The following is a 55750-nucleotide window of genomic DNA, read 5'->3' as shown; positions in this document are numbered from 1 at the left end:
CTCAGCTCGTTGTCGCCGGTCGCCCAGACGCCGCCTGATGCGTCGACCGCGACAGAGGAGAGCTGCTCCGTGCCGGTGCCGATGTGGGTGATGTTCCCGACCTGCACACCGGGCCCCGTGAGGGCCGCGACGACACTCGTGCGGTCGGTGGCGGTGCCGTCTCCGATGATGCCGGACGCGTTGTAGCCCCGACCCCACATGTTGCCGTTCTGATCGGCATACAGCATCGTGGCGTAGCTGGAGCCGACCGCGGCGGCACCCGTGATGCTGAGGTTGTCCCAGAGGGGAACGGCGCTGGTGCGCGCCGCCGTGAGGTTGTCCGAGCCGGTCTGCCCCTGCACGGAGTATCCCCATGCCACGAGCGGCACCGAGGTGACTGGCTGCCCGGAGAGGATCGTGAAGGCGCGAGGGGACTCGACCCGCACCGGCCCCTGCGCGGGTTCCGAGCGGTCGGCCACGACGCGGAAGTCGACGGTTCCGGTCGCGCTGGTGGTGAACGTGCCTTCGCCGAGGTCGGCGAACGTGCCCGATTCGAATGCGAGGCCGTCCGGGAGCACGATCGTGACCGGGGCGTTCGGGACGACCGCGTTGGTGGTGATATCGCGGACGGTGACCGTGTACACCGGCGTGCGTCGGCGGTCCTGCAATGCCGGCGGCAGCGACGACGTGGCCGAGGTGCCGACGGGGATGACACGGGAGATCGGCAGCGTCGCCGCGGTCAGCCCGGTCAGGGTGATCGTGTGGCCGAGGTCGCAGGTCGCCGAACCGAGTCCGCCGCTCAGCGTCCCTACCGAGACGGTCCGGGTCGCGACATCCGATCGCCATTCCGTCCCGGCACGCGTGGACACCGCCGCCCCCACGCTTGCGCCCGCGAGCGGCCCCAACGCGGCGTCGAGTTCCGACGCCGTCGCCGTGAAGGTGAACGTGTAGAGGCCGGCCGCAGGCCCGGTCATCGCGATGCGGTCCGTGGGCGCCTCGAAGACGACCCCCGCGGTCACCGAGAAGGCGAGCAGCATCCGTGCCGGGTCGTCGAGCACCGAGGTCCAGGTGAGCGTGACCCCGCTCATCGCGCCGTTCATCCCCTCGTTCTCCGTCGTGCAGGCGGTGATGACGGGAACGTCGAGGGTGCCGGCCTCGACGGGTCCGCGCGCGTACTGCGCGTCGACCCACGCCGCCTCCGTGATCCCGAGCAGCGCGTCACCACGCACCGCGGCCGGCGATGCGGTGAGGGTCATCGCGGCGAGGCAGGCGGCCGCGACCAGGACGAGGAACCTGCGGAGCGCCTTCATCCCCGCCCCCTCGGGCTCGGGCGCCGGCGGGCGAGCAGCGCGATGCCGATGCCGACCAGCACCGCCGCGGGCGCGGCGAGCAGCGCCACGCCGGAACCACCGGTCGGAGGCAGCTCCGATTCGCCGTCGATTCCCGTGTCGACGGTGTCGCCCGCCGCGGTGGCCCGCACCGTGACCGAGGCGCCCGCCGCGCCGGCCTCGGGAGACTGCGGCTGCGCCGTCAGAGCCACCTGTACGTACACGACGGCGGGTGTCGCCGTGGAGAGCAGGTCCTGCCAGACGCCGTCCGCCGGCAGCGGGCCCTCCGGACGCAGCAGCCGTTCACCCGAGGGGCAGGTGCCGTCGGCGAGCCACGGCTGCCCACAGGCGCGGACCTCGGCCCGCAGTCCGAACTCCGAGTCGCCCGCCGACGAGATGGCGATAGCCAGGTCGCCGGCGGCGGGTGCCCTAGACGCATCCACATCGAGGTGCCAGCGCAGCGGGACCAGCGGGTCGAGCGCCTGCACGCCGGCACCGGCGAGGTCGGAGCGCACGGTGAGGTAGTCCGACCCGGTGGCCGCGGATGCCGGCGCCGGAGCGAGACCCGCGCTCGACGCGCAGACCGCCAGCACGAAGAGCACCGCCGACACGCGCGCTCCCGTCGCCGCGCGACCCGCGCTCTCCCCGTCGCCGGTCGGGTCCACCGCGTCGGCAGGCTCCGGGGGCGGTTCTCCCGCCTCGTCAGTCCGCGGCCGCCTCGGCCAGAAGGCCCAGCCGACGAGGAACGCGGTGGCGAGGGTGAGCGATCCGAGCACCCAGGGGTTGCCGAACTGTGCGATCACCGGCGCGAGATACGGCACCGACCCGCGCACGATCCGTGCCTCGGTGAGCGTGTACGGCATCGGATCATCGACGACGTTGGCATCACCGCGCATCGTGATCACGCGTTCTGCGGCCACGCTCCCCTCGCCGACACTCGTGACCCGGTGCGTGATCGGCAGGGTCCCTGCCCGGTCGACGGTCACGACGTCGCCGACGACGATCTCGGACGCGGGGATCCGCTGGACCAGCGCGACCGAACCCGCAGGGATCGTGGGCGACATCGAGCCGGTCTTGAACATCATCAGCGAGTACCCGCCCGTGAAGGCGAGCAGGGCGAACACGAGGCAGGCCGCTCCGCCGACGGCCGCCGCGGCCAGCAGGATGTCCCGGACGAGGCGGACCGTCCTGGCAGCACCGCGCGCGAAGGCCGTCATCCCGTGCTCCCCGTGAGGACCCAGGTCGGTGTGAGCTGTGCGCCCTGGGCGGCCGCCGGCGCATCGGCCGGGAGCGTCAGGACGATGCAGTACGTCACGGTGGAGCCGCCGGCCGGTTCGACCTGCTGCGCGGGGAGCACGGGGACCTGGGTGAGTCCCGTCACCTCGACCCCCGGCGTGCTCGCGGTGCACTCGGGCGGAGCGGGGTCGGTCGACGAGGTCACCGATGCCCTGACCACGAGCGCATCCCGGAGCGCCTCCTCCGGACTGCCCGCGGCGGGCTCGGTCGCGAGCGACACCCCGCTGAGAAGCACCTCGCCGTCCACCGATCCGGTCGCCTGGACCTGCACCCATGCGGCCGCACTCTCCCCCGGGAAGAGCGGCGACAGCGTCCAGCTGAGCGCCGCGGCAGCATCCTCGGGGTGCGCGGCGAAGGCACCGGCATCCGTCCGCGATGCGAGGGCGAAACTGCCCGCCGTGAACGGCGAGCCCGCCAGCTCGCTGTCCGACCAGGAAGCGAGGCTCCCCGCTGCGCCCACGCCGAGCAGGAGCGCGCACGCGAGCAGCGCCTGAACACGCGTGAGCGTCTTCAGGCCGCGAACCCGCGCCTGTCGGACCACGATGGCTGTGCCGAGGTGACTACTGCGAGACGGCGTCCCACTGCCAGACCGCGGTGCCGGTGTCGCCCTGCGTGATCGTCGCACCGGCGGTGACCTGCAGGCACAGGTAGACGATGTCGCCCGGATCCATGGTGGCGGGCACGGCCGTCCCCCCGGCGAACGCGGTCTCATCGCATCCGAAGGTCGTCGTGGACACCGCGCCGAAGGTCAGCTGACCGGCGAGGTCACCCGTCACGACGGGCGCGACGGCGGTGAGTCCCGCGGGAGACGTGCTGGCCGCGGTCAGTTGCAGCGCGAAGGGCGCGTACACGACGTCGTCCGGCGCGAGGTTGTCGAAGCCGGTGCTGAAGGTCAGCACCGCCGCGTCGCCCTCCACGGCGTGGTCGGCCCAGGCCGCACCGTCGGTCGATCCCTGGAATTCGAAGGTTCCTGCGGCGAAGTCGCTCGTCGCGAACTCCGAGTCGTTCCACGCGGCAAGTGTCAGCGCGGATCCCACGCCGACGACGAGCCCACCGGCGAGGACGGCGTAGATCTTTCTCCGGGTCTGAGCAGCGCGCTCGGACCCCTCCAGAACAGTTCGTACCATGATTCCTCCTGGTCATCCTGCTCCCCCGCGTGCAGCATATACATAGGATTCATCCAGCAAAAGCCTATGTTCGACGGTGTCACCCGCCCGGGTGTGCACCTCCTCCGGGCTCCGCGGTACGGATGTCGGGAGAACGGACGGATGTCGGGAGACACGCCGCTCGTCGGGCCTGCACGCGTGCATCCGTCCGACCGGTGCTCCGCCCCCGCACTCGCGGCAGGCGCGTCTTCCCAGGCGACAGGGGTATGCTGGCCCGTTGGGTCGCTCGACCCGAACGAGTCCCGAAAGGCGGTGATGGCGATGTCCGGTGATAGTTACGACGCCGCCCTCGCTGCGTCGAGACTCCCTGCGTTCACGCGTTGACCCTCGGGTCCGCTCTCGCACGTCCTTCCCGCAGCCGTCGGCGGCGTCATCCGCCCCCTGACGAATCCGCGCACGGAGCTCTCTGCTGCCGTGCACCTGCGAGAACGGAGCCGCATCATGGCGCTCATCGACAACGGCGTGTACGTCCACGGACGTCGCGTGGAGACCCCGAAGAACCTGGACGAGACCTACCGGATGCTGGATGCCGCCGGCGGCATCGCCTGGATCGGCCTGTATCGACCCAGCCCGGAAGAGGTCGCGTCCGTCGCGCGGGAGTTCGACCTGCACCCCCTCGCGGTCGAGGATGCGCTCTCGGGGCACCAGCGCTCGAAGGTGGAGCGCTACGGCGACACCCTGTTCGCGGTGCTGCGGCCGGCGCGCTACCGCGACAAGGAGGAGTCGATCGAGTTCGGCGAGCTGCACCTGTTCGTCGGCCCCGACTTCGTGGTGACGATCCGCCATGCCGAGTCCCCGAACCTCGCCGCCGTGCGGATGCGCATGGAGGCCAACCCCGAGCTGCTCGCGATGGGCCCCGAGGCGGTGCTCTACGCGATCCTCGATGAGGTCGTCGACGGGTACGAGCCGATCGTGGCGGGCCTGCTGAACGACATCGACGAGATCGAGGACCAGCTCTTCGGCGACGGCGACGACGACAGCGCGCTCTCCCGCCGTATCTACGAGCTCTCCCGCGAGGTCATCAACTTCCAGCGCGCCGTGCACCCCCTGAGCGGGATGCTGGAGTGGCTGCGCCGCGGGTCGGAGAAGTACCGCATCGACGAAGAGTTGCAGCGGTCGCTGCGCGATGTGCTCGACCACACGATCCGTGTCAACGAGCGCGTCGACTCGTTCCGGGCGATCCTCGAGAACGCGCTGACCGTGCACTCCGCGCTCGTCGCCCGCCGTCAGACCGAGGCCGGGCTGGCGCAGAACGACGAGATCAAGAAGATCTCCTCGTGGGCGGCGATCATCTTCGCTCCGACGCTGGTCGGCACGGTCTACGGCATGAACTTCGACGTGATGCCCGAGCTGCACTGGGCCTTCGGGTATCCGATGGCGATCGGCGCGATGGCTGCGTTCGCCGTCGCGCTCTACGGGGTCTTCCGCTACAAGAAGTGGCTGTAGCGCCACCGCGACGGGCGGAGAAACTCGCCGTCGGGCGGAGGATCCAGGTGCATTCTTCCGCCCGACGCGGAGTTCTCCGCCCGACGATGTGTCTCACGAGGTCGCGTAACCTCGCAAGACGAGGCACAGGAGCAAAATGAACGACCAGCGCAGCGCGCAACCGCAGATCGGTGACAACCTGGCGTGGGGGAGTCTCTTCGTGGCGGTCGTGTCTGCGCTGGTCGTTCTGGCACGGACCCTCGAGATCGCGGGCTGCTCCGGTCACTGCGACTACCCGACACTCGAGACCGTAGCCCGCGGATTCTGGATGACCGACCTGATCGTCTTCATCGTCACCACAGGCGTGTACTTCTTCACGAGATCTCGACTCCGTTTGGCCTGGCTTCTCCCGGCAGCGGGCATCACGATCACACTGATCGCCCTCCTCATCACGAATCTCGTGATGAACGGCGCGCTGAACCTCGGATAGTCGCCCGCCGTCAAGAGGGGCGTATTGCGCGTCACAGAATATTGATATTCAATTCTCGGCGCACTGGTTCAATAGTTGACGTCGGGTTAGCTTCGTTGTGTGCCATGGATCTCTGGCACTCAACGATCGGAGCCCTATCATGCGCGTACGCGTGCGTAACATTGCCGCAGGAATCGTCGTCGGCGCGCTGCTGGCCGCAGGAGGAGCGTCGGCAGCCAGCGCCACAACGACATACCCTGAAGGCGGAACTCACAAATTCGGCGTTTACACCGGTAGCGCGGAAGAAACACACAATTACTCCAACTATTACCATCCGAAGAATTGGCACCGCTCGAGCGTGACGATTACCGGCAACCGCGACTACAAGTCGAGCGATCAACCCCGCGGCGTCTGGTCGAAGATCGACAAAGAGACAGGGTGGACGGGCAATAAGGCCTGGTACTACAGATACACGTACTAAAGCCGGTGAGGTTGGAAGTCGTGATGTCGTGCGTTGCCAGACTGAGCGCGGCCGCTGCGTGCGTCGCGCTCAGCCTGGCCTCATTGACCGCCTGCTCGCCTGGTGGGTCAACACCCGACGCCTCCATCGCCGAAGGGGACGTTCCGCGCTTCACGGGCACCTATGCGGACGAGTACCGAGAGACGTGGCTGAGTGCCGATATCGACTTTGTCCGCGATGTGATCCGCGATGAGGAGATCACCGAACAGGAGTGGGCGGAGGTGGTCAAGCGCTTCGACGATTGCCTCGATGAGCACGACATCGAACTCGTGGAGTACGAAGAGGACGGCGCCTACGGTGTCGAACGCGGCGCCGGTCTCTCGGACGAACGCGTGCAGGACGCGATGACGGAATGCGAAGGCGAATCCGGCGAGACGGTACTCGGCCGCCTGTGGCACAGCCAGCGGCAGAATCCGAGCAACCGCGACCCCAATGAACTCATCTACGACTGCCTCATCCGCTTAGGCGCGCTCGATCCGTCATACTCTCTGGAGAATTATCTTCGCGACAATCCAGAATTCGCATTCCCCTTCCTCACCGATGAAGGCCCCGACCTCTACGCCACGTGTTCGGCTGCGCCGCTGACCGCGACAGGTGACGAGTGAAGTGGCGGAACGTCGGTTTCGTGGCGGTCTGCGCGCTCTGTCTCTTGGCGCTCAGCTTCGGAGGCGGCTTGCTCGTCGTCTCATCGACGGTTCCCCCGTCCCTCGCCGGTCCTGCAGTGTCCGACCGCACCCCTGTATCCGAGCAGGACTTCGCAGACCCGCGCGCCGTTGATGTGGAAGTGACCGAGGTGCCACCCATGTCCTTGCCGACCAAAGTAGACGGAACCATCACAGCGGCTGCATGCAGGGCGGGTGGCGAACTCCTCTCCGGCGAATCGACGTTCGCCGTGCAGGGGACGGGACTCATCAACCTCGCAACCGATGAGCCACTGTGGCGGCCACTGCACGTGGGCGACCGCGGCGACGATGTCGCAGCGCTCCAGAAAGAGCTGGTGCGCCTGGGACAGGACATCCCCGTGGACGGGGTGTTCGGCACTCGCACGCTGAAGGCGGCAGCCGTCGTCATCCCGGCTGTGCGCCACGCAGACCACGTCGACCCCGCCCAGGTGCTCTGGTTGCCCGCCAGGGAGGCCGAGATCCTGAGTTGCCCGGTTCACCGCGGCGAAGACGTGATGGTGGGCGACCCCCTCGTCGAGATCGACGGCGGGGGAACAGGAATCATCGTGTCGAGGCTCTCGGAGGACGCCCTCCCGGGGCCGCGAGAACTGGTCGTCGATGATCTCATCATCCCGTTGTCCGGCGAAGGCGACATCGATAACGCCGGGCTGCGCGCAGATCTCCTCGCGACGGACGCCTATCGCGGCGCCAAAGGGGAGAGCGCGGTGACGAAGCTCCCCGGAACCGCGCGGCTCAGCGAAACGGTGAAGGTGTCTAGTGTTCCGCCGAGCGCAATCCTGCAGGGCGAGGGAGGCATGACGTGCGTGACCGATGGAGCAAAGACGATCCCCGTGCGGATAGTCGGGTCCGAACTCGGTCAGAGCTTCGTGTTGTTCGAGGGCAACACCGCGCCCGACGAGGTCGTGGTCGCCCCCGTTGCGGTCTCTGCCTCATGTCGATGACTTTGGACGGAGTGGGGCACCGTTTTGGCGACCGACCCTGGCTGTTCCGCAATCTCGATGTCACGCTGCATCACGGCCGGACCGTCGCGATCGTCGGTCCTTCCGGTTCGGGCAAGTCGACTCTCCTCGGCCTGCTGGCCGGATGGATTTCTCCGACGGAGGGCGAGATCTCGGGTCGAGCAGCCTCGGTCGCTTGGGTCTTTCAGAATCCGACGGGCGTCCCTGGGCGACGGGCAGTCGATCTGGTCGCGTACCCGTACCTCGCACGTGGACACACGATCGCAGAGTCGCAGCGGCGTGCACACGAGGGCATGGCGCGCCTCGGCCTGGAGACAGTGGCGGACCGACCATTCCGTTCGCTGTCCGGAGGAGAAGCACAGCGCCTCATGCTCGCGCGCGCGATTAGCATCCGTCCCGAACTGCTGCTGATCGACGAACCGACGGCACAGCTGGACCGGCAGACGGCGACGACCGTGAACGCCGCGATCGCCGAACTTGCCTCAGAAGGCATCGTCACGGTGATCGCGACACACGATGTCGACACGCAGATGGCCTGCACCGAGGTCATCGACCTCGGAGCGTTCACGGAACGGGGGCAGGATGCGCCTGCGCAGCATCCTGAGTGAGGCGCTCCGGAACATCACATCGGGCACGACGCGCGCAGGAACCTTCGCCCTGATCCTCCTGGTTCTCGGTGCCGGATTGGTCGCTGCAGACATCGCAGAGACCCGATCTCTGATCACAGAATCGGAGCACTATCAAGGCGTCGGGGCGTCCACCGTGACCCTCACGGCTCCCGATCGAGTCGACGGCCAACGCTGCGAAGCGCTTAACGACCTACCCGGAGTTCAGGGCGCCGGAGCGATGAAACCGTTGGCCTCACCCCTTTCCCTCGCAGCCTTGCCCGGGGCTCCGATGGCGCGATTCGACGTGACTCGATCATTCTCGGACGTACTGGCGATGGGCGCCGTATCCAACCGAGGCATCCTCATCTCTGAAGAGGTGTCGAGCACGTTGCAGCGATTCCGCGGAGACGCGCTGCCCCTCGATGGAGCGTCCGCCCGCATTCAAGGCGTCTTCGCCTACCCGACCGACGGACGTCGCCCCGGAATGGGATGGGCGGCACTCGTTCCGAGCACCGCGCGAGAGCGTTTCGATGAATGCTGGGTTCGTCAATGGCCTGAAGACCCGATGCTGAGGACGCATCTGCTGCAGGTCGTTATGCCGGGTACAGCATCCGATGGCGAAGAGCCCGTCGTCGCTCAGCTGAACACCACGTTGGGCACGCGGTTCACAGGAGCGGAGAGGTTCGAGCAACGCCTGCTTCGGCACGTTCCCGTCGCGTTGCTCTTGTCGGCGTTGCTCCTGGGCGCAGTGTCCGTGCGGCTGCGCCGCCTGGAACTCGCATCGAACCTTCATGCCGGTGCCCGTCGACGAGATGTCCAGGCGCAGATCATCTGGGAGACGGTGGCCTGGTCCGTGCCTGCCGCCACAGGTGCATTCGCCGCAGCGGTTCTCATGGCTGCTCCCGTCGGACAGGCGGATCAGTTCGCACTGATCGCTGAAGGTGGCAAAGGCGCGGTCGCCGTCCTCGCCGGCTGCATCGCAGGGGCATGGGCGATGGCGGCGGCGATCCGGCAGCACCATTTTTTCGTCTACTTCAAGGATCGAAGCTGACGGCCTGACCTCGCGCGTATCGTACGCACCACGGCCGGAAGCACGACCATCCCGAGCGCCCAGAACACCGCACCCCAGATCAGCGCGTCACCGATGAAGGGCAGCCACTCGTACGAAGTCGGATAGGGGATGCCGGTGCGACCGGTGAGCCGCAGGGCGACGTCGGCCGGATACGCGGTGAAGGGGTTCGACGAGTGGTCCTGCGTGATCCAGGTCAGCGGAAAGCCGAACGGCACGGATGAGAGGTCGGCATCGGATGCCACGGACACGCGTTGCGCGGTCGTGATCCACCAGGTCACCACGACGCCGACCGCCGCCGCGCCGATCGCGGACAGCAGGATGCTCCCGCGTCCCGGCCGGCGAGATGTAGGCGGTGAGGCCGAGCGAGAAGCGGCGATGTCTTCCACGCGACGAGATCAGTCGTCGGCGCGGCTGATGTGATCGAGGAGTTCGTCGAGGGTGTCGAAGTCGACGGTCTCGGTGCCGTCGAGCTCGCGCACCTCGACGCCCTCGACCTCGAGCTCCTCGTCGAGCTGCACGAGGATCCGCGAGTCCGGGAACTGCTTCGGCGCCAGGAACGCGAGCAGCACGGCATCGGCGAAGACGACGACCGATGTCGCCTCGAGGTCGTCGCGCAGGTCGATCTGCTCGATGACGGGCTCGTCATCGACGGCGTCATCGATGTCGGTGGCGACCTCGTCGACGATGGCCCGCCACCGGGACTCGCCGACCGAGAGGATGCGCGACACCGCCGCGATCAGCGCCTCGTGATCGACGTCCTCCGGGTGCTCGTCGAGTTCCGGGTCGACGTTCACGTTCACGACGGTGCCGGCCGCATCGATGCTCGCCCGTCCGTACACGAGGCCGTTCTCGGCGATCGGGTCTTCGAGCAGCCCGCTCTCGACGATGCGGGCGAGGAGCGAGTCGAGCACAGGCGAAGTCATGCCTCCAGTCTTTCGCATCCATCGCGTCATGGGGCGATCATCGTCGCAACAGCGGCGTGAGCACGACGCTGACGGCGGTGATCCCCGCCGCGACGAACAGCACGCCCGGAGTGCCGACACCGGAGTACCCGATCCCGGCGAGCACCGGACCACCGATCGCGCCGAGGTTCAACGCCGCCGTGGCATAGGCACCGCCGAGCACCGGTGCACCTTCGGCCTCACCGACGATGCGCCCGATAAGGGCGGAGCCGACCGCGAACGACAGCAGCCCGCCGATCAGCGCCCCGAGGAACACGGCCGACACCGACGAGACAGCGAGGCCGAAGACCATCCAGACGACGGTCGTGGCCGCGGCGCCGACCACGATCCATGTGCGCGCCCAGCGGGCACCCCATCGACCGGTGGCGGCCACCCCGAGGAAGGCGCCGATTCCGAACACGGCGAGGAGCAGCGGGATCCAGGCGGCATCGATCCCGGCATCCGCGCCGACGACGGCGAGGAACGTGAACACCCCGAAGGTCGCGGCGTTCACGAGCACGGCGAGCACCACGGCCACGAGAACCGGTCGCCGACGCAGCTCGGCGACCTCGGCGCGCACGTCGATCCGCGGCGAGCGCGGAACGGCGCCGAGCGTGCGGTCCAAGAGCAGCGCGACGACGGCCGGGAGGCAGAGCAGCACCACGGCCCAGAAGGTGGAACGCCATCCGAAGGCGTTCGCGAGCATCGCGCCGGCGGGGACGCCAACGATCGTCGCGAGCGTCGTGCCCGCGAGCAGGACGGCGACGGCCCTGGTCGTCTGCGCCGGCGCGACGATGCCGCGCACGGTGGCCAGCGCGATCGCCAGGAAGCCGGCGTTCGCCAGGGCGGCGAGCACCCGGGTGACGAGGAGCAGGGAGAACGACGGTGCGAGCGCACCGACCACGTGCGCGGCGATGAAGATCACGAGGAGCAGCACGAGGGTCTGCCGCGGACGCCAGCGGCTGGCGAACACCGCCATCAGCGGCGCGCCCACCACCATGCCCACCGCGAAGGCGGAGGTCAGCAGGGCGGCGGTCGGAGGGTCGACGTCGAGGTCGGCGGACAGCGGGAGCAGAAGACCGGCGAGCATGAACTCGCTGGTGCCCTGGGCGAAGATCGCCAGAGCGAGGACGGGGATGAGGAACGGCATGGAGCATCCAGACGCGCAGAGCCGCGGGCGCTGCGAAACGCGCCGAGCGGCGGGTGAGTGAGGTCGACGAGGATGCGGGGAGCGCACGACGTGCGCTCACACCCGCGATCTAGCGTCTATCCGACTCAGGGCTCACCCGCCCAGCGTATCCGACGAGGCTCAGCCTGTCGGCATCCGCCTCCGGCCGAACAGGGGCAGGTCGGCGATCACGATCACGAAGACCAGATAGGCGGCGCTGAACCCGACGATGCTCAGCACGGACCCACCCAGACGCAGGGCGACCTCGTAACCCTCAGCAGATCCCGCCGTCACCGCTGCCCGCGCGAAGACGCCGAGCCGCACCTGGTTCGTCACCAGGATCAGCACCGTGGAGAGGACCACCGACACGCACACCCGCACCCCGCTGACGCGGGTCGCCGCCAGGATCACACCCCCGAGCCCCCACAGCGGCGCGGCGAGGAAAGCCACCGGGGACTCGACCGCCGCGGTGAACGTGCCAGGGGTGATCGTGGGCAGCCAGAGGCGAGCGACCTCCGTTTCCAGAAAGACGACCTGCGGCACCAGGAAGACGAGCACGACAGCGGCGGCGATCAACCCCACTCCCACGAACAGCCGTACCTTCATCGCGAGTGAAGAGCGGCGAGGAGTCCTGACGCGAACGCGGGGAGGCAGCGAAGCGGTGCGTGACATCAGGCGTCCTTCGCGATCGGACCGGCCACATCGATCTCCGCGTTGCGGCGGGTCTTCGCCCACCCGTTCCGGCCCCGGACGATCCGATAGAGCGCGCGGGCACCCGTCAGATAGACGTAGTAGTCGTACACCCACATCCCGAATCCCCAGAGGACGCCCGTCCAGAATCCGGCATCGGGCTCGCTGTACCGACGGTAGAGCGGCCCCCAGATGAAGAAGGGGCCGATGCCGAAGAGGAGGAAGAGGATGGCGAGGACGGGCAGGAAGCCCCAGGGGAGGGCGAATGCCCCGGAGACCACTCCCACGATCGCCCCGACGACCAGGGTCACAGCGGCGAGGCTGGCCACCACCTGGAAGACCGGGAGAAGCAGGTAATAGCAGATCTCGAGAATGCCGGCGTTCGTGAGCATGGGAGATCGGACGATCTCGGGGATGTAGCGGATGCACTGCATGTTCCCCTGCGCCCAGCGCGTGCGTTGGACCGTGAACCGTCGGAAATCGTGCAGCGCCTCCTGGGCGACGTAGGTGTCGTGCAGGTGGCGGTTCTTATGCCCCGCCAGCAGCACGTGGATGCCCAGCTCGTAGTCCTCCAGAAGAGAGCCGTGCCACGGCCTGTCGGATCTCGCGGCGATGTCGTCCAGAACCGACAGGCGCGTGAACTGGCCGTTGCCGCCGAGGCCGACGGTCTCGGTCCAGCCGCGGAGGGATTGGATCGCGGCGATCGGCCCGCGGAACTCGAGGTCCTGCATCCGGATGAGGAATCGTCCGAACGTGTTGCGGGCCCACCCGGCGTCCGGGACCGGGCGCCGATCGTCGCGGTTCTTCATGTAGACGGTGACCTGCGCCGCCCCGACTTCGGGATCTCCGAACGCGTGGGGTGAGGCGGCCTTGCGGAGGATGTTCTCGGCCACCTCGCCATCGGCATCGACGACGCACACGACGACGCGCGAACGGTCGGTATCGGCGGGGAGGAACGCGTTCAGCGCGAAGTACGCGGCATTGAGCGCATCCCCTTTGCCGGTCCTCGCCTCGGGGCGCCGGCGCTGGACGAGGTGCACGAAGGCGTCCGCCTCGGCGGCCGACTGGACGATCGACGCGGTGCGGTCGTCGCTGTCGTCATCGATCACCCAGACGTGTGCCTCCGGCACCGTGGAGCGGAGCATCCGGATGGTTCGCGAGATGACGACCTCCTCATCCCGGCACGGCACGAAGATGTGCCATGCGAAGGCATCCACGCGACCATCGGGGTCCGGAGTGCGGCGGAGGAAGGGAACGATGATCATGAAGACGTAGACGAGGAACGTCAGCGTGACGATGAACGATATGGCGCTAGCGGCGACGAGCATCGCGACCTCGAACAGCGGCGGACATCCGACGACGCATCATGCACTCTCGTCACGGGCGGTCGAGACGGCGGATCGGATGTGCTCCGCGATGCGCTCCGTGGCATGGCCGTCGCCGAACGGCGACGGCAGGGCATCGAGGTCGGCGAGGGTGCGGGTCACCGTCGAGAGCAGGGCGGAGGTCTCTGTCGCGAGGGTCTGCGGGGTGACCAGACGGGTGAAGGAACCGAGCGCCTCGGGACGTTCGGTCGAGTCCCGGACCACGAGGACCGGGCGCCCGAGCACCGTCGCCTCCTCCTGGATGCCGCCGGAATCGGAGACCAGCACGGCGGCGTGCGAAGCGAGCGCGAGGAATCGCTCGTAGGTGTACGGCTCTTCGGCGATCAGCGCGTCGAGCAGGTGCTCCGCGTCGAGTGCCCTCAGCATCGCCCGGGTCCGCGGGTGCACGGGGAAGACGACCGGCCACCCCGATGCGGCGATGTCGTTGAGTGCGTGCAGCGTCGCGAAGAGGTTGTCCGCAGAATCGACGTTCTCCTGCCGGTGCAGGGTCGCGAGCACGTATTCCGCAGGCTCGACATCGATGCGCTCCAGCTCGTCGACGTCAGGGCCGGCGGCGGCGCGCTGCGTGCGGACGGCTTCGACCACGGGATTCCCGGTCACATGGATGCGCTCCTCGTCGATGCCCTCCGCGAGCAGGTTGGCGCGGTTCGCCTGGGTCGCCGCGAACAGGTCGTCGGCGATGTGGTCGACCATGATCCGGTTGTGCTCTTCGGGCATCCGGCGATCGTTGGCGCGCAGCCCCGCTTCGACGTGCCCGAGCCGCACACCCGAGGCGTTCGCGGCGAGCGCGGCCGCGATCGTGGCATTCGTGTCTCCCTGCACGACGACGTAGCTCGGCTCGACCTCGGCGATCGCCTGCGCGATCTGCTCGGCCCCGCGGCCGATCTGCGCGGCCCGCGGGAGCCCGCCCACACGAAGCTGGCGGTGCACCCGCGTGATTCCGCACGATTTCAGGAACACGGCCGACATGTCGCGGTCATAATGCTGACCGGTGTGGACGACGTAGGCGGCCTCGCCGAGGCTGCGGACCAGCGGGGCGAGCTTGACGATCTCGGGACGGGTTCCGAACACGATCATCACCGAGGACTTCGGCAGGTGGGCGGGCGCGGTCGGTGTCGAGCACTTGTTCATGGGTACCTCGATCGGCCCCCGGGAGGCTTCCCGTGGCCGACATGATGAGTGATTTCCGGTGGGTCCGCACCGACAGTACGTGTCGCCGCGTCCGCCCAGCGCGTGGATCCGGGCACGTATATCGACGTTCCGGCATTCGTCGACGGGAGCTGCTCCGCCGATAGGCTCGAGCCGTGTCGAACGCCGCATCCTCCGCCCCCGCATCCGCCGCCTCCGAGCTCGGTCGCCTCGCCGCCGCACTGGCCGATCCGGCTCCGCTGAACTGGATCATCACGGGCGACTCGATCACGCACGGCCTGGTGCACACCCAGGGCGGGCGCAGCTATCCGGAGCACCTGCACGAGCTGATCCGCGGCGAGCGGGAGCGCGTGCGCGACATCGTGCTGAACACGGCGATCAGCGGCAACCGCATCGTCGACCTGCTCGACGACTGGGACCGCCGCGTCGCGTCCTGGCGGCCGGATGTGGTCACCCTCATGATCGGCACCAACGACGCCTCGGACGGCGGCCCCCGCGAGGTGATCTCGGCGGCGGACTACGCCGCATCGCTGCGGGACTTCGTGGCGCGGGTGCGCGTGCTCGGGGCGATCCCCGTGCTGCAGACCCCGCCTGCGATCGACACCCGCAATGCCCCGGAGCGCGCGCGGATCGGCGAGTTCGCCCAGGCCGTGCGCGAGGTCGCCGCGAGCGAAGACGTGATCCTCGTCGACCAGTTCGCGCGCTTCGCCGAGCTCGGCGCCGGCGGAGTCCCCTGGGGACTCATGAACGACCCGTTCCACCCGAGCGCCACCGGCCACGCCGCCCTGGCCCTCGAGCTCGCGAACGTGCTCGGCCTGCGCCCCGACGGGCCTCGGGCGCGCACGCACGCCCTCCTCGAAGGCCTCGTCGCCACCGCGCGCGTCAACGGCTGAACAGCCCGGCCGACGGGTCGCCCTTCCGGGGTGAAAGCACTCTGGACGCTGGCCGCGGTGCGCCGCTAGGTTGAGCGCATTCGCAGTCGTCGAGAGGTGGGGGCATGTCTCACGTGGTGGCAACCGGGGCCGGCAAGGCCATGATGGAGCGTCGGAACGATCCGACGCACGACTACATCCTCGAGCTGACCGGCAAGGAGAGACCCCGGGTCCTCTTCGTCGGCACGGCGACCGGCGATGACGCCGCGTACATCCTGAGCTTCTATTCCACGTACGACTCGGACCGGTGCGCGCCGCACCATCTTCCGCTGTTCCATCGCGCGGTCGACGACCTCGCCGGCTTCGTGAAGGGCTTCGACGTGATCCACGTCGGCGGCGGCAACACCGCGAACATGCTCGACGTGTGGAAGCGGCAGGGCCTGGACGAGATCATGCGCGAGATGTGGGAGGACCCCGACTCGAACGTCGTGTTCACCGGAGGCAGCGCCGGCGGCATCTGCTGGTTCGAGGGCGGCACGACCGACAGCTACGGTCCGACCCTGCAGGTGCTGCCCGAGGGGCTCGGCTTCCTGCACGGCAGCTTCTGCCCGCACTACGACGCCGAGGATCAGCGGCGTCCGCTCTTCCACGCCTCGCTGTTGAGCGGAGAGCTCTCGACCGGATACGCGGTCGGCAACCTGCAGTCGCTGCACTTCGAGAACTCCGAGTTCGTCACCGCGATCAGCCCGGTCGAGGATGCTCTCGCGCTGCGGGTCGAGGCGATCGACGGGAAGATCGTCGAGACGCAGCTCGCGACGAAGGTGCTCACGGGGAACGCCCCGATCGTGAAGGGACCGTCGTCATGAACGACAACGTGTGGATCCTCATCGCGCAGCTGATCGTCGTCATCGGCGCGATCTACATGGGCACCCGCACGAGCGGGATCGGCCTCGGCGTCTGGGGCCTGGTCGGCGTGGCCGTGCTCATCTTCGTGTTCGGCGAAGCGCCGGGCAACGCCCCGGTCGACGCGGTCTTCATCGTCATCACGGTCATCACCGCGGCATCCACCATGCAAGCGGCCGGCGGCATCGACTGGATGGTGTCGGTCGCGGCGAAGGTGATCAGACGCAAGCCGAAATCGGTCGTGTTCCTCGCCCCGGCGATGTCGTTCCTCTTCACGGTCGGTGCGGGTACGGGGAACATCTTCTACCCGCTGCTGCCCGTGATCTATGACGTCTCGTACCAGCAGAAGATCCGCCCCGAGCGCGCCCTGTCGGTCTCGGCCGTCGCCTCGCAAGTCGGCATCCTGTGCTCTCCCGTCTCGGCAGCTACCGCCTCGATGGTCGTGCTGCTCGCGCCGCAGGGCGTCGACCTCGGCCAGCTGCTGCTCATCATGTGGCCGGCCTCCATCGCCGGGCTGTTCGTCGCCGCGCTCGTCATGATGCGCCACGGCAAAGACCTCGAGGACGACCCGGAGTTCCAGCGCCGTCTGAACGAGGGGCAGATCAAGCCGCCGCAGACCGACGCGCACGAGAACAAGCTTCCGAAGACCGCCGTGCTCTCGGCCACGCTCTTCCTCATCGGCGTCGGGGTGATCGTGTTCTTCGGCCTGTTCGAAGGGCTGCGTCCCGTGATCGGCACCGACGACGCCGGCGACCCGGTGCGTCTCAGCGTCACGGTCATCATCGAGGTCACGATGGGCATCATCGCCGCCCTGATCTTCGTGTTCTGCAAGGTCAAGGCCGCCGACGTCCCCAAGCAGCCCACGTTCCCCGCCGGCATCGTCGGGGCGATCGCCCTCTTCGGTATCGCGTGGCTCGCCAACACGTTCGTCGCGGCGAACCAGACGCTCATCGTCGACGGGCTCGGATCCGTCGTCTCCGGATCGTCGGCGTTCCTCGGGGCACTGCTGTTCGCGATGGCGCTGTTCGCGGTCGCGATGCTCACCACCAGCCAATCGAGTGCGACCAATGCGATCGTCCCGATCGGCATCACGATCGGGCTCCCGGCGCCGCTGCTGGTGGGACTGTGGCCCTCGACGATGGGCATCTACACCCTGCCCGCCAACGGCAGCCAGGTCGCCACCGTCGCCTTCGACCAGACCGGCACGACGAAGATGGGCAAGTACGTCTTCGACCACTCGTTCCAGCTGCCGAACCTCGTCTACGTGGGCGTCGCCATCGTCGTCGGGGTGGGCCTCTCGTTCCTCATCAGCTGACATGACCGACACCGTCGACCGTTCGGCGCTTCGCCAGTTCCTGCTCGGGCTGGCGCAGGGGATGAACGCGTCGGCGGAGTCCGTCGACCGCATCCGCGACACGCTCACCGCCGTCGCCCGGGCCTACGGTGGCGACGACACCGATTTCGTCGTGCTGCCGACGATCATCCTCGTCGAGACCGGGGAGTCGGATGAGTCCAGGGTCGCCATCCGCTCGGCGACCAACGCCTCGTTCCGGTTCGATCAGATCGCCGCACTGTACGACCTGATCGGCGAGGCACGGACCGGCGGCGTCCCACCGCTCGACGGCATCCGCCAGCTGAACGAGATCGGGGCGATGCGGCCTCGACTCGGCTGGTTCACGCGCACGCTCGGACACGGCGTGCTCACCGCGGGTCTCGCGCTGCTCCTGGCCCCGACCTGGCAGGGCGTGATCGTCGCGTTCATCCTCGGCTTCGGGATCGGACTGCTGAAGCTCGTCCGGTCCCCGACACTGCAGCTGATCCTGCCGATCGCGGCGGCGTTCGTGTGCGCGGGCGCGGTCTTCCTCCTCGCGGAGGTGATCGAGATCGGCGACCCCATCCGTCTGCTGATCGCGCCGCTGGTGACCTTCCTGCCCGGAGGCGTGCTCACCACGGCGACCGTCGAACTGGCCGCGGGGCAGATGATCTCGGGGGCCGCTCGTCTCGTCTACGGGTTCGTGCAGCTCGCTCTGTTGGCCTTCGGCATCCTCGCCGCCGGTGCGGTCGTCGGGGTGGAATCCCGGTCATACGAGCCGCTCCCCGCCTCCGCTTTCCTTCCGTGGTGGGTCGGCTTCCTCGGTGTCCTCGTGTTCGCGGTCGGCAACTACCTGCACTTCTCCGCGCCCGCCTCGACCTTCGGATGGGTGCTCCTCGCGCTGGTCGTCGCGTACGTCGGCCAGTGGGCCGGAACCGAATTCATCGACCCCACGATCGGGGGTTTCGTGGGAGCCGTCGCCGTCACACCCGTTGTCTTCTGGATCGCCGGGCTGCGCCACGGGGCTCCGTCGCAACTCACCTTCCTCCCCGCGTTCTGGCTGCTCGTGCCGGGGGCTGCCGGGCTCGTGGGCCTCACCGAGGCGTTCGCGACCGACAACGGGCTCGCCGACTTCACGGCGGCACTCACCTCGATCATGTCGATCGCCCTCGGCGTGCTGATCGGCACCGCGCTGTACCGGGTGGTGCATCACGGGGCCGAGGAGTTCGTGCAGTTCGCCGTGGCGCTGCCCGCCGCACCGGAAGCCGAACGGGAGCCGAGCTTCTGGTCGCGGATCGCTGCGCCGTGGCGGCGGCTGGGCCGGAACCGGGCGGATCGCCGGAGGTAGGCGACGCGGACACCTTTGCCGATTCAGTCCTGCTTCTTCTTTCGTGTTCTCTTCTGCAGTTCAGGAACAACCAGGGTAGGTACTGCGCGCATCATGAACTTGTCGAAGTCGGGCACGGTGAATGCGGCGTAGCCGTGCTCTGGCGTATAGAGGAGTCCCATGTCGATGAGCTCGGCCCGGGTGGGGCCGAGCTGGGTCGACTCTCGCCCCATGACCTTGGCGACGTCGGAAGCCTTCTGAGCCTCAGGCCCGAGCTCGGCCATGGCACGCATGTAGGCGGTTTGGAGCGGCGTTGCGCGGTCGAGTCTGACTCGGAAGAACGAGCTGTCGAGTTTTGCCTCGTAGCCCTCCCGAGCCGTTTCGACGTCGTCTCGAGTGATCGGAGAGCTTTCCGCAATCTCCCACACCTGGAACCCGAGTTCTTGAATGAAGTACGGATATCCCTGGGAGATCTCGAGCGCAAGAGTGATGGCGCCGCTCTCGAAAGTGACTCCCTCCGCTCGGGACGGTTCGATCAGTGCTTGACGTGCGTCAGGCTCGTTGAGGGAGTCGATCTTCGGAAACTGAAAGAGGCGTTCGGCGTAGGACTTGGCATCGCCGGCAAGCTCTGCGATCTGCGGCAGCCCTGCCCCCACGAAGGTGATCGGCAGTTTCCGTTGCACGGTCTTATGCACCGCCTGGATGAGGGCCTCGAGTTGCCGAGTGCTGAGGAATTGAACCTCGTCGATCAGGATGGCGATTCCTCGTTCACGCTCCTGAGCGATCTCGCTTTATTAGATATCAATAAAACGCTCTAAAGAGAGAAACAGAAGACCCAAACTCCCATCCTCGAGATTCCCGCTTACGTCGAAACCCCCGGCTCCTGACATCGGGAGCAGGGGGTCTCGACACGGCCCCGGGGCCTGGGTGCCCTACTGCCGCGACCCGATCTCGTCGATCGGGCGGGTGCGCATGGCTGCGGTGGTTCCCGCCCACAGCGCCACGAGCGCGAGGGCACCCATCGCACCGATGATGGTCAGAGACCCGAGCGCGGGCAGCGCGGGAATCGGCTGACCCGAGATGCCCATGCTCACCCCGATGAGCGGAGGGATCGCGACCACGACGCCGAACATCATGCCGATCGCGGCCACCAGCACGGCTTCGATCCGCATCATCGAACGCACCTGACCACGGGACGAGCCGATCAGCTGCATCAGGGCGAACTCCCGCGAGCGCTCTCCGGTCGCCATCACGAGCGTGTTCACTACGGCGATCGCGATGTAACCGAGGATCACCAGCAGCGCGATGAGGTTCACCCACCCCTGCTGCGACTGCGCACCCGCACCGGCTGCCTCCTGGCCCGACCCGTCGCGCACGCCGAAACCGCGCTCGGTCAGCGCCGCACGCACGTCATCGAGGGCACCCGGATCGACCGTCGCGAGCGCGAACGCATCCAGGCCGGCCGTGGTGTGCGCGCTGACCTCGTCGGCGGCCATGGTGAGGTCCCCGAATCCGAGACCGCGCTCGTACACCGCGACGACCGTGGCCTCCCACGGCGACCCGTCGCCGAGGTGCCCGGTGACCGTGCCCCCGATGTCGAGCCCGAGGCTCTGGGCGGCATCCGTGCTCACGGCCACCGTCGTGGCGCCGGCGAGGTCGGTGAGCGCCCCCTCACGCACGCGCAGGTCGAGGCTCTGCGCCGCTCGCTCCGGATCGATGCCCTGCAGCACGTGCTCGTCGCGCTCGAGCTTCCCCTCGAAATCGTAGGAATCGATCACTGCGGCGCTGAGCGCGACGCCCGAGGCCTCGGCCACACCCGGGGTCTCGCGGATCGCCTCGACCGCCTCCGGCGTGAGCCCGGTCGGCGCCGTCACCCGCAGGTCGGCGATGACTCCGGCGGTGGCCTGCGTCGCGGCCTCGGCGGCGATGATCGACGGGGCCCCGATCTGCACGAGTCCCAGCCCGATGCCGAGAGCGATCGGCAGGATGGCCGAGGCCAGACGCCGACTGTTCGCCGCGGCGTTCGCCGAAGCCAGGAAGCCCGCGGACGACAGCCGCCGCAGCACGCTGCCGATCAGGCGCATGCTCAGCGACACGAGCCACGGGCCGAGCATGGCGAGCGCGATGATGAGCAGCATCACCGCACCGGCCGCGGCGCCCGCCGCGACCTGTCCACGCACCACGAGCGGCACCGTCGACACCGAGATGCCGGCAGCGGCGAGCACGATCCCGATGATGATCCGCGTCAGACCGATCGCGGGAGCACCCGTCGCCGACTCGCGCAGCGCCTCGACCGGGTCGAGCTTCGCGACCCTCGAGGCCGCGATGCGCGCCGCGCCCCAGGCGGCGGCGAGCACGAGCAGCACCGCGCCGACCGCGGGAAGAGGGCTGAAGGCGAGGGCGAAGTCGCCGGGGATGACGCCTCCGGTCACGAAGGCCGACTGCAGCACGGTCGACAGCAGGTACCCGGGCGCGATGCCCAGCAGCGCGGCGACCGCCGACACCCACAGCACCTCGCGGGCCACGAGCGAATGCACCTGCGACGGACTCGCGCCCACCGCGCGCAGCAGCGCGTAGTCCCGTCGACGCGACTGCACCGACAGCGACAGCGTGCCCGCCACGATGAACATCGCCACGAGGATGCAGGTGCCCACGAAGGCGCTGCCGATGGCGACGAGCATCGAACGCGCCGCCCCCGAGTCGAGGAACTCCACATCGCCACGGGCGTCTCCCGTGCGGGCGACCAGGCCGGGGAAAGCCTCGCGGATCGCGGTGGCCGTCTGCTCGGGGTCGTTCCCGGCGACGAAGACACCCAGCGCCTGCGCGGCACCGCCATGCGGGTCGAGCTGGTCGATGCGGCGTTCCGTCAGGAACACGTGCGTGCTCCGCTCGGGTGCCGCAGGAGCTGCGACCTCCCCGACGACGCGGTACTCCGACGGGATGCCGCCGTGGGCCAGCGTGACCGTGTCGCCCACGGCCTGGCCGCTGCCCGAAGTGACGACGACCTCATCGGCCGCCGCGGGCTCCCGCCCCTCGCGCAGCTCGAAGCCGGTCAGCACCGTGGCCTCCCACGGGTGCGCCTCGACGACGGCGGCTGCGGCGGCACGGGCATCCGCATCCGTACCTGCGCCCTGCAGCACGAGCGGAACGGTCACGTCGGCCACGACGCGGTCGACCCCCGGCAGCGCGGCGATGTCACGCGCCGCGTCGGCGGGCAGCGACGCGCGCTCCCGCAACGGAACGGGGAGGTCCTCCGGCACGTCCACCTGCTGCGGCGCACCCACGACGACGTCGACGGCGGCATAGCGTTCGGGGGCGAGCCCGCCGCGCATGCCGGATTCGACGAGCACGCCGAGGCCCGTCACCAGAGCGCTCGCGACGAACACGGCGACCGCGACTCCGACGAAACTCCGACGGTGGTGGCGAAGATCCGCTCGGACGAGTCGACCCAAGCCCAGCGGCCCCGACATCACCACTCCCCCAATGCGCTCATGCGGTCGTTGATCTGCGCGGGGTCGGCGCCGTCGAGGTAGCCCGCGAAGGCGCCGTCGGCGAGGAAGATCACGCGATCGGCGTGCGATGCCACGACGGGGTCGTGCGTCACGACCACGACGGTCTGGTTCAGCTCCCGCGCCGTGTGCGCGAGCAGGTCGAGCACCTGCTTGCCCGAGCGCGAGTCGAGCGCGCCGGTCGGCTCGTCGCCGAACACCACGTGCGGTCGGGTGATGAGGGCGCGCGCGATCGCCACCCGCTGCTGCTGGCCACCGGAGAGTTCGGAGGGGCGGCGGTGACGGAACTCCGCGAGCCCCACCGCGTCGAGCAGGAAGTCGAGCCACCGCGCCTCGAGGCTCCGGCCGCCGAGCCGCAGCGGGAGGGTGATGTTGTCCTCGACGTTCAGGGCCGGCAGCAGGTTGTATGCCTGGAACACGAAGCCCACGTGGTCGCGCCGGAAGGCGGTGAGTTGACGTGCCTTCAGGCTCGAGATCTCGGTTCCGCCGAGGTGGACGGTGCCGCTGCTGGGCCGGTCGAGTCCCGCAGCACTGTGCAGCAACGTGCTCTTGCCCGAGCCGGAGGGGCCCATGATCGCGGTTAAGGTGCCCTTCGCGATGGCGAGGTTCACGCCGCGGAGGGCGGTGACGCGGCTGGCGCCTGCGCCGTAGGTCTTGACGACGGACTGCAGGCGCAGCGCTTCGGCGGGGCCCGCATCGACGGCGGGGGCGAGTGGTGTGGAGGTCATGATTCGACGCTAGGGACGGCCGATCCGGCATCCCATCCCGCCCGCTGCCGCATCGATGGTGGTGCTGGCTATACCGTGCTCGGCCGACCCCTCCGGCAGACTGTGAGAGTGAAGGACGGACGGATGCGACGCTGGCTGCGCGCCTGGGGATACCTGGCCGTCGAGGCCGGAGTCTCGATCGCGTCCGTGGTGTTCCTCAGCCTCGGGCTCGCCCTGCTCCCGCTCATGATCATCACCGGCGGCGTGCTGCTGATGCCCGAGGCGGTCCGCGGCCTGCACGGGTGGACGGATGTGAACCGCCGTCGCGTCGGCGCCTACCGAGGCGAGGAGCTGCCGCCGATCGGCCACGTGCTGCCGCCCGCATCGACCATCGACGACCGTCTGCGCTTCGCGTTCTCGCGCGCCACGGGTCGCGACCTCCTGTGGCTGGCGGTGCAGGGGATCCCCGTGCTGTTCCTCTCCATGCTGACGATCTCGCTCCCGGTAGCGGCGGTCAACTCGCTCGCCATCACCTACTACTGGCAGTTCGCGCCCGCCGACGACCCCGTCAGCTCCGTGTATCCGGTCACGTCGTGGGAGCTCGCGGCGACGATGCCGCTCGTCGCTCTGGCCTACGCACTCCTCGCGGTCTTCCTGATCCCGGCCGTCGCGCGGCTGGTCTCGTTCGTCTCCGCCCAGCTGCTCACGACTCCCGAGAAGTCGCGCCTCGCCGCCCGAGTCGACGCCCTCACGCTCAGCCGGGCCGCCGCCCTCGACGCGCACGCCGCCGAACTCCGCCGCATCGAGCGCGACCTGCACGACGGGGCCCAGAACCGCCTGGTGAACGTCGTCATGATGCTCGGGATCGCCGAGCGGGCGCAGGAGACCGGGGGCGACGTGCTCGAACCGCTGCGGCGAGCGCAGGATGCCGCGACCGATGCGCTCGCCGGACTCCGCCGCACCGTGCACGACATCTACCCGCCGATCCTCGACGAGCTCGGGCTGGAAGGCGCGCTGGCCTCGCTCGCCGGGCGCAGCGTCGTTCCCTGCACGATCGAGGCGGCCGATGTCGGACGTGTGCCGGCGGCGGTCGAGTCGGCCAGCTACTTCGTCGTGGCCGAGGCCCTCACCAACGTCAGCAAGTACAGCGCGGCGACGCGGGCGAGCGTCGAGGTCGCCCGCGAAGGTGAGGTGCTGCTCATCACGGTCGAGGACGACGGCGGGGGCGGAGCCGTGGAGCGTCCGGGCGGCGGTATCGCCGGCATCCGTCGTCGCATCGAAGCCTTCGAGGGCACGCTGGAGCTCACGAGCCCGGCCGGCGGGCCCACCATCCTGAGAGCGGAGCTGCCATGCGGATCGTGATCGCCGAGGACGACACCCTCCTTCGCGAGGGCCTGGCACTGCTGCTGCGCAGCGAGGGCTTCGACGTGGTGGCCGCCGTCGACAACGCCGAGGGGTTCCTGGAGCGACTCGACGAGGCGGATGCCGCGGTGGTCGACGTGCGGATGCCGCCGACCTTCACGAGCGAGGGGTTGAAGGCCGCCGCCGAGGCGCGCGCCCGCCGACCCGGCTTCCCCGTGCTGGTGCTGTCGGCCTATGTCGAGGACCGCTATGCCGGCGAACTCCTCGCAGCCGGCGCCGACGGTCTCGGCTACCTCTTGAAGGAGCGCGTGGGCAAGGTCGCCTCGTTCATCGACGCCCTCAACCGCGTGGCCGCCGGGGGCACGGTGATGGACCCCGAGGTCATCTCGCAGCTGATGAGCCGCCGTCGCGCCGACGATCCGGTGCAGACGCTCACCCCGCGCGAGCGCGAGGTGCTCGGGCTCATGGCCGAGGGGCTCGACAACGGCACCATCGCCGGGCGACTCTTCGTGACCGAGACCGCGGTGAGCAAACACATCGGCAACATCTTCGGCAAGCTCGGGCTCGCGTCCAGCGACAGCGGGCACCGGCGCGTGCTGGCCGTGCTCGCGTACCTCCGCACCTGACGGCATCCGCCCTGGCGCTCAGGCGCGCTTCGATGCCATGCTGACGAGGATGAAACGCTCCACCAAGATCACCACCGCCGTCGTCGTCGTGGCCGTCGCCGGGCTGTTCGCCGCCGCGGCCCCTGCCGTGGTCAGCGCCGCCCCCGCGGTGTTCGGCGTCGCCTCCTGGGCGTCGGAGCGCTTCGCCGCCGAACCATCGACGGCCCCGACGCCGGCGCCCGAGGATCCGGCCCAAGAGAGCCTCGTCTCCCTCGGCGACGGCATCAGCGTTCCCGCCGGCGGTCCCGGTGACTGCACCACCAATGCGTTCATCAACATCGGGAGCGACGACGGCGAAACGATGCATGCCAAGCTCCTGGGCGAACTCGTCGAGATGGGCGAGTCGGAGCTGGCGAGCGGACCCGTGACCCTCGATGCCGCTGGCGAGATCTTCTCCTACGAGGTGCAGGCCGGCGACAGCCTCATCGCGATCGGCGAGCGCTTCTGCGTCGACTACGTCACCGTCGGCAGCTTCAACCATGTGCGCGGCTTTGAGCCGATCGCACCCGGGGACGTCCTCTACCTGCGCCCGGATCCGACGCTTCCGTTCGTCGACATCTACTCGCCGTACAACGCCGCACCCGGGTCGTCGACCATCCCGTACTACGACGGTGTGGCGGCGTTCTCGACCGCCGTCGCCACCGCAGACCTGGGTGCCGCGCGGTTCCTGTGGCAGCGCCTGGAGAAGGACATGCCCCCGGAGACGGCGGCCGTGATCACGCAGGCGCTGAGCGACGATGATCTGTCGCTGCTCCGCCGCATGTTCCCGTAGCAGCAGGCTCTCTCCCCGCCGGTCCGCCGGCGGTCGTTCCCGCGCGCCCGGAAACCCCTCCCGAACCTCTCCGAAAAGTTCGGTATTCGGTGTTGCTAAGTACCGGTACTCAGTGTTACTTTGTACCGGTACCCAGCAACACTGAGTACCAACCGAAACGAAAGGAGGACCTGATGGGCAAGCAGATGACCGAGATGCTCAAGGGCACTCTGGAGGGCATCGTTCTGGCCCTCCTCGCCGAGCAGCCGGCGTACGGGTACGAGATCACCACACGCATCCGCGACCACGGATTCACCGACATCGCCGAGGGCACGATCTACGCACTCCTGGTGCGCATCGAGCAGAAGAACCTCGTCGACGTCGAGAAGGTCCCGAGCGAGAAGGGTCCGCCCCGCAAGGTGTACACCCTGAACGCACAGGGCCGGCAGGAGCTCGGGGAGTTCTGGACCACCTGGAGCTTCCTCAAGACGCACATCGAACAGCTGGAAAAGCGCAACACCGACAACAAGGAGAACTGACCATGGCCGCGAAGTGGATCGAAGCGATCACCGGATCCCTCGAAGAGAAGAAGCTCTACAAGCAGGCGCAGGCCCGCATCAACGCCCTCCCCGAGCCGTACCGCGAGGTCGCGAAGGCGCAGCAGCGCTACAACATGTACTACGGCGGCGTCACCGACGGCGACACCATCGTGAAGATGTTCCTCGACATCGCCGACCTGTGGGAGCGCGCCGCGCTCGACGGCACCCCGGTCAGCGCCATCGTCGGCGACGACCCGGTCGAGTTCGCCGAGAACTACGCCGCCGCGTACGGCGGACGCCAATGGATCGACAAGGAGCGCTCGCGCCTCATCAAGGCATTCGACGACGCGAAGAAGAAGGAGGAGGAGTCATGACGAATGCAGCCATCTCGGTGCGCGGCATCGAGAAGTCCTACAAAGATCTGCACGTGCTGCGCGGCGTCGACTTCGAGGTCGAGAAGGGCAGCATCTTCGCCCTCCTCGGCTCGAACGGCGCCGGCAAGACCACGGTGGTACGCATCCTCTCCACCCTGCTGAAGGCGGATGCCGGTACGGCGACCGTGCAGGGAGTGGATGTCGCCGCGAACCCCGTCGGCGTCCGCGAGGTGATCAGCCTCACCGGGCAGTTCGCCGCGGTCGACGAGATCCTCACCGGACGCGAGAACCTCGTGCTCGTCGCAAAGCTGCGGCACCTGCCCGACGCCGGGAACATCGCCGACGACCTGCTGGCGAAGTTCCGCCTGACGGATGCCGGAGCCCGCAAGGCCGGCACCTACTCCGGCGGCATGCGTCGCCGGCTCGACATCGCGATGAGCCTGGTCGGTCACCCCGAGGTCATCTACCTCGACGAGCCGACCACCGGCCTCGACCCCGAAGCCCGCATCGAGGTGTGGGACGTGGTCAAGGAACTCGCGAACACCGGCACCACGGTGCTGCTCACCACGCAGTACCTCGACGAGGCGGAGCAGCTGGCCGACCGCATCGCGATCCTGCACGAGGGCCGCATCATCGCCAACGACACGCTCGCCGGCCTCAAGCGCCTGCTGCCGGCCGCCAAGGTCGAGTACGTCGAGAAGCAGCCCACCCTCGAGGAGATCTTCCTCACCCTCATCGGCCCCCAGGCCCCCGGAAAGGAGAACGCAGCATGAGCACGCACTTCGCCGCCGATACGGCGACACTCACCGGCCGCTCCATGCGGCACATCTTCCGCAGCCCCGACACGATCATCACCACGGCGGTCACCCCGATCGCGCTGATGCTCCTGTTCGTGTACGTCTTCGGCGGAGCACTGCAGCAGAGCACCGGCGCCGAGAACTACGTGAACTACCTGCTCCCCGGCATCCTGCTGATCGCGGTCGCATCCGGCATCGCGTACACGGCGTTCCGACTGTTCAACGACCTGCAGAGCGGAATCTTCGAGCGGTTCCACTCCATGCCGATCGCCCGATCGAGCGTGCTGTGGGCCCACGTGCTGACGTCACTGACGGCGAACGCCATCACCCTGGCGATCATCTTCGGCGTCGGATTCCTGATGGGGTTCCGCACCGGGGCGAGCCCGCTCGCCTGGCTCGGAGTCATCGGCATCCTGATGCTGTTCACCCTGGCCCTCACGTGGCTCGCGATCATCGCGGGGCTCAGCGCGAAGACGATCGACGGGGCGACCGCGTTCTCGTACCCGCTGATCTTCCTGCCGTTCATCAGCTCGGCCTTCGTGCCGACCGAGACGATGCCGGGACCGGTGCAGTGGTTCGCCGAGAATCAGCCGGTCACCTCGATCGTCAACACCATCCAGGCGCTGTTCGCCGAACAGCCCGTCGGCGACGATATCTGGGTCGCCCTCGCCTGGTGCGTCGGCATCCTCGTGGTCGCCTACGTGTTCGCGATCATCGCCTACCGAAAGAAGGTCAGCTGATCTTCGCCCAGCGAGACGGGACGCTCCGACCGGGTCACTCGACCCGGCCGGGGCGTTTCGCCGCGCTCGGCGGCGGTTCGGCGTTGCGCGTCGCGCGTTGTGAAGGAGATCTCACGATCTGAAGGAGCTGTTTACGGAAAGGCTCCTTCGAAGCGCGAGATCTCCTTCGTGTCAGGCGGGCGCCGGGTACGCGGCAACGATGAGCACATAAGCGACGGTGATGGCCACGACGCTCAGACCGATTGCCACACCACCGATCACGTGCGGCGATCTCCTCTTGATGAGTGCGATGACGAGCAGGGCGAGGTGTGCGACGAGGATGACGATGAGCGCCACTCTCAGACCGTCGATCGCCAGGTTGGCGACATCGTCCCTGCAGGAAGATGCACACCCATCCATTCGCATCGCAGTGAGATAGACGAGAAGGATGCCACCGCAGGCAACTGTGATCTGAGCCAACGCCCAGAGCCCCGCGGCGACGTAACGTCGCCGCGGCATGCGCTGGATCGCCCCCCACTGGCTCGTCTCGGTCATGAGAAGTCAGTCATCATGTGTCGGACAAACGCTCGCGGTTCGGACATGTAGCCCTTATAGGAGCTATGGATCTGGTTGTCAATCGGCGCCCCGGCCTGGCAAGCCCAATCCTTGGCGCCGCGCTCGGCGGGAGTCGCTTGATCCGACCCACGTGTTCTGAAGGAGATCTCCTGTTCTGAAGGAGCCGTGTGCGGAAAGGTTCCTTCGAAGCGTGAGATCTCCTTCGCGTTGGGTGGGCGGGACGGATGCGGGACGGATGCTGCACGGATGCTGCACGAAGCAGGTAGGGGTGGCACCCGCTCACCGCAGCCCGAACGGGCCGAGCACCACGCGGCGGCGGCTCCGCACCCAGACCACACCATCGGCGCGCTTCTCGGCGTGTGTGGCGAAGCGGTAGCGGTACGAAACGGCCCGGACCCACCGCGGCCGCTCGCCGTCGAAGGGATCGACCCGGATCAGCGCGAGTGTCGGAGCATCCGCTTCGAGCAGTCGGACGAGGAACGCCGTGAACCAGTCGTCGAACGAGTGCCCGAGCGGCAGGAACCACATCAGCCAGTCGAGGCGCAGGTGATACGGCGCGAACTGCCGCGGCATCCGTCGCACGTCCCCGGGCTTGCCCCGGAACTCATACTCCCGCCACTCGACGCCCTCCTCATCGGCTGACCCCTCGACGACGATCTCGATGCGTTCCTTCGTGACCGTGCCGAAGGCGCCGTAGGCGTTGGCGAGCTGCCAGCGGTTGAAGCTCGCGTTCATGAGCTGCCGCCGCGCGAACAGGTTGCGCATCGCCGGCACGCTCACCACGACGTAGAGCAGCCCGACGGCCGAGGTGATGATCACCCAGAAGAGCGGGAGGCCGGAGAGGACCCACGGCGCGTCGGTCGGCGGCGCGACCTCGGCCGCCCCCACCCCCGGCAGCCCGATCGCCGAGACCGCGATGACCATCGTCGCCCAGTTCAGCCACGCGAAGTTCCCCGTGAGCACCAGCCAGGCCTGCGTCAGGATCACGATGGATGCCGCGACTGCGCCCACGATCTGCGGCACCGGGCCATCCACCCACAGCGACAGCAGCGGCGCGAACAGGAAGAACGGCACCACGAGCTGCGCGAAGTGGTTGCCCACCACCTCGCCGCGATGGAACCAGCGCGGCAGCAGATGCGCCTGCCGACTGAGCGGCCCCGGCATCGGCTGCGTCTCGTGGTGGTACATGAGGGCCGTCAGGTCGCGCCACTCGCGGCCGCCGCGGATCTTGATCATCCCGGCACCGAACTCCAGCCGGAAGACCAGCCACCAGAACAGCACGATCACGACCGTGGGCGGCGGCTGATCGTTCGAGCCGAGGAAAGCCGCGAGGAACCCGGCCTCCAGCAGCAGCATCTCCCAGCCGAACGAGTAGAAGGTCTGCCCGATGCTGACGATCGACATGTAGCCGAGCCACAGCGCAAGGAAGCACAGCATCGGCACCCACGGCGGCCCCCACTGCGGGATGCCGATGACGAGCGCCGCCGCGACCACGATCCCCACCACGCACAGCGCGACGAGCCGGCGATCGGAGTAGCGGATGCGCGAGAACAGGGTCGGATGCAGCATCCGCCGCCGCTCCGCCTTCTGGCCGACCCACTCGAGGAGGGCCGGCGCCGGGAGCAGACCGTGCTCACCGAGCAGCGGTCGGAACTGGTTCAGGCTCGACAGGAACGCGACGAGGTACAGCGCCGCGATGCCCCGCTGCAGCACCTCGCGCGCGAACCCGAAGTCGACCGCCGCGAACCCGTCCACGCCCACAGGCTACGCCGCCGGGACCCACGGGGAAGGGGGTTGCGCGCGGAACCCCGCACACAACGAAGGAGATCTCACCCGACGAAGGAGCCCCTGCGCGAACAGGGCCTTCGAAGGGTGAGATCTCCTTCGTATCGCGTGCCGACTCCGAGCGGATGCTGCGCCTCAGAGCCGGTGTGAGCTCGGGTCAGCTGGTGACGGTCCAGTCGAACTGGTCGCCGTACTCCTCGAGCCATGCGTCGACGGCATCCGCTTCCTTGCCCTCGCCGTACTCGTTGACCACGAGGTCTTCGAGTGCACCGTACTGCTCGTCGTCGAGCTTGATCTGCTCGATCAGCTCAGCGGCCTCGGGGAACTCCTCGGCGAAGCCCTTGGTGCCCAGGAAGTGCAGGCCCTCGGCCTTGCCCATGGCGCCCTTGGGGTCTTCGAGGTCCTTCACGGGGAAGGCGTCGTTGGCCCAGAACGGTCGCCACAGCGTGACGACGATGTCCTCCTGCTTGTCGGTCGCGGTCTTCAGCTCAGTGAGCATGGCCGCGGTCGACGAGGTGACGAGCTCGTACTCGCTGTCGAGTCCGTACTCGGGCATCATCTTCTGGGTCTGGGCGGTGAGGCCGGCACCCGGCTCGATCCCGTAGATCTTGCCGTCGAAGTCGGCCGCCTTGCCCTTGAGGTCCTCGATCGAGGTGAGCTCCGAGTACTCCGGGACCGCGAGGGTGAGCTTGGCGTTCTGGTAGTACTTGCCCAGGTCTTCGATGTCGTCGCCGTACTTCTCCATGTACTCGGCGTGCGTGAGCTCAGGCCAGGCCGACGGGTACATGTCGACGTCACCCTGCGCGAGACCGGTGTACAGCGGGCCCGCCTCGGTGAGCGTCTTCATCTCGACCGTGTAGCCGATCTTCTCGAGCTGGTCCTGCAGCAGGTACGCGGTGCTCAGGCCGTCGGTCCACGAGGGCAGGAAGCCCAGCGTGATCGTGCCCTTGTCGTCGGAGCTGCCGTCGCCGCCGCCCGTGCCGCCGGCGCCGTCGCTGCTGCAGCCCGCGAGGGTGAGCGCCGCTGCAGCGCCGAGGGCGGTGATCGCGAGGATCTTCTTCTTCATGTGATTTCTCTCTCTCAGTTCCGTATGGGTGTTGTTCCGTAGGGGTGAAAACTCAGTGCACGAGTGCCGGGTCGGCATCCTGCGCCGAGGGCGCCTCGGCTGCGGGGGTGGATGCTGCTCCACCACCGCCGCCGTGCGGCTTGCGGCGCCGCTCGATCATGCCGAGCAGCGACGAGCGGTTCTCGCCCGGGGCGCCCAGTGCGGCGGTGACCCGATCGAGGAAGACGGCGATCAGCACGACGCCGAGACCGGCCTCGACGCCCTTGGGGATGTTGATCGTCGAGATCGCCTCGACCACCATCTTCCCGAGGCCGTCGGCACCCGCCATTCCGGCGATGACCGCCATCGACAGGGCGAGCATGATGACCTGGTTGACGCCGGCCATGATGGTCGGCATCGCGAGCGGGAGCTGGATGCCACGCAGGATCTGCCCCGGCTTGGCGCCGAACGCGTGTCCGGCCTCGACGGTCTCCGAGTCGACGCCGCGGATGCCGAGCTCGGTCAGACGCACGCCCGGAGGCAGCGCGAAGATCACGGTGGCGACGAGTCCGGGGACCACGCCGATGCCGAAGAAGACGATCGCCGGGATCAGGTACACGAACGCCGGCATGGTCTGCATGAAGTCGAGCACCGGCTTCAGCACGGCCCGCACGGTCGCGTTGCGCGCCGACCAGATGCCGAGCGGCACCGCGATCAGCACGGCGATGATGGCGGCGACGAGCACGAGTGCGAGCGTCTGCATCGCGGGCACCCAGAGGTCCATCCCGACGATCAGCCCGAACGACACGATGGTTCCGATGGCGAGCTGCCACGAACGCACGATCCAGGCGATGAGCGCGGCGATCACGATGATGACCGCGAAACTCGGCGTGAGCAGGATGCTCGTGAGCCCCTCGACGAGGAAGCTCATCACGAACGAGATGACGTCGAGCAGACCGTCGAGGTTGTCCTTGATCCAGTCGACGCCGGATTCGATCCAGGTCCCTACGGGGATGCGGAAGCCGTCCATCAGCGCACCTCCTCCGTGGTCGGGGCATCGGCCGGGTCGGCGGTCCACCCGTCATCGAGCACCGCATCGATCTCGGCCTGCGGCATCGGCATCATCGGCAGGGTGATCTCCTCGGTCGCGCCGGGGCCGGGGCCCAGGGCGGCGAGCAGCGTCACACGCGGGATCACTCCGGCCAGACGCCCCTCGGCATCCGTCACGGCCAGCGGCAGCGGGGACTCGACGGCGGGCACGAACAGGTTCATCAGCACCTCGTCCTCGCGCACGCTCTGCGGCACGGGCTTGATGATGGAGTCGAGGGTGGTGGCGCCCTGGCGCACGAGCTTGACCGCGTCGCGGTCGGTCACGACACCCACGAGCTGCCGGTCACGGCCGACCACGTAGGTCGCCGACATGTACGCATCGCGCATCTGGCGGAGCGCGGTGCGCGGGCCGGCGGTGTGCGGCACGACGGGGCGCGGGCGCTCCATCACGTTCGCGGCGGTGAGCACACGGGCGCGGTCGACGTCCTGCACGAACTGCTCGACGTAGTCGTTGGCCGGGTCCATCAGGATGTCCTCGGGCGTGCCGATCTGCACGATGCGGCCGTCGCGCATCACGGCGATCCGATCACCGAGGAACATGGCCTCGTTGAGGTCGTGCGTGATGAACACGATCGTCTTCTGGAGCTTCTGCTGCAGTTCGAGCAGCTGCTCCTGCATCTCGCGGCGGATCAGCGGGTCGAGCGCGCTGAACGCCTCGTCCATGAGCAGGATGTCGCTGTCGGCGGCGAGCGCACGGGCGATGCCGACGCGCTGCTGCATTCCGCCGGAGAGCTCGGAGGGGAGCTTCTCGCCCTGACCTTCGAGGCCGACCAGCGAGAGGATCTCCTCCGCCTTGGCCAGGCGTTCGGCCTTCGGGGTGCCTTTGAGCTCGAGCGGGTAGGCGACGTTCGCGGCGACCGTGCGGTGCGGCAGCAGAGCGAAGTGCTGGAAGACCATCGAAATGCGGTCGCGACGGATCTCGCGGAGCCTCGAGGCGGGGATTCCGGTGATCGGGTCGCCGTTCACCGTGACGGTGCCCGACGTGACGTCATGCAGCCCGTTGAGCATGCGGATGATGGTGGACTTGCCCGATCCGGACAGGCCCATGATGACGAAGATCTCACCGCGGTTCACGGTGAAGCTGGCGTCGATGACCGCCGCGGTCCCCGCATCGGCGACGGCCGTGCGACTCTCTCCGGCCTTCAGACGGCGGACGGCGGTGCTCGGATTCTTACCGAAAACCTTGTACAGATTGCGCGCTTCGAGAGCGATTTCGGACACGTTTCCCCCGCGGCTCGCCTTCGGGTGGCTGAGCCTGCTTCGGTTACGCCCGGGTGAGGCTCTCGGGGCCGTTCGACATGATCGCTGTGGCGGCACAGACGGCGGATTTCGGATCCGCCGCGATAGAGCATCGACCGTACGCCCACGCCTCTTCGCAGCACAGCTCATCGAAAGAAGGACGTGACCGCGGACTGGTCTTCGGACCGTCAGGCCCGCATTCCAACGTAACGAAATGGCCGATCAGGGGCAAATCCTGGGTCGGCCGGCGGTGCGAATTTCGGCGGCTGACCGGGGGATTGCACGGGTGTTCAATATTCCGGTCCGAGACCGATTCGGGGTCAGGATCGGCGCTCTTCGGGGGTGCGGATGCTGCGCGTCACGGTGAACTTCGGGGTGCGCGACAGCTGTTCCGTGTGGCCGATCAGACGGGTGAGTTCGGCCCGGTAACCGAGCGAGGAGTTGTACACCGTGAAGAGTTCTCCGCCGGGTCGGAGCACACGCGCGGCGGCCTCGAACAGACGGGTCGCGGCGCCCGTGTGCACGCTCGTTCCGAGGTGGAAAGGCGGGTTCAGGAGCACGATGTCGACGCTCGCGTCCGCGATCTCCGAGGCCGCATCGTCGTGCATGACCGTGATGCGGTCGGCGACTCCGTTCGCGGCCGCTGCCGCGCGAGCCGAGGCCACTGCCGCGGCCGAACGATCGGTCGCGATGACCTGCGCCTCGGGGTGGGCGAGTGCATACGAGACAGCGAGCGCGCCGGTGCCGCAGCCGAGGTCGAGCACGCGGCTCGGGCGGTCGCTGTTCACAACTCCGGAAAAACCACCGTTCTCCGACCCGTTCGCGCCGTTTTCGACCCGAATCAGCCCGTTCTTGAGGAGTTGTGAACCGCCGAGGCCGAGCACCTCGAGCAACACCCGGGTGCCGATGTCGAGGCGGGCGCCGGCGAACGCCCCGCCGTGCGCGACCAGGGTCAGCCCGTCGTGCTGCGCGGTCACCGGAAACGGCGGATCGGCGGGCACCGGACGCGGGGCGGAGGCCACGATCAGGCGGGACTTCCGCTCGGCGCGCTGGGGCTGCACGTGCGCGAAGCTACGCCCGAGCACCTCGTTCTGCGCGAGCGTCATGTGCTTCACTCGGCCGCCGGCGACGAGCACCACACCGGATGCCGCCCAGCGGGCCACGGCATCCGCGATCTCCTCGAGCTCCGCGAGCGACTTCGGCAGCTGCAGCAGCACGAGGCGGGCACCGGAGAGCAGCTCGGCATCGAGCTCATGCGCGGCGAAGCCGGCGAGCCCGAGATCCTCGGCGTTGCGCTCCAGGGCACGGCGGCCGGTCGCGAGGTCTTGATGCACGCGGATGCCGTGCCGCCCGGCATCCGTCAGAGCCAGCGTGATCGCGCCGTATTCGTCACCGATCACGACGGTCTCGGAGCCCGGGATGTCGAGGGAGAGCGCCCGCTCTACGAGCAGCAGATCGGTGGCGTCATACGCCTGGAGGTTGTCCGCCTCGACGTCGGGCCACCGGCGCAGGCGACTGTAGGGGAACTCCGGCACCAGCCCACTGTACGCGGGCGTCCGCCTGCACACGCCCGGGGTTGACACCGGACAGGTTCCATGGTTACTTAGTCGAGTAAGTAACCCACTAACCCACCGGAGGACTCGTGATCGAAGAAGGCAAGCCGCTCTTCCTCCAGATCGCCGAGCAGATCGAGGACTCGATCGTCGACGGCTCACTCGCCGAGGAGGCACAGGCCCCTTCGACGAACGAGCTCGCCGCGTTCTACCGGATCAACCCCGCAACCGCAGCGAAGGGAGTCGCCATGCTCACCGACAAGGGAGTGCTCTACAAGCGCCGAGGCATCGGCATGTTCGTCGCCGACGGAGCGAGGGAAGTCCTCCTCGGCGAGCGCCGCGCGCTGTTCGCCGACCGCTACATCGATCCACTCCTCGCCGAGGCCCGCACCCTGGGTCTCGGCGCCGAAGACCTCGCGGCACTGCTCCGGCAGCGCGCCGCACTCACCACCGACGCAGAAGGGAAGAACCCCGCATGACCGCCGTCATCGAGGTGCAGAACCTCAACAAGCGCTACAAGGAGAAGCGAGCGCTCGACAACGTCTCGCTCAGCATCGAAGGCAACGCCATCTACGGCCTTCTCGGTCGCAACGGCGCCGGCAAGACCACCCTCATGTCGATCCTCACCGCCCAGAACTTCGAGTCCTCGGGCTCGGTCCGGGTGTTCGGCGAGCACCCGTACGAGAACGCGCACGTGCTCGGCCGGATCTGCTTCGTCCGGGAGAGCCAGAAGTACCCGGACGACGCCTACCCGAAGCACGCGTTCAAGGCTGCGAGCCTGTTCTTCCCCCACTGGGATCAGGCGTTCGCCGACGAGCTCATCGCGGAGTTCCAGCTGCCGATGAAGCAGACGATCAAGAAGCTCTCCCGCGGCCAGCTCTCCGCGGTGGGCGTGATCATCGGACTCGCCTCGCGCGCCGAGATCACCTTCTTCGACGAGCCCTACCTCGGACTCGACGCGGTCGCCCGACAGATCTTCTACGACCGACTGGTCGAGGACTACGCCGAACACCCGCGCACGATCATCCTGTCGTCGCACCTGATCGACGAGGTCTCCAACCTCATCGAGAAGGTCATCGTGATCGACAACGGCCAGATCATCCTGAACGAAGACACGGATGCCGTCCGCGAACGCGCCGTCACCATCGTGGGCGAGGCCGCCAAGGTCGACGCCTGGGTCGCGGGCCGAGAGGTGCTCCACCGCGAGGCTCTCGGGCGCGTGGCATCCGTCACCGTGCTCGGCCGTCTCAGTACAGAGGAGCGGGCCGAGGTCACGGCCTCCGGTCTGGATCTCGCTCCGGTCTCGCTGCAGCAGCTCGTCGTCCGTCTCACCCAGAAGGCGGAGGCCCATTCCGCCACGAATGACTCCGGCGCGAAAGAGGAGGTCCGCTGATGCGACGCACAGTCAACGTCATCCGCCTGCAGCTGATCAACAAGGGCACCTTCGTCTGGTACCCGCTGATCATCCTCGCCGCAGCGGTGGTGATCTCGGTCCTCATCTACGCGATGATCCCGGTCGACACCCCGAAGTACGGCGGCGGCGGTCAGGCTCCGCTCTGGTACTTCTTCGCCATCGGGATGTCGGCCATGACGCTCACCTTCCCGTTCTCGCAGGCGATGAGCATCACCCGCAGGGAGTTCTTCTTCGGCACGCTGCTCACCGCGATACTCGGCAGCGCGATCATGGGCGTGCTGTTCCTCATCGGAGGCGGCATCGAGGTGGCCACCGACGGATACGGCATCAACGGCTACGTCTTCTACCTGCCGTGGCTGTGGGATGCGGGTCCGGGCGGCGCCTTCGTCGTCTACTTCACCCTCGCGCTCTTCTTCTTCGTGCTCGGCTTCACCGGCGCGACGATCTACAAGAGCTGGGGACAGCTGGTGCTCATCATCGTGGGCATCGCTCTCTCCCTGGTGCTGCTCGGCCTGGTGTTCCTGGTGACGCGGCTCGACCTCTGGTCGCACGTCGGCGCGGGGATCATGGACCTCGGCGCGCTCGGTCTCGCGCTCTGGGGCCTCCTCGCCACCGCGGTGCTCACGGGCGTCTCGTTCCTCGCCTTCCGGAGGACCATCCCGTAAGCGCACCTCCGCCGCCGCACCTCTCGACGCCGGTCACCCTCCCTGGGGTGGCCGGCGTCGTCGCGTCTGCGCGCTACCGGTACCCGGCCGAGGAAGCAACCCGCTCGTCGGCCGCGCACCGGGCGCATACGCTCGCGGAATCACCGGCACCACGCCCCACCCACACGCGCCGAAAGAGAGGATGCCGTGACGCAGAGCCAGCCCCGATTCCGCGCACGCCGCGCAGGCATCGCGCGCGCACTCCGCGAAGCCGTCCTCCCCGCACGCCTGCTGCTCGTCGCGAAGACGATGCTCGCGGTCGGTCTCGCCTGGCTGATCGCTCCGCACATGCCGGGGGTCACCGACGAGTACCCCTACTACGCCCCGCTCGGGGCACTGTTGAGCATGTACCCCACGCTGATGGGGTCGGCGAAGTCGAGCTTCCAGACGCTGCTCGGGCTCGCCGCCGGCATCGGCCTCGCCACGGTGGTGGTGCTCACGGTGGGGCCCACGTGGTGGACCATCCCGCTCGTCGTGGGTGTGGGAGTGCTCGTCTCCGGAACGGGCTGGTTCGGTGCCGGACGCGAATACATCCCGATGGCCGCGATGTTCGTGCTGATCATCGGCGGACAGAACGCCGACGACTACTCCCTCGGATACCTCACGCAGACCGCGGTCGGGATCGTCATCGGCCTCGTGGTCAACGTCCTGATCGCGCCCGCACCGCTCACCGGAGTGGCGGCGGCGCGCCTGGCCGCCTTCCGCGAGCAGCTCGCCCGACATCTCGACGACATCGGATCGGCGGTCTCCGAGTCCTGGCCGCCGGAGCACGGGCAGTGGGCCGACGACGCCGCCTCACTCGCCGACACCGCAGGTGAGTTGCGGGCAGCGCTCGCGGAGGCCGACGAGAGCCGACGGGGCAATCCCCGGGCGAAGGGCCACCGATCGCGGATGCAGCAGAGCCACGAGGAGCTCGCAGCACTCGACCGGATCGCGCACCTCATCCGCGACATCTCGGACGAGATCGCCGACACCATCTGGGACCGGCCGGCCGGCCTGCCGCTCGATCCCGCGCTGCCCGGTCCCCTGTCCGAGGCGTGCCACGCGGTGGCGGAGGTGATCGCACGCGGCGGTGCCTCATCCGCTGAAGATCACCGCGTCCGCGGCGAAGCCGCCCGCGCCACGCGGCTCCTCCTCGAGACCGTGAACGATCGCACCGTCGACGCAGGCAGCGCGATGGGCCCGGGCGTGCTCACCGCGATGCACTTGCGCCGCATCCTGATCCTCAGCGGAACGGGTTCGTCGACCGGGGACTGACTCCGGACCGCGTCAGATGGTGTCGTCGGCGGCGATCACGTCCACCTGCCAGTAGCGGCCGTCGGGGTCGGCACTGTCGTGCGCGTCATCGGCGGCGCTCAGCACATCGTTGATCTTCACCATCGCGTCGTCGAACTCGGACTCGGTCAACCGGATCGTCCTCTGGGTGAAGGCGGCGTGCACCTCGGTCGTGCGTCCGGCGACATACTCGGGGGTCCAGGCGGTCACCCGGCGCATCAGATCGTGATGGTCCTCCACCAGCGCAGCGATCACCGCGGTCCCGAGCTCCTCGTCGGCCACGGGGCTGTCCGGGCCGCCCACGTTGAGGGGACCCTTGTGCCCGGTCCAGACACGATCACGCCGGTCGCGGGCCTGCTCGGGCGCCTCTTCGATGAGACCGGCGTCGGCGAGTGCGCGCAGGTGGAAGCTCGCGCTGTTGGCCGGCACCCCGAGCTCGGCGGCGATGTCCGCCGCTCGCAGGAAGTCTCGGCGCGAGAACAGGCGGATCATCTGTCGGCGCAGCGGGTGGGAGTAGGCCTTGAGCATGGCCGAGGTCATCCAGACGGGATCGTCGCCCTTGCTCTCGCTGGTGTCGGCTGCCATGCCCCGATCCTACCCGCACCCAAAATTGCGCAATAGAACTTGCGCAATTGTTCTTGCGCAATTACTCTCGACGCATGACCACCCTCACCGAGTCGCATCGCCTGTGGCACAACGGCCGCTACCTCACCTGGTTGCTGAGCGACACGAGCAAGGGCCTCGCGGCCGCGCTCTTCGGGTTCGCGATCCCGCTGCTCGCGCTCATCGTGACGAACGATCCCGCTCAGGCCGGCATCATCGGCGCGGCCGGAATGATCGCCCGCCTGCTCATGACCCTCGCCGGCGGTGTCCTCGCCGACCGCCACCGCCGCATCGCGCTGATGCTGGTCGGATCGCTCATCGGCATCGTGCTGGCGGGGGCCTTCACCCTGCTCGCCCTCGGTGACGCGATGACCTTCGGATCACTACTGGTGATCGACATCCTCCTCGCCGCCCGCAGCGGACTGTTCGACGTCGCCGGCGAGAGCGCGATCAAGGAGATCGTCCCCGACGACGCGATGGGTCGCGCGCAGGCCGCGAACCAGGGCCGCGATGCCGCGCTCCAGCTCGCGGGCGGCCCGCTCGGCGGTCTGCTGCTGGGCATCGGCGGCTGGGCGGTCGGCGCCGTCATGACCCTCTGCCACGCGATCGCCGCCCTGACCGCCTGGATGCTGGGGCGCCGGGCGCGGCGCGCCGGGGTGGTCGACACCGGAGCGGTCGGCGAAAACGGAGACGACCCGGACGACCCGCGGCGTGTCGTGGCAGAACACGCCGTCGCCGCGACGGATGACCTGGGTTTCGGCACCGCTGCGTCGGCCGCCCCCGCGAAGCGGAACGCCTGGGCGGAGCTGCGAGAGGCGTTCGCCTGGCTGCTCTCCCGGCCCGACCTCGGCGGCGTCCTGCTCATCACCACGGTCGTGAACCTCGGGTTCAACGCCGCTATCACCACCGTCATCTACTCGCTGCAGCAGGACGGCCACTCCGAGCTCCTGATCGGCACGCTGAGCGCATCGATCGGGGCGGTGATGCTCGTCGGAGCCGTGTGCGCCCCCCTGCTCGTCCCCCGCATCAAGGCCGGGATCCTGACGATCGCCGGGCTCTCGGTCGCGACCGTCGGGGTCGTCGCGCTCACGATGGTCACCACACCGTGGGCGATCGCCGTCGTGCTCGGCGCCTCGGTGCTGCTGGTGCCCGCGCTCAACGCCGGGATGATGGGCTACTTCATGGTGGCGACGCCGACGCACCTGCTCGGCCGTGCCAACAGCGCCGCGGGAGTGCTCGGCATGGGGGCGATGCCGCTCGCGCCCCTCATCGCCGGCTTCGGTCTCGCCTGGATCGGGCGGGAGTGGACGCTGCTGCTCTGCGCCGCGCTGTGCCTGGCATCCGTGGCTCTGGCCGTCGGCAATCGGGCACTGCGCGCGCTGCCGATCGAGTCGCGGTGGGCCGCGCATGCGAAGGAGTTCGAGTCGGCCTGACCCGCTCCCGGAAGAGGTGCGGCGCTAGAGAGCGCCGGTCAGCGCCGCGACGCCGGCGAGCACCGAGACCAGTGCGAGCACCAGGGCGATCGCGATGAGGACGGCGTGCACCTTGAGGAACGCGGTGGCCTTGCCGTTCTCGTCGCGCGCACGCGGATCGTGGGCGACGCGCTTGTAGAACTGCGGCCATACGACGGCGTTGAAGGCGGCGTTGAGGAAGAGCACGACGGAGAGGGCGATCACCCCTCAACGCTATCGAGGTCCGCCCCCACGCCCGACCGCCGGACGAGCGCGGAATTCTTGGATGAAGTCATGTATCAGAAACCTCTTGCCGTGCTCCTGGTAGGTGTGATCACAATGGGCTTCATGATCGACGGCGCACCCGGCGCCGCTCTCGATCCTGCTTCGGATGACGGGCGCGCACGCTGGGAGCGCGCCGCGGATCTGTTCGGCGCATGGCGCGAGGGCGATGGCCGCGCGATGGACGAGCTCGTACGACTGATGACCCCCGTGCTCTGGCATGTGGTGCGCGCGTACGGGCTCGAACGCACGCTCGCGGAAGACGTGGTGCAGACCACCTGGCTGCAGCTCGTGCGCGGCCACGGCTCGATCAGCGACCCGCGGGCCGTGTCGGCCTGGCTCACGACCACTGCCCGGCGCGAGGCCTGGAAGGTCGCCAAGGCGCACGGCAAGATCGACACGACCGTCGACGACGACCTCGATGCTCTCCTTCCCGAGCAGGCGTCGGCCGAGGAGCACGCGACGCTCGGCGACGAGAACCGACGGCTGTGGACGGCCGTGCGCCGCCTCAACGAGAGGTGCCAGAAGCTCCTGCGCGTGATCGCCTTCGAAGACCGGCCCGACTACGCGCGCATCGCGAGCGACCTCGCGATGCCCATCGGAAGCATCGGCCCGACGCGCAATCGCTGCCTGGCCAAGCTCCGCGCGCTGCTGGACGCACCGCCGACCGCCCAGGCGGGGGGATTCGCATGAGCACTCACGAGGACGCCGAGATGTTCGCACGCCTCCGCACGCTCTGGAGCGACGTCGACCCCGTGCCCGCCGGTCTGATCGACCGCATGGTCGCCGCCGTGGCCGCCGACGGGCTGAACCGCGAGTACGCGCTGCTCACCCTCGTGGAGGGGCAGCTCGGCGCCGTGCGGGGTGAGGCGGATGCGCTCACCCTGCAGTTCAGCGACGGCACCACCAGCATCCTGCTGCACGTGACGCGCACCGCATCCGGTCGCCGCCGCGTCGACGGCTGGGTCGACACCGGTGCCGCAGAGGTCTTCCTGACACAGGGCGAGAAGACGATCTCGGCCGCGCCGGAGGAGACAGGACGCTTCGCGTTCGACGAGGTGCCGCCCGGTCTCACGCGCGTGCGCCTGACGACGGCGATCGGGGACGAGACGCGCACGCTCGCGACCCCGCAGTTCGAGCTGTGACCGCGGGCGCCGCCCGCCGATGAAGCCGCGGGGCGACCCGCACCGAGAGGATGACGATGGAGCAGCCCAAGGGATGGACCTGGCAGGACCGCGCGGAAGGATCGATCCGCCGGGGAACGGCCCTCGACCCGAGCACGGAACCGGTGGACGGCATCCGCGCCTTTCCGACGGCGTACCTGCCGGAGCGACTGCTGGTCACCCGAGCTCTCGGCGACGAGGAAGCGTACGATCAGGAGGTACGGACGCTGCGCGATGCGGCGGACACCTTCGGGTGGCAGCTCGAGGAAGAGCGCGGAGCGCACCGGATCGGCGACGGCGAGCTGGTTCCTGGCGTCGCCGGGTTCCAGCGCCTGCTGTTGACGACCCCCGTCGAGCCGGTGGGCGGCGAGGCCCCGTTCTCGCCCGACGCCTGGCGGGTGCTCCAGCGTGCCCGGCGCATGTCGCACTCGCCCATGCCGCGCACGAGCCTGGACCACGTGCTGTCCATCGATCCGGTCGGGCTCAACCCGTTCACCCGGACCAATCCCTTCACGCGGACCAACCCGTTCACCCGGACCAACCCGGTGCGCGGTGAGGGCGCCGCGGGCAGCGACGACTACCTCGAGCCCGGGAGGGGTGCGCGACAGCCGGTAACCTGGCTGGGCCCTGCTCCCGTGCGCGCACCGGCGCCGAAGCGCGGGCGGCGGCCCGTCGTCGCAGTGCTCGACACGGGGTGCGGCGCGCACGCCTGGCTTCCCGACGACATCGTCACCCGCCATGTCGACCTCGACGGGGTCCCTGTGGGGCTGACAGACGACGCCGATCCGGAGCGCTACCCCGACCTGTACGGACAGCTCGACGGCGCGATCGACGCGGTCGCCGGCCACGGCACCTTCATCGCGGGGCTCGTGCGACAGGCGGCTCCGGATGCCGACATCCTCTCCATCCGCGTGGCGGGCGCACTGGGCGTGGTCGACGAGAGCACCCTGCTCGACACGCTCGCGCAGGTCGTCACGCTGCTGATCCGGCACCGCGAGGACCCGACGACGGGCTTCCCGATCGACGTGCTGAACCTGTCCCTCAGCTACTACCACGAGACGCCGGTCGACAAGATGTTCAGCCTCACGCTGCACCAGCTGCTGGCCAAGGCCCGCGAGCTCGGCTGCGTGGTCGTGTGCTCGGCGGGCAACGACGCCATCGATCGGCCCTCGTTCCCGGCATCGCTGTGGCCGTGGCCGGACTCGGGCAACGGCATCCCGCACGACGACGGCACCCCGCTCGTGTCGGTCGGGGCGCTCAACCCCTCGGCGCAGTCGGTCGCCCTCTTCTCGAACGTCGGCCCGTGGGTGCAGACCTACGCCCCGGGCGCCGCCGTGGTGAGCACCTCGCCCGGCTTCGTCGGAGGCTCTCAGGCGGCGACTCGCGCAGACGTCGACGGCCTCCGCCGGGAGACGATCGACCCCGACGACTATCGAGGCGGATTCGCGATCTGGAGCGGCACGTCGTTCGCGGCCCCCTACGTCGCCGGACGCATCGCCGCGCAGCTCGGCACCGTGCCGGTCGGCGGGGTGGCCCCGAAGGCCGCGAAGAAGGCCGTCGCCGCCGTGCTGAAGTCCCTGCCGACACCCGTCGACCCGACCTGACCACCCCCGAGCCGGACCGCCCGCACCGATACGGGCGGTCCGACTTGGTGTTCGGCCCCGGTTCGGTCCCCCGCCGTCCACTTGTCGGACCGATGCACACCTGTCGGACAGATCCGCGGCGTGTCGTCCGGCATCCGTGATTCCTCCCGACATCCGTACGCCGCGCACCCGACATCCCTATGCCGTCGCCGACCCGACGGACCCGCCGGCAGATGCCGCGGCCGAACGGCCTGCATCCGCGCTCTTCCGCCCAGCCGCGGGGCAGGGCATTCTGGACGGATGCCCCTGTCCGCCAACGAGCTGCACCGGCGCGGAGTCGAGGCGGCGAACGCGAGACGGTTCACGCAGGCGCGGCGCGCGCTCGACACGGCATCCGCCCGCACCGACGATCCCGACCTGCGCGCCCGCATCGACGGCACGACCGCCTACGTGCTCGCGCAGACCGGGCAGCCGGCCGCCGCCGAGCAGCTGTGCCGCGACGCCCTCCGCCGCTCCGGGCTGCGCGCCGAGACGATCGCCGTGCTCAGCGGTCAGCTCGGTGTGCTCCTCATGCACGCCGGCACGCTGGCGGCGGCCGAGGTCGAGCTCAGCCGCACCATCGACACGTTCACCGCGATCGGCGACGAGACCACCGAGCTCGCGAACTGCCTGATGAACCGCTCGGTCGTGCGCATGCAGCAGCGCGAGCTCGACACGTGCATGGAAGACCTGCGGCGCGCGGTGGCCGTGTACGAGGCGAACGACGACCAGGAGCCGCTCGCCGAGGCGCGGCACAACCTCGGCTACGCGGCGCTGCTCGGCGGAGACCTCGTCAGCGCACTCACCCTCATGACCCGCTCCCGTCCGACGCTCGCCGCGATCAGCGACCTGGCCGCCGCGATCAGCGACCTCGACCGCGCGGAGGTTCTTCGCGACGCCGGCCTCACCACAGAGGCGGAGACCCTGCTGGGTCGGGTCGCCGCGGAGTTCGGCGCGCAGCGGATGCAGCAGGCCAGGGGGGAAGCCGAGTTCCACCTCGCGCGCTCGCTGCTGCGCCACGATCCGGCTGCCGCCGAGCGCACGGCCCGCACGGCGACACGGCGCTTCACCGCGCTCGGGAACCACGGGTGGGCGGCGCGCGCCGAAGCGGTGCGGCTCGAAGCGCGGCAGCGTGCGAAGCCGGACCGCCCCGTCGACGCGCCCGCCTTCGCCCGCACCGCCAGAGCCCTCGACCATGCGGGATTCCGGACCGAGGCGACCGGCCTCCGCTTGAGCGCACGACGCGACGGGGCTGGGCGCCTCCCGCGGCTCGACGACAGCGCCCCGACACCGCTCCGCCTCCGCGCCCACGAGGTGAGAGCCGCGCGCGCGGCCGCACGAGGGCGCGACCGGGATGCGCTGCGAGCCGCCGCCGACGGCCTCGACCTGCTCACCACCTGGCAGCAGTCGTTCGGTGCCCTCGACCTGCAGGCCTCGGTCGCCATGCACGGCGCCGACCTGATGTATGCCGGCCTTTCCGCCGCCGCGCGCCTGCACGATCCTGCGACGATGTTCGAGTGGTCGGAGCGCGCCCGTCACCTCAGCCAGCAGGTCGCTCCGGTGCGGCCTCCGCGCGACGACTCGCTGGCCGTGGATCTGGCGGAACTGCGGATGCTGCGCGCCGAGCTCGCCGGCGCCGACTGGACCACGGACGCTCGCGTGCGCGTCCTTCGCGACCGGGTGCGGGAGCGGCAGTGGGCCGCGACAGGGGCGGGCGGCACCCGCGAGCGGCTGGGCCTCGCCGAGGCGACGGCGCTGCTCGATCCCGACACCGCCGTCCTGTCGTACGTCTTCACCGGCTCCGCGCTGCACGCCATCGCGGTGACGTCGTCGGGGGCCACGGTCGTCGACCTGTCCTGGCCTCGTGTGCGATCCGCGCTCGACGGTCTGCGCGCCGACCTCGACATGGCCGCGATGACCCGGGGCGGGCTGATGGGCGCCGTGACCGCGCGCGCACTCTCTGCACGGTTGGCGCTGCTGGATGCCGAGCTGCTCGCGCCGCTGCTCCTGGCGGCACCGTCGGCACGCCGTCTGGCGATCACGGTGCCCGGAGCACTCGGCGGGGTGCCGTGGGCGATGCTGCCGGGGATGACCGGGCTCCCCTTCACGCTCGCGACGTCGGTGTCGCGACTGCGGGGCGGCGCGGCCGTCGTCGGCAGACGCCCGTCGACGATCGGGTTCGCCGCGGGCCCGCGCGTCCCCCGCGCCGGCGAGGAGGTGCGGCGGGCCGCGGACACCTGGGACGGCGGGGGTGTGGCGACGCGGATCCTCGAGGGCGGCGAGGCGACCGTGGCGGCGGCCACCCGACTCGCGGCGGACAGCGACGTGCTGCACATCGCGGCGCACGGCAGGCACGCGGTCGACAACCCCCTGTTCTCGGGTTTCGAGCTCGCCGACGGCATCCTCTTCGGCTACGACGTCGACCTGATTCCGCGCGTCCCCACGACCGTGATCCTCTCGGCCTGCGAACTCGGGCGTTCCTCGGTGCGCTGGGGCGAGGAGGCGCTCGGGATGACGCGGGTGTGGCTGCACGCGGGCGCGGACTGCGTGATCGCCGCCCCCGTCGCCGTGCCCGACGAAGTGGCGGCCGAGCTGCTGAGTGCCGTGCATGTCGGCCTGTCCGAGGGTGCGACACCCTCGGCGGCGCTCGCCCGAGCCACCGTCGACACCGGTCTCAGCGCCCCGTTCCAGTGCCACGGAGACGGATTCTGATCTTTTTCTCCATTCGGTGTATCAGAACCGGTGCCGCACGCTCCTGTTCTTCGGAAGGTGCCATGCGAAGGGCCTCGAAGGGTTGAGGCGCGAGGGAGGCGCAGTCGGATCTGGGGATATCAAGCGCGCTGGGGAGCGTGAGTACGACACGGACACCATCTGCTCGGGGGTGTCGCGGCATACAGCCGCGGCGCCCTCATAGGGCCTCGACGATCTGGGGACGTCGGGGCCCTTGGGGTGTCCGGGCTCACGTCTGTCCGCACGGCACTGCACCGCTCTCGAAGGAGTTCTCGCGTTCTGAAGGACCGGATGCGCGAATCGGTCCTTCAGAACGCGAGAACTCCTTCAGGCTGTGCGCTGAGGGCCCAGTCGCCGAACGTCCCGGATCAGGCGACGAGCACCGCATAGCCGGCGGCGCGCAGCGCGGCGAGCGCCTCCGCATCCGCTCCCGCATCCGTGATCACGGTCGGGAAGAGCTCGACACCGCCGACCGTCGAGAAGGCCTCGACGCCGAGTTTGCTGCCGTCGGTGACCACGACCGCGCGCCGGGCACGTTCGGCCATCATGCGGTTGACGGCGGCCTCGCGCTCGTCCTGCGTGGTGGCACCCGCGGCGGCATCCATCCCGTTCACGCCGATGAAGGCGATGTCGAGCCGCACCCCGCGCAGCAGCTGTTCGACGAACGGACCGACGAGCTCGTAGCTGCGGGAGTGGATGACGCCGCCGGTGACGACGACCTTGATGTCGGGTCGCGTGGCGAGCTGTGCGGCGATGTTCACGGCATTCGTGACGACGGTGATGCCGCCGTTGCCGGACAGGTCGTCTCGGGCGGCGAGTGCAGCCGCGATCGCCGTGGTCGTGGTGCCGCCGGACAGCCCGACCACCATGCCGGGGGCGACGAGGCCCGCCGCGGTCTGCGCGATGCTGTCCTTCTCCTGCGTGCGCAGGTGACTCTTGTAGCGGATGGGCAGCTCGTAGGCGACGGCCTGTGCCACGGCGCCACCGTGCGTACGGGTGAGCAGCCGCTGCTCGGCGAGGGTATCCAGGTCGCGGCGGGTCGTGGCCGACGAGGCGCCGAACTGCTCCACCAGGTCTTCCACCGTGACCTCGCCGCTCGCCGCCAGCAGGTCGAGGATCGCGTTCAGCCGCGCTGCGCGCTTCATCAGGCCCCCTTCAGCGCGAACAGCCGGAGCATGCGGGCGGCCTCGACGGCGAGCGCATCGCGGGCAGGCGCGAGGTACTTGCGCGAGTCGACCAGCCGCTCGTCCGCGTCGAGCTTCTCGCGCACCGCCCGGGTGAAGAAGCCGTTGAGGTGCGTGGAGACGTTGATCTTGGTCATCCCGGCGCGGACGGCGTCCGCGATCACGGCATCCGCCACACCCGAGGATCCGTGCAGGACGAGCGGAACGGGCAGCACCGCTCGCAGCCGCGCGATCAGGTCGAGGTCGAGCGACGCCGTGCGGTCGGTCATCGCGTGGGAGGAACCCACCGCCACTGCGAGCGCATCGACACCCGTCGCCGCGACGAACTCCCGGGCCTCGTCGGGATCGGTGCGCACACCCGGCGCGTGTGCACCGTCCTTGCCGCCCACCTCGCCCAGCTCACCCTCGACGTAGACCCCGGCCGCGTGGGCCCGGGCTGCGACGGATGCCGTGAGCGCCACGTTGTCGGCGTAGGGCAGCGCGCCGCCGTCGAACATGACCGACCCGAAGCCCAGCGCGATGGCCTCGTCGACCAGCTCGGGCCGTTCGGCGTGATCGAGGTGCACGGCGACCGGCGTCTGCGCGCGTCGGGCGACCGCGAGAGTGGCCAGAGCGATCGGCTCGAGCCCGCCGTGATAGTCGGCGCAGTTCTGCGAGATCTGCAGGATCACGGGCAACTCGGCGAGAGCTGCGGCACGCACGAGCCCCTCGGCGGTCTCGAGGTGGATCACGTTGAACGCGCCGATCCCCGTGCCGGCGGCGGATGCGGCGGAGACGAGGTCGCGAGCGGAGACGAGGGTCACGAAGGGTCCTTCCGGAACGATTCAGGGTCGGGATGCGAGACGCGCAGCTGCTGTTCGAGCTCGCGCCAGCGCGGGGAGATGTCCCCGGCGAGCGGGGCGAGCACCGCGGCAGCGGACCAGGCCGTGGCGCGGCGGAGGATCTGCTCGGGGTCGCGCTCGCCCTCCGCGTACAGCACGGCGCAGGCCGCTACACCGGCATCTCCGGCGCCGGTCGGGTTGCCCGCAAGAGGTTCGTCGAGTCGCGCGTGCACGAGGTCGGAGGCGGTGACGGCGAGCATGCCGTCGGCGCCCAGCGAGAGCAGCACGAGCCCGACGCCGCGGGCGATCAGCGAACGGGCACCCTCGACGGGGTCGGTGATGCCGGTGGCGTCGACGAGTTCGGCCGCATTGGGCTTCAGCATGTCGGCACCGGCATCCGCCGCGCGCAGGAGCGCAGAACCCGAGGTGTCGGCGATGACCGGGATTCCGGCGTCCTTCCCCACCGCGATGAGCATCGGGACCAGCGACTCCGGGGCGCCCGGGGGCACACTGCCCGAGACGACGAGAACCCTCGCAGTCGGCAGCCGTTCGACGACCTCGGCGAGGAGATCGGCCCACTCGCTGTCGGTCGGGTTGATCCCGCGCTCGTTGATGACCGTCGTGTCGCCGGCGGTCTCGTCGACCACGGCGATGCTTCGCCGGGTCTCGGCGGCCACCGACACGAGGGCGTGCGGCACTCCGCTGGCGCGGAGCTCGGCGGCGAACTCCTCGCCGACGCGGCCGCCCGTCGTGGTGACCGCGAGGGCGTCCGCTCCTTCGGAGTACGCCACACGGGCGACGTTGAGCCCCTTGCCGCCGGCGCGCGCGACTCCGGCATCCGCCCGGTGCGTATCGCCCTCGACGAGCCGATCGATGTGCCAGGTGAGGTCGAGCGCGGGGTTGGGGGTGACGGTGAGGATCACGTGAGCTCCCTCGCGCGCAGGGCGGCACCGAGCAGGCCGGCGTTGCCGGAGAGTTCGGCGGGGACGAGCACGGGGATGCGGTGGAAGCTGAGCCGGTCCGCGAGGCGCCTTCGTAGTTCGTCGAAGAGCGCACCGCCGGCACGGGACAGACCGCCGCCGATGACCACGGCCTGCGGCGCGACGACCGCGGTGAGCTGCGCGAGCGACATCGTGAGGGCGTCGAGCGCCGAGTTCCAGATCTCTGCGGCGACCTCGTCGCCGGCCGCCGCGCGGGCGATCACGTCCTTGGCCCCGTCGGGTGCGATGCCGGTCGCCTCCCGGTAGCGCCGCGCGATGGCGCCGGCCGAGGCCACGGCCTCCAGGCAGCCGCGCGCGCCGCAGGGACAGATCGGCCCGTCCGCGATGGGAGAGTGCCCGATCTCGCCCGCGTAGCCACCGGCGGTGTACGGCACACCGCCGACGAGCAGGGCGCCGGCGATGCCCGTGCCGATCACGAGCACGACGGCATCGGCGTAATCGCGAGCACCGCCCAGGCGACGCTCCGCCCAGCTCGCCGCCCGCACATCGTGATCGAAGGCCACGGGCAGGCCCAGGCGAGCGGAGGCGAGGTCGCGCAGCGGCGAGTCGTGCCAGCCCAGATTGCTCGCGAAGACGCCCACCCCGGCGTCGGCATCCACGATCCCCGGCACCACGAGTCCGGCCGCCTGCGGAACGACGTCGGGATGCGCCGCGCGGAGCTCGGCGGCCAGCACTTCGAGCCGCTCGAGCAGCACCTGCGTGCGGTCGCCGTCGGCGATCGGCGTGGGCGTGCGACGGAGCCCGAGCGCCGTCCCGTCGGCGTCGAACAGCGCCGATTTGATGTCGGTTCCGCCCACGTCGAATGCCAGGACGGGCGCGCCGACTCCGAGCCCGCGCACGTCGGCGAGCTTGTCTCCCGCCGCGTCGCGTTCGACGTCGGGAACGGCCGCTGCCGCGTCAGGGTCGATCATCATCGGCTCCGGCCATGCGTGGGGTCATGCATCCAGGATGACGGATCGCGTGAGGTTGCGCGGCTGATCGGGGTCGAGCCCGCGCTCCACCGCGCGGTCGAGCGCCGTGCGGTGCAGCCGCACGAGGTCGGCGAGCGGGTCGATCGCCCGCTGCTCGAATCGGGCACCGGTCGCGGTCACCTCGCCGGCGAGCCCCTCCGGAGCCTCGCCGAACTGCCACGTCACCCGGCCGGGAGCGGCGATGGCGATCGGACCGTGGCGGTAGTCCATCGACGGGTAGGCCTCGGTCCACGACTGCGACGACTCCCGCAGCTTCAGAGCGGCTTCGTGGGCGAGACCGATCGTCCAGCCGCGTCCGAGGAACGTGTACTGCTCGGCGTCACGCAGCTCGTCATCGCCGGGCTCCGCGAGCACGGCCTCGGCATCGGCGATCGCCGCGGACAGGTCTTCGCCGAGCGAGGCACGGAACAGGGCGAGGGCCGTCGTGGCGAAGCGCGTCTGCACCACGGACTTCTCGTCCGCGAACGGCAGCAGTACCGCATCGTCGACGAGCGACGCGAGCGGCGACGTCGGGTCGCCGATGACACCGATCGTGCGGATGCGTCCCTTGACGCGGTCGACGAGCTCGAGCACCTCGCTGGTCGTGCCGGATCGCGTCAGCGCGACGACGGCGTCGTATCCCCGGTCGATGAACGCCTCGGAAGCGGCGAACGCATCCGTCTCGCCGTGTCCCGAGGACTCGCGGAGAGCGGCGTACGACTGCGCCATGAACCACGACGTGCCGCAGCCGACGACCGCGACCCGCGCACCGGTGGCGGGGAGCAAGCCCTGCTCGGCCGTGAGGTCGGCAGCCCGTGCCCACATCTGCGGCTGGGAGTGGAGTTCTTCGCGCATGTGCGCGCCGGGAAGTGATTCAGTCATCGGGGTGCCTTTCTGGCGAGACGTTGCATACTTGTGATTGTTTGAGGCCGGAATCAATCATAGTATGGCGGAAAACAACGACAACCCCCACTTACCCTTGATTTGTTTGTTCCCCTGACAAATAATCGGACAAGTTCCAACGCCTCGTCGTCGATTCCGATCGTCGCCGAGAACCCCCGAGCCCCGGCTTGAACGATCGCGGATGCCACCCGGCGAAGCGGTCACCACGCACTGTCGCGTGAGATGTGCTTGCGACTGTGCACCACACCCCCTTCCCGAAGCGGCCTGCCGCCGAGGGACGGACACTCACAGTGAGGAATGCAATACACATGAAGAAGTCACTGCGGTTCGGCGCCGCCGCCATTGCGGCCGTCGCCACGCTCTCGCTCGCTTCGTGCGGGTTCGGCGGATCGTCCGGAGACGGCGGAGGCGAAGAGGGCTCAGCGACCCTCGACCTGCTCGTCCCCAGCTACTCCGACGGCACCAAGGCGAACTGGGAGACCGTGATCGACGGGTTCGAGAAGGCCAACCCCGACATCAAGGTCAAGCTCGAGGTGCAGTCCTGGGACAACCTCGAGAAGGTCGTCTCCACCAAGATCCAGGCGGGCGAGGCTCCCGACATCTACAACGGCGGACCCTTCGCGGGCTTCGTCGGCGATGAGCTGCTCTACCCGACGGAAGACGTCGTCTCGAAGGAGACCTTCTCCGATTTCCAGGAGTCGTTCCTGAAGAACGCCGAGATCGACGGCACCGCCTACGCGCTGCCGATGATCGCGTCGGCCCGCGCCCTGTTCGTCAACAACGCGCTGCTCGAGCAGGCCGGTGTCGAGGCGCCGACCGACTGGGACTCGCTGCTGGATGCCGCGACCAAGGTGTCGGCACTCGGCGGGGGCGTCGCCGGCTACGGCATGCCGCTCGGATCCGAAGAGGCGCAGGCCGAGGCGGCCGTGTGGCTGTGGGGCGGCGGCGGATCGTTCGGCGATGAGTCCGAGATCACGATCGACACCCCGGAGAACCTCGTCGGCGCCGAGCAGATCAAGAAGATGATCGACGCCGGTGCGACCCAGGCCGACCCCGGTTCGACGCAGCGCTCGCCTCTGATGGACATCTTCATCCAGGGCAAGATCGGCATGCAGGTCGGCCTCCCGCCGACGGTCGGCCAGATCGCCGACGGCAACCCCGACCTGGACTACTCCATCGTCCCGATCCCGACCAAGGACGGCTCGCCGTTCACGCTCGGCGTCATGGACCAGCTGATGGCCTTCGAGAACGACGGCGACAAGCAGGAGGCGATCACCAAGTTCTTCGACTACTACTACTCGGCCGACGTGTACGTGCCGTGGGTACAGGCCGAAGGCTTCCTGCCCGTCACCAAGTCCGGTGCCGAGCAGCTCGCCGGCGAGGAGGCCCTCAAGCCGTTCCTCGACGTGCTGCCCGACGCCCAGTTCTACCCGTCGACGAACCCGAAGTGGTCCGCCGCCGACGGTGCGTTCAAGTCGCTGTTCGGTCAGCTGCAGTCGAAGCCGGCGCAGGATGTGCTGACCGAGATCCAGGCGCAGGTCGACGCGGGCTGAGCCCGCTGACGGAGAGGTTCGGGTACCCGAATGAGCCAGAAGACAGAGTCCTCGAACCTCGCGGGGGCGGCCACCACCGGCCGCCCCCGCCCCCGGAAGACCCCGGATGCCGTGCGCGGCAGGCCGGGCGGAAAGGACCTGCTCCAGGCTCTGCCCTGGATCGCACCCGCACTCCTCCTCATCATCGGCGTGGTGTTCTTCCCCGCCGGGGTGATGTTCTTCAACTCGACACGGGACATCTCGCTGTCGGGCCTCGACAAGGGATCGGTGGGCTTCGACAACTTCGTCACGGTCTTCACGTTCGCCGAGTTCTGGCCGATCTTCTTCCGCACGATCGTGTGGGTCGTGTCGGTCGTGCTGTTCACGGTCGTCATCTCGCTCGGCCTCGCGCAGATCCTCAACAAGGCGTTCCCCGGACGCCAGCTCGTGCGCATGGCCGTCATCGTGCCCTGGGCGGCATCCGTCGTCATGACGACGATGGTCTTCTACTACAGCCTTGAGCCGTATTTCGGGATCTTCAACAAGTTCCTCTACGACATCGGGCTCTCGGATGACGCCGTCGGGTACGGCTGGACCAAGAACCCCGCGACGGCCTTCACCTGGTCGATCGTGATCGCGATCTTCGTATCGCTGCCGTTCACGACGTACACGATCCTCGCCGGACTCCAGGCGGTCCCGGCCGACGCGATCGAGGCGGCGAAGATGGACGGCGCGAGCCCGGCCCGCACCTACTGGTCGATCATCCTCCCGCAGCTGCGCAGTGCGCTGGCGGTCGCGGTGCTCATCAACATCATCAACGTCTTCAACTCGCTGCCGATCCTGAAGGTGATGACCGGGTCGATACCGGGCTACGGCGCCGACACGATCATGACGCTCATCTTCAAGTACATCGAGCTGCAGAAGAAGGTGGATGTCGCGAGCGCCCTCTCGGTGGTCGCGTTCCTCATCGTCATCGTGATCGTCGCGGCCTACGTGAAGATCGTCAAGCCCATGAAGGAGGTCTGATCATGACCGTGACCGAGACTGCCCTCGTGACCACCGCCGGCGACGGCGCCGCCCCCCGCATCCCGGGGCGCAAGCGCCGCTACACCGAGGACCAGGTGACGCTCCCCCGCGTGATCCTGCGCATGGCGGCCGGATTCCTGGTGCTCGCGATCTTCGTACTGCCGTACCTGATCATGTTCTTCGGCTCCGTGAAGACGAAGCCGCAGATCCGGTCGGTGGACCCGACCTACCTCCCCACGGAGTGGCACTGGGAGAACTACATCACGATGTGGTCGACCCCCGAGACGCCGCTGCCGTACAACCTGATCTCCACGATCGTCATCGCCGTCTTCGCGACGCTGCTCGTGCTGCTGGTATCGCTGCCGGCGGCGTACTACACGGCCCGGTTCAAGTTCCCCGGCCGCATGGTGTTCCTGTTCCTCGTGATCATCACGCAGATGCTGCAGCCCGCCGTACTCACCTCGGGTCTGTTCCGACAGTTCACCGTGCTCGGGCTTGGCGACACCTGGATGGCGATGATCTTCATCAACGCCGCCTTCAACCTGTCGTTCGCCGTGTGGATCATGCACTCCTTCTTCGCCGGCATCCCGAAAGAGGTCGACGAGGCCGCGCAGATCGACGGCGCGGGGCGATTCACCGTGCTGTTCAAGATCAACCTGCCGCTCGTGTGGCCGGGCATCGTCACCGCGATCGTGTTCACGTTCGTCGCCTGCTGGAACGAGTTCGCGGCCTCCCTCGTGATCCTGTCGACCGACAAGAACCAGCCACTGTCGGTCGCGCTCACCAAGTTCGTCGGGCAGTACGAGACCAGCTGGCAGTATGTGTTCGGCGTCTCGATCGTCGCGATCCTGCCGGTGGTCATCCTGTTCATGCTCATCGAGAAGCGCCTGGTCGGCGGTCTGACCGCGGGCAGCGTCAAGTAGGCCGGGCGGGGGCCGGGTTTCTTCGGCGGCCGAGCCGCGGCGGCCGGCCCCCGGGGCCCGACCGCGGCGCCCGAGTTCCCTCCGTGGCCGAGCACTTGTCGGACGGATGCACGGTTGCAGGGCCGACGCACGGCGTGTCGTCCTGCATCCGTGCACTCTCCCGACATCCGTACCAGGGGTCGG

At 68.9% G+C, this 55750-nt stretch carries 56 protein-coding genes (1 of these 56 cut by a window edge); 30 read left to right on the top strand and 26 right to left on the bottom strand.

All coding sequences use genetic code 11. The annotated features are described in order from the left end of the window. The 4 genes in view from CQ034_RS18340 to CQ034_RS18325 are tightly spaced (at most 19 nt apart) and all read right to left on the bottom strand, a layout consistent with a single transcriptional unit that may run on beyond the window. On the bottom strand, positions 1-1289 hold the 5' portion of the coding sequence (locus CQ034_RS18340; RefSeq protein WP_105712211.1) for a hypothetical protein. The gene continues 754 nt to the left of window position 1, outside the view; only the first 1289 of its 2043 coding nucleotides appear in the window; its start codon is at positions 1287-1289; its stop codon lies beyond the left edge, outside the window. After that, positions 1286-2524 carry a hypothetical protein gene (locus CQ034_RS19645; RefSeq protein WP_181156374.1) on the bottom strand — a complete coding sequence of 413 codons (1239 nt, stop codon included), beginning with the start codon at positions 2522-2524 and terminating at the stop codon, positions 1286-1288. The genes CQ034_RS18340 and CQ034_RS19645 overlap by 4 nt, the downstream gene beginning before the upstream one ends. Further along, a complete protein-coding gene (locus CQ034_RS18330; protein ID WP_181156373.1) occupies positions 2521-3144 on the bottom strand; it encodes a SipW-dependent-type signal peptide-containing protein in 624 nt (207 codons plus the stop codon). Before CQ034_RS18330 ends, CQ034_RS19645 begins: the two co-directional genes overlap by 4 nt. 19 nt (positions 3145-3163) lie before the next feature. After that, positions 3164-3730, bottom strand: a complete 567-nt coding sequence (locus CQ034_RS18325) for a SipW-dependent-type signal peptide-containing protein (RefSeq protein ID WP_105712209.1) — start codon at positions 3728-3730, stop codon at positions 3164-3166. Positions 3731-4210: 480 nt separating this feature from the next. On the opposite strand from CQ034_RS18325, the gene CQ034_RS18320 reads away from it, so the two are divergent. From CQ034_RS18320 to CQ034_RS18290, 7 genes are all read left to right on the top strand, one after another. Then, complete coding sequence (locus CQ034_RS18320) at positions 4211-5215, top strand: magnesium and cobalt transport protein CorA (RefSeq protein ID WP_091027726.1); 1005 nt, start codon at positions 4211-4213, stop codon at positions 5213-5215. Positions 5216-5351: 136 nt separating this feature from the next. Continuing rightward, positions 5352-5684, top strand: a complete 333-nt coding sequence (locus tag CQ034_RS18315) for a hypothetical protein (RefSeq protein ID WP_105712208.1) — start codon at positions 5352-5354, stop codon at positions 5682-5684. 139 nt (positions 5685-5823) lie between these two features. Then, positions 5824-6144, top strand: a complete 321-nt coding sequence (locus CQ034_RS18310) for a lactococcin 972 family bacteriocin (RefSeq protein ID WP_105712207.1) — start codon at positions 5824-5826, stop codon at positions 6142-6144. Between the two features lie 11 nt (positions 6145-6155). Continuing rightward, positions 6156-6788 carry a hypothetical protein gene (locus CQ034_RS18305; protein WP_146114881.1) on the top strand — a complete coding sequence of 211 codons (633 nt, stop codon included), beginning with the start codon at positions 6156-6158 and terminating at the stop codon, positions 6786-6788. A gap of 116 nt (positions 6789-6904) precedes the next feature. Further along, a complete protein-coding gene (locus CQ034_RS18300) occupies positions 6905-7807 on the top strand; it encodes a peptidoglycan-binding protein (RefSeq protein ID WP_146114880.1) in 903 nt (300 codons plus the stop codon). Beyond that, a complete protein-coding gene (locus CQ034_RS18295; protein ID WP_258134270.1) occupies positions 7804-8433 on the top strand; it encodes an energy-coupling factor ABC transporter ATP-binding protein in 630 nt (209 codons plus the stop codon). The genes CQ034_RS18300 and CQ034_RS18295 overlap by 4 nt, the downstream gene beginning before the upstream one ends. Continuing rightward, positions 8408-9484: a hypothetical protein gene (locus CQ034_RS18290; protein WP_105712203.1), complete on the top strand. Its 1077-nt coding sequence runs from the start codon at positions 8408-8410 to the stop codon at positions 9482-9484. The genes CQ034_RS18295 and CQ034_RS18290 overlap by 26 nt, the downstream gene beginning before the upstream one ends. Here the strand turns inward: CQ034_RS18290 and CQ034_RS18285 are convergent. The 6 genes from CQ034_RS18285 to wecB form a co-directional block, all read right to left on the bottom strand. Further along, a complete protein-coding gene (locus CQ034_RS18285; protein ID WP_105712202.1) occupies positions 9463-9891 on the bottom strand; it encodes a hypothetical protein in 429 nt (142 codons plus the stop codon). The genes CQ034_RS18290 and CQ034_RS18285 overlap by 22 nt on opposite strands. Positions 9892-9900: 9 nt before the next feature. Further along, positions 9901-10428, bottom strand: coding sequence for a cytochrome C5 (locus CQ034_RS18280; RefSeq protein ID WP_105712201.1), 528 nt, complete (start codon positions 10426-10428; stop codon positions 9901-9903). A gap of 37 nt (positions 10429-10465) precedes the next feature. Further along, complete coding sequence (locus tag CQ034_RS18275; RefSeq protein ID WP_105712200.1) at positions 10466-11596, bottom strand: MFS transporter; 1131 nt, start codon at positions 11594-11596, stop codon at positions 10466-10468. A 159-nt stretch (positions 11597-11755) separates the two neighbouring features. Further along, positions 11756-12286 carry a hypothetical protein gene (locus CQ034_RS18270; RefSeq protein WP_219860816.1) on the bottom strand — a complete coding sequence of 177 codons (531 nt, stop codon included), beginning with the start codon at positions 12284-12286 and terminating at the stop codon, positions 11756-11758. Beyond that, positions 12286-13632, bottom strand: a complete 1347-nt coding sequence (locus CQ034_RS18265; RefSeq protein ID WP_105712198.1) for a glycosyltransferase — start codon at positions 13630-13632, stop codon at positions 12286-12288. Before CQ034_RS18265 ends, CQ034_RS18270 begins: the two co-directional genes overlap by 1 nt. A 36-nt stretch (positions 13633-13668) precedes the next feature. Then, positions 13669-14820, bottom strand: a complete 1152-nt coding sequence (wecB, locus tag CQ034_RS18260) for a non-hydrolyzing UDP-N-acetylglucosamine 2-epimerase (protein WP_105712197.1) — start codon at positions 14818-14820, stop codon at positions 13669-13671. Positions 14821-14993: 173 nt separating this feature from the next. Between wecB and CQ034_RS18255 the strand changes: the two genes are divergently transcribed. From CQ034_RS18255 to CQ034_RS18240, 4 genes are all read left to right on the top strand, one after another. After that, complete coding sequence (locus CQ034_RS18255) at positions 14994-15731, top strand: SGNH/GDSL hydrolase family protein (protein WP_105712196.1); 738 nt, start codon at positions 14994-14996, stop codon at positions 15729-15731. 104 nt (positions 15732-15835) lie between these two features. Further along, positions 15836-16576, top strand: coding sequence for a peptidase E (locus CQ034_RS18250; protein WP_105712195.1), 741 nt, complete (start codon positions 15836-15838; stop codon positions 16574-16576). Further along, the gene (locus CQ034_RS18245; RefSeq protein ID WP_105712194.1) at positions 16573-17928 is read left to right on the top strand and encodes an anaerobic C4-dicarboxylate transporter family protein; all 1356 of its coding nucleotides are present in this window, start codon (positions 16573-16575) and stop codon (positions 17926-17928) included. Before CQ034_RS18250 ends, CQ034_RS18245 begins: the two co-directional genes overlap by 4 nt. A gap of 1 nt (position 17929) precedes the next feature. Next, positions 17930-19273 carry a threonine/serine exporter ThrE family protein gene (locus CQ034_RS18240; protein WP_105712193.1) on the top strand — a complete coding sequence of 448 codons (1344 nt, stop codon included), beginning with the start codon at positions 17930-17932 and terminating at the stop codon, positions 19271-19273. 23 nt (positions 19274-19296) lie between these two features. On the opposite strand, the gene CQ034_RS18235 is transcribed toward CQ034_RS18240, so the two are convergent. From CQ034_RS18235 to CQ034_RS18225, 3 genes are all read right to left on the bottom strand, one after another. Beyond that, positions 19297-19935, bottom strand: coding sequence for a hypothetical protein (locus tag CQ034_RS18235; RefSeq protein WP_258134269.1), 639 nt, complete (start codon positions 19933-19935; stop codon positions 19297-19299). 249 nt (positions 19936-20184) lie between these two features. Next, a complete protein-coding gene (locus CQ034_RS18230) occupies positions 20185-22722 on the bottom strand; it encodes an ABC transporter permease (RefSeq protein ID WP_105712192.1) in 2538 nt (845 codons plus the stop codon). Beyond that, on the bottom strand, positions 22722-23489 hold the full coding sequence (locus CQ034_RS18225; protein ID WP_105712191.1) for an ABC transporter ATP-binding protein: 768 nt from the start codon (positions 23487-23489) through the stop codon (positions 22722-22724). Before CQ034_RS18225 ends, CQ034_RS18230 begins: the two co-directional genes overlap by 1 nt. A 123-nt stretch (positions 23490-23612) precedes the next feature. Between CQ034_RS18225 and CQ034_RS18220 the strand changes: the two genes are divergently transcribed. The 7 genes from CQ034_RS18220 (at position 23613) to CQ034_RS18190 (ending at position 28696) form a co-directional block, all read left to right on the top strand. After that, on the top strand, positions 23613-24830 hold the full coding sequence (locus tag CQ034_RS18220; RefSeq protein ID WP_105712190.1) for a sensor domain-containing protein: 1218 nt from the start codon (positions 23613-23615) through the stop codon (positions 24828-24830). Further along, entirely contained in the window at positions 24818-25456 is a 639-nt protein-coding gene (locus tag CQ034_RS18215; protein ID WP_029263193.1) for a response regulator transcription factor, read from the top strand. The genes CQ034_RS18220 and CQ034_RS18215 overlap by 13 nt, the downstream gene beginning before the upstream one ends. A gap of 49 nt (positions 25457-25505) precedes the next feature. After that, the gene (locus CQ034_RS18210) at positions 25506-26267 is read left to right on the top strand and encodes a LysM domain-containing protein (RefSeq protein WP_105712189.1); all 762 of its coding nucleotides are present in this window, start codon (positions 25506-25508) and stop codon (positions 26265-26267) included. Positions 26268-26440: 173 nt separating this feature from the next. Beyond that, positions 26441-26785 carry a PadR family transcriptional regulator gene (locus CQ034_RS18205; protein ID WP_105712188.1) on the top strand — a complete coding sequence of 115 codons (345 nt, stop codon included), beginning with the start codon at positions 26441-26443 and terminating at the stop codon, positions 26783-26785. 2 nt (positions 26786-26787) lie between these two features. Next, positions 26788-27159 carry a DUF1048 domain-containing protein gene (locus tag CQ034_RS18200; RefSeq protein ID WP_105712187.1) on the top strand — a complete coding sequence of 124 codons (372 nt, stop codon included), beginning with the start codon at positions 26788-26790 and terminating at the stop codon, positions 27157-27159. Further along, positions 27156-27932 (top strand): ABC transporter ATP-binding protein, encoded by a 777-nt coding sequence (locus tag CQ034_RS18195; protein ID WP_105712186.1) that lies wholly within the window; start codon positions 27156-27158, stop codon positions 27930-27932. Before CQ034_RS18200 ends, CQ034_RS18195 begins: the two co-directional genes overlap by 4 nt. Continuing rightward, positions 27929-28696 (top strand): ABC transporter permease, encoded by a 768-nt coding sequence (locus CQ034_RS18190; protein ID WP_105712185.1) that lies wholly within the window; start codon positions 27929-27931, stop codon positions 28694-28696. The genes CQ034_RS18195 and CQ034_RS18190 overlap by 4 nt, the downstream gene beginning before the upstream one ends. Before the next feature lie 171 nt (positions 28697-28867). Here the strand turns inward: CQ034_RS18190 and CQ034_RS18185 are convergent, their stop codons facing one another. The 6 genes from CQ034_RS18185 to CQ034_RS18160 form a co-directional block, all read right to left on the bottom strand. Continuing rightward, a complete protein-coding gene (locus CQ034_RS18185; protein ID WP_105712184.1) occupies positions 28868-29230 on the bottom strand; it encodes a hypothetical protein in 363 nt (120 codons plus the stop codon). Positions 29231-29530: 300 nt separating this feature from the next. Then, positions 29531-31006 carry a lipase maturation factor family protein gene (locus tag CQ034_RS18180; RefSeq protein WP_105712225.1) on the bottom strand — a complete coding sequence of 492 codons (1476 nt, stop codon included), beginning with the start codon at positions 31004-31006 and terminating at the stop codon, positions 29531-29533. Positions 31007-31193: 187 nt separating this feature from the next. Further along, positions 31194-32102 (bottom strand): glycine betaine ABC transporter substrate-binding protein, encoded by a 909-nt coding sequence (locus CQ034_RS18175; protein WP_105712183.1) that lies wholly within the window; start codon positions 32100-32102, stop codon positions 31194-31196. Between the two features lie 52 nt (positions 32103-32154). After that, on the bottom strand, positions 32155-33111 hold the full coding sequence (locus CQ034_RS18170; protein ID WP_105712182.1) for a proline/glycine betaine ABC transporter permease: 957 nt from the start codon (positions 33109-33111) through the stop codon (positions 32155-32157). Then, positions 33111-34412 (bottom strand): glycine betaine/L-proline ABC transporter ATP-binding protein, encoded by a 1302-nt coding sequence (locus CQ034_RS18165; protein WP_029273756.1) that lies wholly within the window; start codon positions 34410-34412, stop codon positions 33111-33113. Before CQ034_RS18165 ends, CQ034_RS18170 begins: the two co-directional genes overlap by 1 nt. Positions 34413-34750: 338 nt before the next feature. Further along, on the bottom strand, positions 34751-35965 hold the full coding sequence (locus tag CQ034_RS18160) for a class I SAM-dependent methyltransferase (RefSeq protein WP_105712181.1): 1215 nt from the start codon (positions 35963-35965) through the stop codon (positions 34751-34753). Positions 35966-36072: 107 nt separating this feature from the next. Here CQ034_RS18160 and CQ034_RS18155 point away from each other — a divergent pair, with 107 nt between their 5' ends. The 4 genes from CQ034_RS18155 to CQ034_RS18140 all read left to right on the top strand — a co-directional run bounded on the left by CQ034_RS18155 (position 36073) and on the right by CQ034_RS18140 (position 39358). Then, positions 36073-36462: a GntR family transcriptional regulator gene (locus tag CQ034_RS18155; protein WP_105712180.1), complete on the top strand. Its 390-nt coding sequence runs from the start codon at positions 36073-36075 to the stop codon at positions 36460-36462. After that, entirely contained in the window at positions 36459-37376 is a 918-nt protein-coding gene (locus CQ034_RS18150) for an ABC transporter ATP-binding protein (RefSeq protein ID WP_105712179.1), read from the top strand. The genes CQ034_RS18155 and CQ034_RS18150 overlap by 4 nt, the downstream gene beginning before the upstream one ends. Next, positions 37376-38062 carry a hypothetical protein gene (locus CQ034_RS18145; RefSeq protein ID WP_105712178.1) on the top strand — a complete coding sequence of 229 codons (687 nt, stop codon included), beginning with the start codon at positions 37376-37378 and terminating at the stop codon, positions 38060-38062. The genes CQ034_RS18150 and CQ034_RS18145 overlap by 1 nt, the downstream gene beginning before the upstream one ends. Positions 38063-38248: 186 nt before the next feature. Beyond that, positions 38249-39358 carry an aromatic acid exporter family protein gene (locus tag CQ034_RS18140; protein ID WP_105712177.1) on the top strand — a complete coding sequence of 370 codons (1110 nt, stop codon included), beginning with the start codon at positions 38249-38251 and terminating at the stop codon, positions 39356-39358. A 12-nt stretch (positions 39359-39370) separates the two neighbouring features. Here the strand turns inward: CQ034_RS18140 and CQ034_RS18135 are convergent, their stop codons facing one another. Then, positions 39371-39961 (bottom strand): helix-turn-helix domain-containing protein, encoded by a 591-nt coding sequence (locus tag CQ034_RS18135; protein WP_029263209.1) that lies wholly within the window; start codon positions 39959-39961, stop codon positions 39371-39373. Between the two features lie 74 nt (positions 39962-40035). On the opposite strand from CQ034_RS18135, the gene CQ034_RS18130 reads away from it, so the two are divergent. Continuing rightward, positions 40036-41412 carry an MFS transporter gene (locus CQ034_RS18130; RefSeq protein ID WP_105712176.1) on the top strand — a complete coding sequence of 459 codons (1377 nt, stop codon included), beginning with the start codon at positions 40036-40038 and terminating at the stop codon, positions 41410-41412. A 24-nt stretch (positions 41413-41436) separates the two neighbouring features. On the opposite strand, the gene CQ034_RS18125 is transcribed toward CQ034_RS18130, so the two are convergent. Continuing rightward, entirely contained in the window at positions 41437-41655 is a 219-nt protein-coding gene (locus tag CQ034_RS18125) for an SCO4848 family membrane protein (RefSeq protein ID WP_029263211.1), read from the bottom strand. 69 nt (positions 41656-41724) lie between these two features. Between CQ034_RS18125 and CQ034_RS18120 the strand changes: the two genes are divergently transcribed. The 4 genes from CQ034_RS18120 to CQ034_RS18105 all read left to right on the top strand — a co-directional run bounded on the left by CQ034_RS18120 (position 41725) and on the right by CQ034_RS18105 (position 47209). Beyond that, positions 41725-42405, top strand: coding sequence for an RNA polymerase sigma factor (locus tag CQ034_RS18120; protein WP_258134268.1), 681 nt, complete (start codon positions 41725-41727; stop codon positions 42403-42405). Further along, positions 42402-42857, top strand: coding sequence for a hypothetical protein (locus CQ034_RS18115; RefSeq protein WP_029263213.1), 456 nt, complete (start codon positions 42402-42404; stop codon positions 42855-42857). Before CQ034_RS18120 ends, CQ034_RS18115 begins: the two co-directional genes overlap by 4 nt. A 56-nt stretch (positions 42858-42913) precedes the next feature. Beyond that, complete coding sequence (locus tag CQ034_RS18110; RefSeq protein ID WP_105712174.1) at positions 42914-44479, top strand: S8/S53 family peptidase; 1566 nt, start codon at positions 42914-42916, stop codon at positions 44477-44479. A 279-nt stretch (positions 44480-44758) separates the two neighbouring features. Continuing rightward, complete coding sequence (locus tag CQ034_RS18105; protein WP_105712173.1) at positions 44759-47209, top strand: CHAT domain-containing protein; 2451 nt, start codon at positions 44759-44761, stop codon at positions 47207-47209. A gap of 386 nt (positions 47210-47595) precedes the next feature. Here CQ034_RS18105 and CQ034_RS18100 read toward each other — a convergent pair whose 3' ends face one another. From CQ034_RS18100 to CQ034_RS18080, 5 genes are read right to left on the bottom strand one after another with little or no spacing between them, the layout of a single operon-like run. Continuing rightward, positions 47596-48372: a DeoR/GlpR family DNA-binding transcription regulator gene (locus CQ034_RS18100; protein ID WP_091033372.1), complete on the bottom strand. Its 777-nt coding sequence runs from the start codon at positions 48370-48372 to the stop codon at positions 47596-47598. Next, positions 48372-49214 carry a class II fructose-bisphosphate aldolase gene (locus tag CQ034_RS18095; protein ID WP_105712172.1) on the bottom strand — a complete coding sequence of 281 codons (843 nt, stop codon included), beginning with the start codon at positions 49212-49214 and terminating at the stop codon, positions 48372-48374. The genes CQ034_RS18100 and CQ034_RS18095 overlap by 1 nt, the downstream gene beginning before the upstream one ends. Beyond that, the gene (locus tag CQ034_RS18090) at positions 49211-50155 is read right to left on the bottom strand and encodes a 1-phosphofructokinase family hexose kinase (protein WP_105712171.1); all 945 of its coding nucleotides are present in this window, start codon (positions 50153-50155) and stop codon (positions 49211-49213) included. The genes CQ034_RS18095 and CQ034_RS18090 overlap by 4 nt, the downstream gene beginning before the upstream one ends. Next, a complete protein-coding gene (locus tag CQ034_RS18085; protein ID WP_258134266.1) occupies positions 50152-51144 on the bottom strand; it encodes an ROK family protein in 993 nt (330 codons plus the stop codon). The genes CQ034_RS18090 and CQ034_RS18085 overlap by 4 nt, the downstream gene beginning before the upstream one ends. 24 nt (positions 51145-51168) lie before the next feature. After that, positions 51169-52065, bottom strand: coding sequence for an SIS domain-containing protein (locus CQ034_RS18080; RefSeq protein ID WP_029263220.1), 897 nt, complete (start codon positions 52063-52065; stop codon positions 51169-51171). 329 nt (positions 52066-52394) lie between these two features. Between CQ034_RS18080 and CQ034_RS18075 the strand changes: the two genes are divergently transcribed. The 3 genes from CQ034_RS18075 to CQ034_RS18065 are packed head-to-tail and all read left to right on the top strand — an operon-like array spanning position 52395 to position 55567. After that, positions 52395-53639, top strand: a complete 1245-nt coding sequence (locus CQ034_RS18075; RefSeq protein WP_105712170.1) for an extracellular solute-binding protein — start codon at positions 52395-52397, stop codon at positions 53637-53639. 30 nt (positions 53640-53669) lie between these two features. Further along, on the top strand, positions 53670-54644 hold the full coding sequence (locus tag CQ034_RS18070) for a carbohydrate ABC transporter permease (protein WP_181156372.1): 975 nt from the start codon (positions 53670-53672) through the stop codon (positions 54642-54644). 2 nt (positions 54645-54646) lie between these two features. Further along, a complete protein-coding gene (locus CQ034_RS18065; protein WP_181156371.1) occupies positions 54647-55567 on the top strand; it encodes a carbohydrate ABC transporter permease in 921 nt (306 codons plus the stop codon). Positions 55568-55750 lie beyond the last annotated feature (183 nt).

This window comes from Microbacterium sp. MYb45 (assembly GCF_002979655.1).
In the GTDB taxonomy this organism is placed as follows: domain Bacteria; phylum Actinomycetota; class Actinomycetes; order Actinomycetales; family Microbacteriaceae; genus Microbacterium.
The sequence above is the reverse complement of the archived record's forward strand: the minus strand, read 5'-3'. Positions and strand labels throughout refer to the sequence as shown.

What these genes read in the sequence shown, in the direction of transcription:
- CQ034_RS19645 (WP_181156374.1), bottom strand. Translation starts at nt 2,524, where the DNA reads ATGACGGCCTTCGCGCGCGGTGCTGCCAGGACGGTCCGCCTCGTCCGG.
- CQ034_RS18325 (WP_105712209.1), bottom strand. Translation starts at nt 3,730, where the DNA reads ATGGTACGAACTGTTCTGGAGGGGTCCGAGCGCGCTGCTCAGACCCGG.
- CQ034_RS18320 (WP_091027726.1), top strand. Translation starts at nt 4,211, where the DNA reads ATGGCGCTCATCGACAACGGCGTGTACGTCCACGGACGTCGCGTGGAG.
- CQ034_RS18315 (WP_105712208.1), top strand. Translation starts at nt 5,352, where the DNA reads ATGAACGACCAGCGCAGCGCGCAACCGCAGATCGGTGACAACCTGGCG.
- CQ034_RS18310 (WP_105712207.1), top strand. Translation starts at nt 5,824, where the DNA reads ATGCGCGTACGCGTGCGTAACATTGCCGCAGGAATCGTCGTCGGCGCG.
- CQ034_RS18295 (WP_258134270.1), top strand. Translation starts at nt 7,804, where the DNA reads ATGACTTTGGACGGAGTGGGGCACCGTTTTGGCGACCGACCCTGGCTG.
- CQ034_RS18290 (WP_105712203.1), top strand. Translation starts at nt 8,408, where the DNA reads ATGCGCCTGCGCAGCATCCTGAGTGAGGCGCTCCGGAACATCACATCG.
- CQ034_RS18280 (WP_105712201.1), bottom strand. Translation starts at nt 10,428, where the DNA reads ATGACTTCGCCTGTGCTCGACTCGCTCCTCGCCCGCATCGTCGAGAGC.
- CQ034_RS18275 (WP_105712200.1), bottom strand. Translation starts at nt 11,596, where the DNA reads ATGCCGTTCCTCATCCCCGTCCTCGCTCTGGCGATCTTCGCCCAGGGC.
- CQ034_RS18270 (WP_219860816.1), bottom strand. Translation starts at nt 12,286, where the DNA reads ATGTCACGCACCGCTTCGCTGCCTCCCCGCGTTCGCGTCAGGACTCCT.
- CQ034_RS18265 (WP_105712198.1), bottom strand. Translation starts at nt 13,632, where the DNA reads ATGCTCGTCGCCGCTAGCGCCATATCGTTCATCGTCACGCTGACGTTC.
- wecB (WP_105712197.1), bottom strand. Translation starts at nt 14,820, where the DNA reads ATGAACAAGTGCTCGACACCGACCGCGCCCGCCCACCTGCCGAAGTCC.
- CQ034_RS18250 (WP_105712195.1), top strand. Translation starts at nt 15,836, where the DNA reads ATGTCTCACGTGGTGGCAACCGGGGCCGGCAAGGCCATGATGGAGCGT.
- CQ034_RS18245 (WP_105712194.1), top strand. Translation starts at nt 16,573, where the DNA reads ATGAACGACAACGTGTGGATCCTCATCGCGCAGCTGATCGTCGTCATC.
- CQ034_RS18240 (WP_105712193.1), top strand. Translation starts at nt 17,930, where the DNA reads ATGACCGACACCGTCGACCGTTCGGCGCTTCGCCAGTTCCTGCTCGGG.
- CQ034_RS18230 (WP_105712192.1), bottom strand. Translation starts at nt 22,722, where the DNA reads ATGTCGGGGCCGCTGGGCTTGGGTCGACTCGTCCGAGCGGATCTTCGC.
- CQ034_RS18225 (WP_105712191.1), bottom strand. Translation starts at nt 23,489, where the DNA reads ATGACCTCCACACCACTCGCCCCCGCCGTCGATGCGGGCCCCGCCGAA.
- CQ034_RS18220 (WP_105712190.1), top strand. Translation starts at nt 23,613, where the DNA reads ATGCGACGCTGGCTGCGCGCCTGGGGATACCTGGCCGTCGAGGCCGGA.
- CQ034_RS18215 (WP_029263193.1), top strand. Translation starts at nt 24,818, where the DNA reads ATGCGGATCGTGATCGCCGAGGACGACACCCTCCTTCGCGAGGGCCTG.
- CQ034_RS18210 (WP_105712189.1), top strand. Translation starts at nt 25,506, where the DNA reads ATGAAACGCTCCACCAAGATCACCACCGCCGTCGTCGTCGTGGCCGTC.
- CQ034_RS18205 (WP_105712188.1), top strand. Translation starts at nt 26,441, where the DNA reads ATGGGCAAGCAGATGACCGAGATGCTCAAGGGCACTCTGGAGGGCATC.
- CQ034_RS18200 (WP_105712187.1), top strand. Translation starts at nt 26,788, where the DNA reads ATGGCCGCGAAGTGGATCGAAGCGATCACCGGATCCCTCGAAGAGAAG.
- CQ034_RS18195 (WP_105712186.1), top strand. Translation starts at nt 27,156, where the DNA reads ATGACGAATGCAGCCATCTCGGTGCGCGGCATCGAGAAGTCCTACAAA.
- CQ034_RS18190 (WP_105712185.1), top strand. Translation starts at nt 27,929, where the DNA reads ATGAGCACGCACTTCGCCGCCGATACGGCGACACTCACCGGCCGCTCC.
- CQ034_RS18185 (WP_105712184.1), bottom strand. Translation starts at nt 29,230, where the DNA reads ATGACCGAGACGAGCCAGTGGGGGGCGATCCAGCGCATGCCGCGGCGA.
- CQ034_RS18175 (WP_105712183.1), bottom strand. Translation starts at nt 32,102, where the DNA reads ATGAAGAAGAAGATCCTCGCGATCACCGCCCTCGGCGCTGCAGCGGCG.
- CQ034_RS18170 (WP_105712182.1), bottom strand. Translation starts at nt 33,111, where the DNA reads ATGGACGGCTTCCGCATCCCCGTAGGGACCTGGATCGAATCCGGCGTC.
- CQ034_RS18150 (WP_105712179.1), top strand. Translation starts at nt 36,459, where the DNA reads ATGACCGCCGTCATCGAGGTGCAGAACCTCAACAAGCGCTACAAGGAG.
- CQ034_RS18145 (WP_105712178.1), top strand. Translation starts at nt 37,376, where the DNA reads ATGCGACGCACAGTCAACGTCATCCGCCTGCAGCTGATCAACAAGGGC.
- CQ034_RS18135 (WP_029263209.1), bottom strand. Translation starts at nt 39,961, where the DNA reads ATGGCAGCCGACACCAGCGAGAGCAAGGGCGACGATCCCGTCTGGATG.
- CQ034_RS18130 (WP_105712176.1), top strand. Translation starts at nt 40,036, where the DNA reads ATGACCACCCTCACCGAGTCGCATCGCCTGTGGCACAACGGCCGCTAC.
- CQ034_RS18120 (WP_258134268.1), top strand. Translation starts at nt 41,725, where the DNA reads ATGTATCAGAAACCTCTTGCCGTGCTCCTGGTAGGTGTGATCACAATG.
- CQ034_RS18115 (WP_029263213.1), top strand. Translation starts at nt 42,402, where the DNA reads ATGAGCACTCACGAGGACGCCGAGATGTTCGCACGCCTCCGCACGCTC.
- CQ034_RS18110 (WP_105712174.1), top strand. Translation starts at nt 42,914, where the DNA reads ATGGAGCAGCCCAAGGGATGGACCTGGCAGGACCGCGCGGAAGGATCG.
- CQ034_RS18105 (WP_105712173.1), top strand. Translation starts at nt 44,759, where the DNA reads ATGCCCCTGTCCGCCAACGAGCTGCACCGGCGCGGAGTCGAGGCGGCG.
- CQ034_RS18100 (WP_091033372.1), bottom strand. Translation starts at nt 48,372, where the DNA reads ATGAAGCGCGCAGCGCGGCTGAACGCGATCCTCGACCTGCTGGCGGCG.
- CQ034_RS18085 (WP_258134266.1), bottom strand. Translation starts at nt 51,144, where the DNA reads ATGATCGACCCTGACGCGGCAGCGGCCGTTCCCGACGTCGAACGCGAC.
- CQ034_RS18080 (WP_029263220.1), bottom strand. Translation starts at nt 52,065, where the DNA reads ATGACTGAATCACTTCCCGGCGCGCACATGCGCGAAGAACTCCACTCC.
- CQ034_RS18075 (WP_105712170.1), top strand. Translation starts at nt 52,395, where the DNA reads ATGAAGAAGTCACTGCGGTTCGGCGCCGCCGCCATTGCGGCCGTCGCC.
- CQ034_RS18070 (WP_181156372.1), top strand. Translation starts at nt 53,670, where the DNA reads ATGAGCCAGAAGACAGAGTCCTCGAACCTCGCGGGGGCGGCCACCACC.
- CQ034_RS18065 (WP_181156371.1), top strand. Translation starts at nt 54,647, where the DNA reads ATGACCGTGACCGAGACTGCCCTCGTGACCACCGCCGGCGACGGCGCC.